Origin of the sequence: Flavobacterium sp. CF136 (genome assembly GCF_000282055.1) — a bacterium.
Lineage (GTDB): Bacteria > Bacteroidota > Bacteroidia > Flavobacteriales > Flavobacteriaceae > Flavobacterium.
The window spans coordinates 1-57,671 of the sequence record NZ_AKJZ01000020.1 but is presented as its reverse complement, the minus strand read 5'-3'; the positions used below and the strand labels follow the sequence as shown (position 1 = coordinate 57,671).

General features: G+C 32.8%; 61 protein-coding genes and 1 pseudogene. 25 read left to right on the top strand and 37 right to left on the bottom strand.

All coding sequences use genetic code 11. From position 1 onward, the window contains the following. Positions 1-61: 61 nt before the first annotated feature. From PMI10_RS08820 to prfB, 8 genes are all read right to left on the bottom strand, one after another. Positions 62-532: a hypothetical protein gene (locus PMI10_RS08820; RefSeq protein ID WP_007806849.1), complete on the bottom strand. Its 471-nt coding sequence runs from the start codon at positions 530-532 to the stop codon at positions 62-64. Between the two features lie 107 nt (positions 533-639). Next, positions 640-987: a hypothetical protein gene (locus PMI10_RS08815; RefSeq protein ID WP_007806847.1), complete on the bottom strand. Its 348-nt coding sequence runs from the start codon at positions 985-987 to the stop codon at positions 640-642. 100 nt (positions 988-1,087) lie between these two features. Further along, on the bottom strand, positions 1,088-1,510 hold the full coding sequence (locus PMI10_RS08810) for a DoxX family protein (RefSeq protein WP_007806845.1): 423 nt from the start codon (positions 1,508-1,510) through the stop codon (positions 1,088-1,090). Positions 1,511-1,633: 123 nt separating this feature from the next. Then, positions 1,634-3,262, bottom strand: coding sequence for an acyl-CoA carboxylase subunit beta (locus tag PMI10_RS08805; RefSeq protein ID WP_007806843.1), 1,629 nt, complete (start codon positions 3,260-3,262; stop codon positions 1,634-1,636). Between the two features lie 167 nt (positions 3,263-3,429). Further along, positions 3,430-4,428, bottom strand: coding sequence for a UDP-3-O-(3-hydroxymyristoyl)glucosamine N-acyltransferase (gene lpxD / locus PMI10_RS08800; RefSeq protein WP_007806840.1), 999 nt, complete (start codon positions 4,426-4,428; stop codon positions 3,430-3,432). 117 nt (positions 4,429-4,545) lie between these two features. Beyond that, entirely contained in the window at positions 4,546-5,085 is a 540-nt protein-coding gene (locus tag PMI10_RS08795) for a DUF1697 domain-containing protein (protein WP_007806838.1), read from the bottom strand. A 79-nt stretch (positions 5,086-5,164) separates the two neighbouring features. Beyond that, on the bottom strand, positions 5,165-5,611 hold the full coding sequence (gene msrB / locus PMI10_RS08790; RefSeq protein ID WP_007806836.1) for a peptide-methionine (R)-S-oxide reductase MsrB: 447 nt from the start codon (positions 5,609-5,611) through the stop codon (positions 5,165-5,167). Between the two features lie 88 nt (positions 5,612-5,699). Continuing rightward, a protein-coding gene (prfB, locus tag PMI10_RS08785) for a peptide chain release factor 2 (RefSeq protein ID WP_157489756.1) occupies positions 5,700-6,798 on the bottom strand; the annotation gives its coding sequence in 2 pieces (ribosomal slippage) (positions 5,700-6,734 and positions 6,736-6,798; 1,098 coding nt in all). A 150-nt stretch (positions 6,799-6,948) separates the two neighbouring features. Between prfB and PMI10_RS08780 the strand changes: the two genes are divergently transcribed. Beyond that, positions 6,949-7,968 (top strand): threonine aldolase family protein, encoded by a 1,020-nt coding sequence (locus tag PMI10_RS08780; RefSeq protein WP_007806831.1) that lies wholly within the window; start codon positions 6,949-6,951, stop codon positions 7,966-7,968. Positions 7,969-8,079: 111 nt separating this feature from the next. Here PMI10_RS08780 and PMI10_RS08775 read toward each other — a convergent pair whose 3' ends face one another. Then, on the bottom strand, positions 8,080-8,400 hold the full coding sequence (locus PMI10_RS08775; protein ID WP_007806829.1) for a YbaB/EbfC family nucleoid-associated protein: 321 nt from the start codon (positions 8,398-8,400) through the stop codon (positions 8,080-8,082). 146 nt (positions 8,401-8,546) lie between these two features. On the opposite strand from PMI10_RS08775, the gene PMI10_RS08770 reads away from it, so the two are divergent. Both PMI10_RS08770 and PMI10_RS08765 read left to right on the top strand, forming a co-directional pair. Beyond that, positions 8,547-10,607, top strand: a complete 2,061-nt coding sequence (locus PMI10_RS08770; RefSeq protein ID WP_081491451.1) for a S9 family peptidase — start codon at positions 8,547-8,549, stop codon at positions 10,605-10,607. Positions 10,608-10,677: 70 nt separating this feature from the next. After that, positions 10,678-11,718, top strand: coding sequence for a PLP-dependent cysteine synthase family protein (locus PMI10_RS08765; protein ID WP_007806824.1), 1,041 nt, complete (start codon positions 10,678-10,680; stop codon positions 11,716-11,718). Positions 11,719-11,919: 201 nt separating this feature from the next. Here the strand turns inward: PMI10_RS08765 and PMI10_RS08760 are convergent, their stop codons facing one another. Both PMI10_RS08760 and PMI10_RS08755 read right to left on the bottom strand, forming a co-directional pair. Continuing rightward, entirely contained in the window at positions 11,920-12,570 is a 651-nt protein-coding gene (locus PMI10_RS08760) for a response regulator transcription factor (protein ID WP_007806823.1), read from the bottom strand. Beyond that, entirely contained in the window at positions 12,560-13,219 is a 660-nt protein-coding gene (locus PMI10_RS08755) for a sensor histidine kinase (RefSeq protein WP_238539460.1), read from the bottom strand. The genes PMI10_RS08760 and PMI10_RS08755 overlap by 11 nt, the downstream gene beginning before the upstream one ends. A 312-nt stretch (positions 13,220-13,531) precedes the next feature. Here PMI10_RS08755 and PMI10_RS22045 point away from each other — a divergent pair, with 312 nt between their 5' ends. After that, entirely contained in the window at positions 13,532-13,705 is a 174-nt protein-coding gene (locus tag PMI10_RS22045; RefSeq protein ID WP_157489755.1) for a hypothetical protein, read from the top strand. A gap of 266 nt (positions 13,706-13,971) precedes the next feature. On the opposite strand, the gene PMI10_RS08745 is transcribed toward PMI10_RS22045, so the two are convergent. From PMI10_RS08745 to PMI10_RS08725, 5 genes and pseudogenes are all read right to left on the bottom strand, one after another. Next, positions 13,972-14,406, bottom strand: coding sequence for a hypothetical protein (locus PMI10_RS08745; RefSeq protein WP_007806817.1), 435 nt, complete (start codon positions 14,404-14,406; stop codon positions 13,972-13,974). A 338-nt stretch (positions 14,407-14,744) separates the two neighbouring features. Continuing rightward, a pseudogene (locus tag PMI10_RS08740) lies at positions 14,745-15,131 on the bottom strand (peroxiredoxin family protein); the annotation flags it as partial. A gap of 18 nt (positions 15,132-15,149) precedes the next feature. Continuing rightward, entirely contained in the window at positions 15,150-15,911 is a 762-nt protein-coding gene (locus PMI10_RS08735) for a DUF4369 domain-containing protein (protein ID WP_007806812.1), read from the bottom strand. Between the two features lie 259 nt (positions 15,912-16,170). Continuing rightward, the gene (locus tag PMI10_RS08730; RefSeq protein ID WP_007806810.1) at positions 16,171-16,611 is read right to left on the bottom strand and encodes a KTSC domain-containing protein; all 441 of its coding nucleotides are present in this window, start codon (positions 16,609-16,611) and stop codon (positions 16,171-16,173) included. A gap of 188 nt (positions 16,612-16,799) precedes the next feature. Beyond that, positions 16,800-17,051 (bottom strand): hypothetical protein, encoded by a 252-nt coding sequence (locus tag PMI10_RS08725; protein ID WP_007806807.1) that lies wholly within the window; start codon positions 17,049-17,051, stop codon positions 16,800-16,802. A gap of 88 nt (positions 17,052-17,139) precedes the next feature. On the opposite strand from PMI10_RS08725, the gene PMI10_RS08720 reads away from it, so the two are divergent. The 12 genes from PMI10_RS08720 (at position 17,140) to PMI10_RS08670 (ending at position 26,777) form a co-directional block, all read left to right on the top strand. Continuing rightward, positions 17,140-17,682, top strand: a complete 543-nt coding sequence (locus PMI10_RS08720; RefSeq protein WP_007806805.1) for a hypothetical protein — start codon at positions 17,140-17,142, stop codon at positions 17,680-17,682. Then, positions 17,682-17,828, top strand: coding sequence for a hypothetical protein (locus PMI10_RS22205; RefSeq protein WP_007806803.1), 147 nt, complete (start codon positions 17,682-17,684; stop codon positions 17,826-17,828). Before PMI10_RS08720 ends, PMI10_RS22205 begins: the two co-directional genes overlap by 1 nt. A 67-nt stretch (positions 17,829-17,895) precedes the next feature. After that, a complete protein-coding gene (locus PMI10_RS08715) occupies positions 17,896-18,129 on the top strand; it encodes a hypothetical protein (protein ID WP_007806801.1) in 234 nt (77 codons plus the stop codon). Next, positions 18,119-18,496, top strand: a complete 378-nt coding sequence (locus PMI10_RS08710) for a YchJ family protein (RefSeq protein WP_035631598.1) — start codon at positions 18,119-18,121, stop codon at positions 18,494-18,496. Before PMI10_RS08715 ends, PMI10_RS08710 begins: the two co-directional genes overlap by 11 nt. Positions 18,497-18,602: 106 nt before the next feature. Further along, entirely contained in the window at positions 18,603-19,721 is a 1,119-nt protein-coding gene (locus PMI10_RS08705) for a vWA domain-containing protein (RefSeq protein WP_007806797.1), read from the top strand. Between the two features lie 165 nt (positions 19,722-19,886). Continuing rightward, a complete protein-coding gene (locus PMI10_RS08700; RefSeq protein ID WP_007806796.1) occupies positions 19,887-21,350 on the top strand; it encodes an AAA family ATPase in 1,464 nt (487 codons plus the stop codon). Between the two features lie 42 nt (positions 21,351-21,392). Next, positions 21,393-21,794 (top strand): GlcG/HbpS family heme-binding protein, encoded by a 402-nt coding sequence (locus PMI10_RS08695; RefSeq protein ID WP_007806794.1) that lies wholly within the window; start codon positions 21,393-21,395, stop codon positions 21,792-21,794. A 156-nt stretch (positions 21,795-21,950) separates the two neighbouring features. After that, positions 21,951-22,544 (top strand): 2OG-Fe(II) oxygenase, encoded by a 594-nt coding sequence (locus PMI10_RS08690; protein WP_007806792.1) that lies wholly within the window; start codon positions 21,951-21,953, stop codon positions 22,542-22,544. A gap of 362 nt (positions 22,545-22,906) precedes the next feature. Then, entirely contained in the window at positions 22,907-23,581 is a 675-nt protein-coding gene (locus PMI10_RS08685; protein ID WP_007806790.1) for a response regulator transcription factor, read from the top strand. A gap of 1 nt (position 23,582) precedes the next feature. After that, positions 23,583-24,986, top strand: a complete 1,404-nt coding sequence (locus tag PMI10_RS08680) for a sensor histidine kinase (protein ID WP_007806788.1) — start codon at positions 23,583-23,585, stop codon at positions 24,984-24,986. A gap of 77 nt (positions 24,987-25,063) precedes the next feature. Then, positions 25,064-25,786, top strand: coding sequence for a hypothetical protein (locus PMI10_RS08675; RefSeq protein WP_007806786.1), 723 nt, complete (start codon positions 25,064-25,066; stop codon positions 25,784-25,786). Between the two features lie 43 nt (positions 25,787-25,829). After that, a complete protein-coding gene (locus PMI10_RS08670; RefSeq protein ID WP_007806785.1) occupies positions 25,830-26,777 on the top strand; it encodes a bestrophin family protein in 948 nt (315 codons plus the stop codon). 400 nt (positions 26,778-27,177) lie between these two features. Here PMI10_RS08670 and PMI10_RS08665 read toward each other — a convergent pair whose 3' ends face one another. Continuing rightward, positions 27,178-28,596, bottom strand: a complete 1,419-nt coding sequence (locus PMI10_RS08665; protein ID WP_007806783.1) for an aminotransferase-like domain-containing protein — start codon at positions 28,594-28,596, stop codon at positions 27,178-27,180. 177 nt (positions 28,597-28,773) lie between these two features. Between PMI10_RS08665 and PMI10_RS08660 the strand changes: the two genes are divergently transcribed. The 4 genes from PMI10_RS08660 (at position 28,774) to PMI10_RS08645 (ending at position 33,952) form a co-directional block, all read left to right on the top strand. After that, entirely contained in the window at positions 28,774-29,676 is a 903-nt protein-coding gene (locus PMI10_RS08660) for an EamA family transporter (RefSeq protein WP_007806782.1), read from the top strand. Between the two features lie 297 nt (positions 29,677-29,973). Beyond that, positions 29,974-30,828 (top strand): DMT family transporter, encoded by an 855-nt coding sequence (locus tag PMI10_RS08655; RefSeq protein ID WP_007806780.1) that lies wholly within the window; start codon positions 29,974-29,976, stop codon positions 30,826-30,828. 469 nt (positions 30,829-31,297) lie between these two features. Further along, positions 31,298-32,584 (top strand): Glu/Leu/Phe/Val family dehydrogenase, encoded by a 1,287-nt coding sequence (locus tag PMI10_RS08650; RefSeq protein ID WP_007806778.1) that lies wholly within the window; start codon positions 31,298-31,300, stop codon positions 32,582-32,584. A 147-nt stretch (positions 32,585-32,731) separates the two neighbouring features. Further along, positions 32,732-33,952 carry a sterol desaturase family protein gene (locus tag PMI10_RS08645; RefSeq protein ID WP_007806775.1) on the top strand — a complete coding sequence of 407 codons (1,221 nt, stop codon included), beginning with the start codon at positions 32,732-32,734 and terminating at the stop codon, positions 33,950-33,952. 112 nt (positions 33,953-34,064) lie between these two features. Here the strand turns inward: PMI10_RS08645 and PMI10_RS08640 are convergent, their stop codons facing one another. The 3 genes from PMI10_RS08640 to PMI10_RS08630 form a co-directional block, all read right to left on the bottom strand. Continuing rightward, positions 34,065-34,499, bottom strand: coding sequence for a DUF6526 family protein (locus PMI10_RS08640; RefSeq protein WP_007806774.1), 435 nt, complete (start codon positions 34,497-34,499; stop codon positions 34,065-34,067). 100 nt (positions 34,500-34,599) lie between these two features. Beyond that, entirely contained in the window at positions 34,600-35,187 is a 588-nt protein-coding gene (locus PMI10_RS08635; protein ID WP_007806771.1) for a DUF4142 domain-containing protein, read from the bottom strand. A gap of 105 nt (positions 35,188-35,292) precedes the next feature. Beyond that, positions 35,293-35,781, bottom strand: coding sequence for a DNA-deoxyinosine glycosylase (locus PMI10_RS08630; protein ID WP_007806770.1), 489 nt, complete (start codon positions 35,779-35,781; stop codon positions 35,293-35,295). A gap of 182 nt (positions 35,782-35,963) precedes the next feature. On the opposite strand from PMI10_RS08630, the gene PMI10_RS08625 reads away from it, so the two are divergent. After that, entirely contained in the window at positions 35,964-36,989 is a 1,026-nt protein-coding gene (locus tag PMI10_RS08625) for a helix-turn-helix domain-containing protein (RefSeq protein WP_007806768.1), read from the top strand. Between the two features lie 242 nt (positions 36,990-37,231). Here PMI10_RS08625 and PMI10_RS21645 read toward each other — a convergent pair whose 3' ends face one another. Continuing rightward, positions 37,232-37,786 carry a DUF6934 family protein gene (locus PMI10_RS21645; RefSeq protein ID WP_007806763.1) on the bottom strand — a complete coding sequence of 185 codons (555 nt, stop codon included), beginning with the start codon at positions 37,784-37,786 and terminating at the stop codon, positions 37,232-37,234. A gap of 122 nt (positions 37,787-37,908) precedes the next feature. Between PMI10_RS21645 and PMI10_RS08615 the strand changes: the two genes are divergently transcribed. Both PMI10_RS08615 and PMI10_RS08610 read left to right on the top strand, forming a co-directional pair. Further along, positions 37,909-38,862, top strand: a complete 954-nt coding sequence (locus tag PMI10_RS08615) for a bifunctional helix-turn-helix transcriptional regulator/GNAT family N-acetyltransferase (protein WP_007806762.1) — start codon at positions 37,909-37,911, stop codon at positions 38,860-38,862. Positions 38,863-38,870: 8 nt separating this feature from the next. Beyond that, entirely contained in the window at positions 38,871-39,194 is a 324-nt protein-coding gene (locus PMI10_RS08610; RefSeq protein WP_007806760.1) for a cupin domain-containing protein, read from the top strand. Between the two features lie 36 nt (positions 39,195-39,230). On the opposite strand, the gene PMI10_RS08605 is transcribed toward PMI10_RS08610, so the two are convergent. The 8 genes from PMI10_RS08605 to PMI10_RS08570 all read right to left on the bottom strand — a co-directional run bounded on the left by PMI10_RS08605 (position 39,231) and on the right by PMI10_RS08570 (position 50,044). After that, positions 39,231-40,430, bottom strand: a complete 1,200-nt coding sequence (locus PMI10_RS08605; RefSeq protein WP_007806759.1) for an NAD(P)/FAD-dependent oxidoreductase — start codon at positions 40,428-40,430, stop codon at positions 39,231-39,233. Continuing rightward, positions 40,427-40,915, bottom strand: a complete 489-nt coding sequence (locus PMI10_RS08600) for a low affinity iron permease family protein (RefSeq protein ID WP_007806756.1) — start codon at positions 40,913-40,915, stop codon at positions 40,427-40,429. The genes PMI10_RS08605 and PMI10_RS08600 overlap by 4 nt, the downstream gene beginning before the upstream one ends. A 2-nt stretch (positions 40,916-40,917) precedes the next feature. After that, positions 40,918-43,728, bottom strand: coding sequence for an AsmA family protein (locus tag PMI10_RS08595; protein WP_007806754.1), 2,811 nt, complete (start codon positions 43,726-43,728; stop codon positions 40,918-40,920). 48 nt (positions 43,729-43,776) lie between these two features. Further along, on the bottom strand, positions 43,777-44,586 hold the full coding sequence (locus PMI10_RS08590) for an MlaD family protein (protein ID WP_007806752.1): 810 nt from the start codon (positions 44,584-44,586) through the stop codon (positions 43,777-43,779). A gap of 27 nt (positions 44,587-44,613) precedes the next feature. Next, complete coding sequence (locus PMI10_RS08585) at positions 44,614-45,393, bottom strand: ABC transporter ATP-binding protein (RefSeq protein ID WP_007806750.1); 780 nt, start codon at positions 45,391-45,393, stop codon at positions 44,614-44,616. A gap of 1 nt (position 45,394) precedes the next feature. Further along, entirely contained in the window at positions 45,395-46,153 is a 759-nt protein-coding gene (locus tag PMI10_RS08580) for an MlaE family ABC transporter permease (protein WP_007806749.1), read from the bottom strand. Positions 46,154-46,734: 581 nt separating this feature from the next. Further along, a complete protein-coding gene (locus PMI10_RS08575) occupies positions 46,735-49,005 on the bottom strand; it encodes a glycosyltransferase (RefSeq protein ID WP_007806747.1) in 2,271 nt (756 codons plus the stop codon). Next, positions 48,983-50,044 carry a glycoside hydrolase family 130 protein gene (locus PMI10_RS08570; protein ID WP_007806745.1) on the bottom strand — a complete coding sequence of 354 codons (1,062 nt, stop codon included), beginning with the start codon at positions 50,042-50,044 and terminating at the stop codon, positions 48,983-48,985. Before PMI10_RS08570 ends, PMI10_RS08575 begins: the two co-directional genes overlap by 23 nt. Before the next feature lie 266 nt (positions 50,045-50,310). On the opposite strand from PMI10_RS08570, the gene PMI10_RS08565 reads away from it, so the two are divergent. Together PMI10_RS08565 and PMI10_RS08560 are read left to right on the top strand one after the other, a co-directional pair. Further along, positions 50,311-50,550 (top strand): DUF7218 family protein, encoded by a 240-nt coding sequence (locus PMI10_RS08565; protein ID WP_007806743.1) that lies wholly within the window; start codon positions 50,311-50,313, stop codon positions 50,548-50,550. Between the two features lie 60 nt (positions 50,551-50,610). Next, the gene (locus tag PMI10_RS08560; protein WP_007806740.1) at positions 50,611-51,699 is read left to right on the top strand and encodes a DNA topoisomerase IB; all 1,089 of its coding nucleotides are present in this window, start codon (positions 50,611-50,613) and stop codon (positions 51,697-51,699) included. A 93-nt stretch (positions 51,700-51,792) separates the two neighbouring features. Here the strand turns inward: PMI10_RS08560 and PMI10_RS08555 are convergent, their stop codons facing one another. From PMI10_RS08555 to PMI10_RS08520, 8 genes are all read right to left on the bottom strand, one after another. After that, positions 51,793-52,260, bottom strand: a complete 468-nt coding sequence (locus tag PMI10_RS08555) for a DUF1440 domain-containing protein (RefSeq protein WP_007806737.1) — start codon at positions 52,258-52,260, stop codon at positions 51,793-51,795. 33 nt (positions 52,261-52,293) lie between these two features. Next, positions 52,294-52,803 (bottom strand): DinB family protein, encoded by a 510-nt coding sequence (locus tag PMI10_RS08550; RefSeq protein ID WP_007806735.1) that lies wholly within the window; start codon positions 52,801-52,803, stop codon positions 52,294-52,296. A gap of 22 nt (positions 52,804-52,825) precedes the next feature. Then, entirely contained in the window at positions 52,826-53,197 is a 372-nt protein-coding gene (locus PMI10_RS08545; RefSeq protein ID WP_007806733.1) for a VOC family protein, read from the bottom strand. A 76-nt stretch (positions 53,198-53,273) separates the two neighbouring features. After that, on the bottom strand, positions 53,274-53,483 hold the full coding sequence (locus tag PMI10_RS08540) for a hypothetical protein (RefSeq protein WP_007806731.1): 210 nt from the start codon (positions 53,481-53,483) through the stop codon (positions 53,274-53,276). A gap of 10 nt (positions 53,484-53,493) precedes the next feature. Next, positions 53,494-53,874: a DoxX family protein gene (locus PMI10_RS08535; protein WP_007806729.1), complete on the bottom strand. Its 381-nt coding sequence runs from the start codon at positions 53,872-53,874 to the stop codon at positions 53,494-53,496. A gap of 371 nt (positions 53,875-54,245) precedes the next feature. Continuing rightward, positions 54,246-54,983 (bottom strand): GNAT family N-acetyltransferase, encoded by a 738-nt coding sequence (locus PMI10_RS08530; RefSeq protein ID WP_007806727.1) that lies wholly within the window; start codon positions 54,981-54,983, stop codon positions 54,246-54,248. Positions 54,984-55,053: 70 nt separating this feature from the next. Continuing rightward, positions 55,054-55,659, bottom strand: a complete 606-nt coding sequence (locus PMI10_RS08525; RefSeq protein ID WP_007806725.1) for a Crp/Fnr family transcriptional regulator — start codon at positions 55,657-55,659, stop codon at positions 55,054-55,056. Positions 55,660-56,031: 372 nt separating this feature from the next. Beyond that, positions 56,032-57,369 carry a hypothetical protein gene (locus PMI10_RS08520; protein ID WP_007806723.1) on the bottom strand — a complete coding sequence of 446 codons (1,338 nt, stop codon included), beginning with the start codon at positions 57,367-57,369 and terminating at the stop codon, positions 56,032-56,034. Positions 57,370-57,671: the final 302 nt, after the last annotated feature.

Here is a 57,671-nt window from a genome sequence, read left to right as displayed (position 1 = left end):
ATAGTAACATAAAAAAAGAGACTCAAAAATGAGCCTCTTTTACCGAATTAAATAACTAACACTAAATAGAATCCTGAATGATTTTAAGCCATTTTTTTGCAAATTGATGATCTTGGTAAACACTTATTTGTTTGATACGATCATCATCAAAATCGTAAAATGGGATTATAATTTTTTTAGCAGTTTCTTTTTCCTGAAATTCAAAATCAATTTTTAAGATTGTATCTGAATCAGAGTCAGAAGTCAGGACCAATTTACAGGATGAAACAGTTTTTAGATCTACATAGGTTGCTTCCTGCTGGTTTGGATTGAAATTCATCAGGATAAATTTTCTGTTTTTTTGATCAATTGTGAGAACTTTTTTATTGATGGATTCAGTTTGATCAAAATTAAAAAGATTAGAAGGATTGAATTTCTTTTTTATTTCCTGAATTTTTGCTTTGTTAACTGCATTTGCCCTTGCAGAAAAATATAGGGGAATAGCTACTATGACTGCAATCACAATACCAATTATTGTTACACTTGTATCCATTTTGTTTTAAAATTTAATTAATGAAATATCAAACAGTTTTCTCTTTGAAAAATAGTTTAATGACTTGAGAAGAAAATATTTCTTCCGGTTAAGATTTCAAAAATTAATTACCAAAAATAATGGAAAGGATAGAGGAGGAGCAGTATCTTTTTACTCTGATTTGAATATTGGTCAGCAAAATTTGATACTGATTTTACAGCTTGATGACTTTGGATTACCATCAAAATTGTATCAAACCATTTAACTATGTTGGGATAGTGGGTTTTTATATTTGCTGTAAATTGATAACTTGCCTGAGGTTGTATAAATGCTAAAGAATCAGGTCTTTCAACAGAAAAAGTAGTATCCGTTTTTTGGGTTTCCGTTTTTTGTACAGAAATTTCATTTGCCTGAGAAGCAAAGAAAGCTATGACCAAAAGTGATAGAAAAATAACGGTTTTACGAATCCAATTCATAGCTGCGAATTTAACTCATAAAACATAATTAAGAAAATTTAAAGTGCTAATTACTTCTTAAAAGTTATCCTCAACTTTATTTAGTTGAGGATAATATTTGTTATTGCTGCATTTTGAAATAATAATCAGCTGAATGTTTACCGCCTCCGTAAAATAGAAAGAAGATACAAACTAATAATACTACTATTGCTAAAACCAGGCTTTCAGAGTGCATATGACCCATAAAGTTTATAAGGACTGCTCCAAATAATATTGGTAATTGTGCTGCAATCGCCCAACGTGTAAGAAGCCCAAAGAAAATCATAATCCCTCCAATCATGTGGGCTGGCGCAATGTAATGTAAGAGGAACATTCCGCCTCCAAATTGATCAATAGGAGAAATTAAATCATGTAGATATTGAACGTTAGTTACAAAAGAAACTCCTTTCATAAATAAAAAAACACCCAATACGATACGTACTAAATCTACTGGTAAATAAGTGTGCGAATTAGCCCATTTATTCAAACTTTTTACATTTTCCATGATGCTACGTGATTAAAAAATTAATTATACTAAAGTTACTGAATTTTTATGATATATTTATTTTTAAGTAACTGAAAATAAGTTTTTTACTATTTTTTTAACGTATTTATTGATTTGTAAAAGCTAAACCTGAATGACACCTAAATTAAAAGGTTTTTGAATAGGGGCATGATTGGCAGCTTCAATACCCATTGAAATCCATGTACGTGTATCTAAAGGATCAATAATAGCATCTGTCCAAAGCCTTGAAGCGGCATAATATGGGGAAGTTTGTTCATCGTAACGGGCTTTTATTTTGGTGAATAACTCTGTTTCTTTGGCTTCGTCTACAATTTCTCCTTTAGCTTTAAGCGAAGAAGCTTCAATTTGTGCCAGTACTTTTGCAGCCTGGGTTCCGCCCATAACGGCAAGTTCTGCACTTGGCCAAGCAAAAATCAATCTCGGGTCATAAGCTTTTCCACACATGGCATAATTTCCGGCTCCATAAGAATTACCCACAATTACAGTAAACTTTGGCACTACCGAATTACTCACGGCATTTACCATTTTGGCACCATCTTTTATGATGCCACCGTGTTCCGATTTTGATCCGACCATAAAACCGGTAACATCCTGTAAAAAAACCAATGGAATTTTCTTCTGATTACAGTTGGCTATAAAACGGGTGGCTTTATCAGCGCTGTCAGAGTAAATAACACCACCAAACTGCATTTCACCTTTTTTGGTTTTAACTACTTTTCTTTGGTTTGCTACAATTCCGACTGCCCAACCATCAATTCTTGCATACCCGGTAATTATTGTCTGTCCATAACCATCTTTATAAGCTTCAAACTCCGAATTATCAACCAAGCGATTGATGATTTCCATCATATCATATTGCTCATTTCTGGCTTTTGGCAAAATTCCGTAAATAGCTGTCGGGTCTAAAGCAGGTTTCTCAGCTTTGATTCGGCTATAACCGGCTTTGTCATAATCGCCAATTTTATCTACAATGTTTTTTATTTTGTCTAAAGCATCTTTGTCATCTTTTGCTTTATAGTCGGTCACGCCTGAGATTTCACAATGTGTTGTGGCACCACCTAAAGTTTCATTATCGATGCTTTCGCCAATAGCGGCTTTTACCAAATAACTTCCCGCAAGGAAAATGCTTCCGGTTTTGTCTACAATAAGGGCTTCATCACTCATAATTGGCAAATAGGCACCACCGGCAACACAACTGCCCATTACAGCAGCTATTTGAGTGATTCCCATACTGCTCATTTGGGCATTATTTCTAAAAATACGCCCAAAGTGTTCCTTATCCGGAAAAATCTCATCCTGTAAAGGTAAATACACACCGGCACTGTCAACCAAATAAATGATTGGCAGCCTGTTTTCCATTGCAATTTCCTGGGCACGTAAGTTTTTCTTTCCTGTAATAGGAAACCATGCACCGGCTTTAACTGTTGCATCATTAGCAACAACAATGCATTGTTTTCCTTTTATATATCCTATTTTTATAACGACACCTCCAGATGGACAGCCACCGTGTTCAGCATACATTCCTTCTCCGACAAATCCTCCAATTTCGATATTTTTAGAATCTTTATCTAATAGATAATCAATACGTTCACGTGCCGTCATTTTGCCTTCGGCATGAAGTTTTGCAATACGTTTTTCGCCTCCGCCTAATTTAACTTTAGCAAATTTTTGTTTTAATTCTGAAAGTAATAATTTATTGTGATCTTCGTTTTTATTGAAGTTTAAATCCATAAGATATTGATGTTTTTACAAAATAATGTGTGCTAATTTACAAAATCAATTGAAATAAATGAGACAAACCAAATGGTTTAAAACTAGATTTTATGCTTTATTAAAATTTAAAGGACAAAAAAAACAGAAGCGAACTTCTGTTTAGTATATATCTTAAATTTTGGAATTTATTTTTTAGAATCGCAGACCATTCTTTTTAGTATTGCCCATTGTTTCAATGCATCACGAGCTTCAACTGCCGGATAGCCTAACATTGTTTTTCCTGCGGGAATATCACCAGTAACACCGGAACCGGCACCAACAATAGCTCCGTCTCCAATAGTTGTATGATCTTTAATAGAGGCGCTTCCGCCAATTATAACTCCGTTTCCTAAAGTTACAGAACCGGCCAAACCGCTATTTCCGGCCATAATACAAAATTTACCTAATTGACTATTGTGTCCAATCTGAACCAGATTATCGATTTTACATCCGTCACCTAAAACCGTAGAACTGAATTTTCCGCGGTCAACACATGAGTTTGCACCAATTTCGACTCCGTTTCCTATAATTACATTTCCAATTTGCGGAATTTTTACCAGACCTTTTTCTTTGCAAGGGCGAAATCCAAAACCATCAGCACCAATAGTTGCATTAGGATGGATAATACAATCGTTACCAATATGACAACGCTCCCTGATTACAGTTCCTGACCAAATAATCGTATTTTTTCCAATAGTACATTCGTCTAAAATAGTAACATTTGGATAAATCGTAGCATTGATACCAATCTCTACTTTTGGACCAATATAACAACCGGCTCCAATTCGGGCACCTTCACTAATGATTGCAGTTTCGTCAATTGTCGCTGTCTTATGAATGTTTGTATGAAATATTGGAGTAGGCGGAGCAAAAAGCGTCAGAATTTGAGACATAGCCAAATCGGCATTTTTTACTTTAATAAAAGCACGATTTTCTCCGGGTTCAATAGAAATATCTTCATTAACAACTGCAATTGATGCTTTTGATCCTCCCCAAAGTTTTTCATATTTTTTGTTGCCAATAAAAGAAATCTCCGAAGCAGTTGCTTTTTCTAATTGCTCTGTGGCAGTAATTTTTTGGGAAGTTGTTCCATATATCACACCATTTAGAACTTCGTTAATTTCTTGAATTGAATAGGGTTTCATGTAGTAAATTTAATAGAGTTATTGAGGGAATTTTTGCCAAATAAACTCAATTAGAATTTAATTACCTAATATTAATGTCAAGTTTTTTGTATAGTATTTTAAATAACGACTAAAATATTACAAATTTAACATTAATTCTATTAATTTATTGACGGTCTTCCAATTTCTGGTGGTTGCCCGAACTTTTAGTTTACGTTCTATAATAGCATTTGTTAGTTTAGAATTTCCGCCTGGATTGGCATATATAATGTACATTGTTTTATTGGTGATAAAGAATCTATCTTCCTTAAAATCAATTGCTTTAAAGGTGTTAATGCTTGTGTTTTCCGGGATATCAGATAAAAAAGTTACATATGGCTGAGTAGGGTCTTCCAGTTTCTGAAAAGGATTTTGCAGGCTGCTTTTTTGCAATTCCTGAAGGGTCAGGATAAGTACGGGAACCTGAAATCCAAAATGCTTTTCGATGGCATTTGTAATTAGATTTTCTAATTCTGATGTATTAGTAAGTAAACTTTTAAAAATAATATTTCCACTTTGAATATAAGTATTACAATTTTGAATGGGAAGTTCCATAAGAATGGTTCTTAAAACTTCCATTTTAATGAGTTTTTGACCACTTACATTTATACCACGCAGAAAAGCAATATAGGTTTGCATGTTTGAAATTGAATTAAAAATAAAAAGCGATTCACTTTTGATTAATTAAAGGAATCGCTTTTCAAAAATAACTAAAAAATTATTCTTTTATTTTGGATAAGGATACGGCATTGATGCAATAACGTAAACCGCTTGGCTGTGGCCCATCTGGAAAGACATGTCCTAAATGTGCATCACAGGTATTACAAACGACTTCAACACGAATCATTCCGTATGATTTATCAGCATGGTATGCAATGGCATTTTCTTTAATTGGTTGCGTAAAAGAAGGCCAGCCTGTTCCTGATTCAAATTTTTCGCTTGCATCAAAAAGCAGGGTGCCACAGCATTTGCACTCATAGATTCCAGGATCGAATAAACTGCAAAGTTCAGAGCTGAAAGATCTTTCGGTACCTTTTAAACGAGTTACCTGATATTCCTCAGCAGTTAAAACCTGTTTCCATTCTTCTTCTGTTTTCTCAACTCTTTTTTCAGGAGCCGGATTTCCTTTGTTTGTAAAATGAATTACATCTGCCCACTTTATCATAACCTTTTTATTTAGTTTACAGTCTCAGTATTCAGTTTCGGTATTCAGTCACAGTTAACTGAAAAACTGCGACTGAATATTTAGAAAACTATTCTTCTTCTCTTTGCCCCATCATCATTAAAAATGCTTTTAGGAAAGGGTCGATATTTCCGTTCATTACACCGTCAACATCGCTGGTTTCGTAACCGGTACGAACGTCTTTTACTAATTTATAGGGCTGCATTACATAATTACGTATTTGCGAACCCCATTCGATTTTCATTTTTCCTGCTTCGATATCAGCGCGTTGTGCCTGTTGTTTTTTTAGCTCAATTTCGTATAACTGAGATCGTAACATTTGCATGGCACGCTGTCTGTTGTCTTGCTGTGACCTGGTTTCAGAACATTGAATCTGGATTCCTGTCGGTTTATGAACCAATTGTACTTTGGTTTCAACCTTATTTACATTTTGTCCTCCGGCCCCACTGGATCTGGAAGTTGTAATCTCAATATCGGCAGGATTAATATCAATTTCTATACTGTCATCAACCAACGGATATACATAAACTGATGCAAATGATGTATGGCGCTTTGCATTACTGTCAAAAGGAGAGATCCGGACTAAACGATGTACACCGTTTTCTCCTTTTAAATACCCAAAAGAGTAATCTCCTTCAAATTCCAAGGTAACGGTTTTGATTCCGGCAACATCACCAGCCTGAAAGTTCAGTTCCTTGATTTTAAAACCATAACTTTCTCCCCACATCATGTACATACGCATCAGCATTCCTGCCCAGTCACAACTTTCGGTTCCACCGGCTCCGGCAGTAATCTGTACCACGGCACTAAGGCTGTCGCCTTCGTCTGAAAGCATGTTTTTGAACTCAATGTTCTCAATATGGGACTGCGTTGTAGTGTAATGCTCGTCTAATTCTTCGGCAGAAAGTTCCCCTTCTTTATAAAAATCATAGGCAAGTTGTAATTCATCTGTAAGTTCGATGGCTTTGTTGTAATCTTCAATCCATTTTTTTTTGTTCCGAAGATTTTTTACAATGATTTCAGCTTCTTTTGCATTGTTCCAGAAGTTGGGCGCGAAGGTTTTTTCTTCCTCGTTTGAAATTTCAATTAGTTTGGCATCAACGTCAAAGATACCTCCTCAACGCACCAAGGCGCTCCACAATACCTTTTATTTGTTCGGTAGTTGTCATAAATTAATAGTAGTTTTATATGTTTCTTATAAATATTACGTTATTTTGTTTCTAAAGTAATTCACAGTGAAAAATTATAAAACTTTCAGGGAATAACTATTAGTAATACGTAATTTTGTTGGTACAAAAATAAGATATAGTTTTTAGAATATGGAAATAAATTTAATTAGCGACACCATTACCAAGCCTTCAAACGAAATGTTGCAATATATGTTTAACGCTCATGTTGGCGATGATGTATACAGACAGGATCCGACGGTTATTGAATTGGAGACGAGGGTAGCTGAATTTTTTGGTATGGAAGCGGGACTTTTTTTCCCTTCTGGAACTATGGCTAATCAAACCGCGATTAAATTACATACACAGCCCGGAGAGCAGTTAATTGCAGATAAATATGCACATGTTTATCATTATGAAGGAGGAGGGGTTTCTTTTAACAGCGGTGTTTCATGCTGCTTGTTAGATGGGGACAGAGGAATGATAACGGCCAGTCAGGTGGCTTCTGCAATAAATGATCCTGAATTTTATCATAGTCCGTTAACAAGTTTGGTTTGTGTTGAGAATACGACCAATAAAGGAGGCGGAGCCTGTTATGAATTAGACGACTTAAGAGAAATAAAAAAAGTTTGTGATGCTAATAATCTGAAATTTCATTTGGATGGTGCCCGAATTTGGAATGCCTTGGTTGCGAAAAGGCAAAATCCGAAAGAATTTGGGGCTATTTTCGATACTATTTCGGTTTGTTTATCAAAAGGATTAGGTGCTCCGATTGGTTCTGTTTTATTAGGAACTAAAGAAGATATTCGCAGAGCGTTGAGAATCAGGAAAATACTTGGGGGCGGAATGCGTCAGGTTGGTTATTTGGCTGCAGCCGGATTGTATGCCCTGGCCCATAATATTGAAAGACTGGCAGAAGATCACCGAAGAGCAAAAGAAATTGCAGCCGTTTTGAGTACAAAGGTCTGGGTAGCTTCAATAGAACCTGTGGAAACCAATATTTTGATTTTTTCGCTTGCGGAAGGATATAGTGATCAGCTTTTAATAGAAAAACTGAAACAAAAAAATATCTCAATAAGTTCAATGGGACATAATAAGCTTCGTATCGTAACACATTTGGATTACAGGGAGGTTATGCATACGTATGTGATTGAAACGCTTCAGAAGTTTTAAAACAAGGCTCAGAGATAATAAAAGGTCCAAAGGTTAGTTACTCACAATGTGAAAAATCTTTGAACCTTTGGACCTTTTTTTTAAAAAAACTCTGAACCTTTTTTATAAATCTTATTTAAACAAGTTATCCATTCCCGGAATCATTGGCATATCCATTTTTGCAACAGCGTCAAGTTCTCTTTCGTTTACGCTTGTCGCTTTTTCAATAGCTTTATTAAGCGTTACAATTAAGTAATCCTCCAATTGTTCTTTATCTTCTAACAAAGAATCATCAATAGAGATTGATTTTATTTTTCTATTAGCTGTTAACGTCACTTTTAATAATCCATCAGCACTTTGTTCATCGATTAATACAGTATCTAAGCGCTTTTTTGTATCTTCAATTTTTTGTTGGGTTTCTTTAAGTTTGCCCATCATTCCCATTAAATCCATTTTTGTTGATTTTAAATTATTTCATACAAAATTAGTATATTGCTGTATTATATCAATACAATATTTTAAGAAAAAATTGTTCCTGTTCTATTGCGATTATAGTACTTTTGCAGCTTCGTATTTTAAAAAAACTAATGCTTAAATCCATGCCAAACGATATAAAGGCTCCACAAGCCAAAGTAATTCCAAAGAACCTGAAAAAGCATAAAGAAACCCGAATAGATAATTATTTTTGGTTGAATAACCGTGAGAACCCTGAAGTTATTGATTATTTAAATCAGGAAAATGCTTATTACGAGAGTATGACCGCACATACAAAAGATCTTCAGAATGCTTTGTATGAAGAAATGAAAGCGAGAATTAAAGAAGACGATTCATCTGTTCCTTATTTTTATAATGGTTATTATTACATTACTCGTTTTGAAACAGGAGAGGATTACCCAATTTTTTCCAGAAAAAAAGAAAGCCTTTCAGCAAAAGAAGAAATTTTATTCAATTGCAACGAGATGGCAAAAGGACATGCTTACTTTAAATTAGGAGGTTTAAGTGTAAGTCCGGATAATAAGTTTGTAAGTTTTGGTGTTGATATTGTTGGAAGAAGAATTTATACCATTCAGATCAAAAACCTGGAAACAGGAGAAATTTTATCCGATAAAATCGAAAATGCTACAGGTGGATCGGTTTGGGCAAATGACAACCAAACTATTTTCTATACGAAACAAGACGAAGTTACTTTAAGAGCAGATAAAGTTTTCAGACATAAATTAAATACTGACTCTAAAAATGATGTTTTGGTTTTTAATGAAACCGATGATACTTTTAATGTTTCAATAAGTAAAGAAAAATCAAGAAAATATATTGTGATAGGTTCAGGAAGTACTCTAACGACTGAATACAGAATTCTAAACTCAGATAATCCGGATGGAGAATTTGAAGTTTTCCAACATCGTGTACGTGGTTTGGAGTATAGTATTTCGCATTACGAAGATTCGTTTTATATTTTAACGAATAAAGATAAAGCGACAAATTTTAAGTTGATGAAAACGCCTGAAAACAGAACGGAGAAAAAGTTCTGGAAAGATCTTATTCCGCATCGGGAAGATGTTTTGTTGGAAGATATTGAAATTTTCAAGAATTATCTGGTCGTTGAAGAGCGCTCAAACGGATTGAATCACATTCGTATCATACCATGGAACGGGGAACCTGATTATTATTTGCCTTTTGGAAGTGAAACGTATAATGCTTACACTACAACCAATATTGATTTTGATACCGATATTTTGCGTTACAGTTATCAGTCGCTGGGAACGCCATCTTCAGTTATTGATTTCAATATGAAGACTAAAACCAAAGAAATTTTAAAAGAGCAACAAGTTTTAGGAGGGAAATTCGATAAAGAAAATTACGTTGAAGAACGTATTTGGGCAACTGCCAGAGATGGGGTAAAAGTTCCAATTTCGATGATTTATCGAAAGGGACTGCATAAAAACGGTAAAAATCCGTTGCTGCTTTATGCCTATGGTTCGTATGGAATCACAATGGATGCTTATTTTTCATCAACAAGACTTTCATTGTTAGATCGCGGATTTATATATGCAATTGCCCATATTAGAGGGGGTGAGGACTTAGGAAGAGAATGGTATGAAGAAGGAAAACTGTTAAAAAAGAAAAATACCTTTACAGATTTCATTGATTGCTCTAAATTTGTTGTTAACGAAAAATTTACTTCTCCTGAACATTTGTATGCAGAAGGAGGATCGGCCGGAGGATTATTGATGGGAGTTATAGCAAATGAATCTCCGGAATTGTACAATGGAATCATTGCCCAGGTACCTTTTGTAGATGTTGTTACAACAATGTTGGATGATACTATTCCGTTAACGACCGGGGAGTATGACGAATGGGGAAACCCAAATAATAAAAAATATTATGATTATATGTTATCGTATTCACCTTATGATAATGTAAAAGAACAGAAATATCCTAATATGTATATTTCTACGGGATTGCATGATTCGCAGGTACAATATTGGGAGCCAGCCAAATGGGTAGCCAAATTAAGAGAGATGAAAACAAATAACAATTTTTTGTTTTTGGACACCAATATGGATGCTGGACATGGTGGAGCTTCAGGAAGATTTGAAGCACTAAAAGACTTAGCAAAGGAATTTAGTTTTTTATTAGATTTAGAGAAAATTAAAAGCTAATTAGAAATTTTTTGTTAAATTTGCAACCTATCAGGGTTATTTAAAAATACCTTTGATTAACTATTTTTTTATGAAAGAAGAAATAAATGCTTATAATAATGTTTTAGAATTAATAGGTAACACCCCACTTATTAAGCTAAATAAAGTCACCGAAGGGCTAGAAGGAAATTTCTACGCAAAGGTAGAAGCTTTTAATCCGGGACATTCGTCAAAAGATAGAATAGCATTATATATCATTGAAGAAGCAGAGAAAAAAGGAATTTTATCTCCAGGTGATACCATAATTGAAACAACTTCCGGGAATACAGGTTTTAGTTTAGCTATGGTAAGCATTATAAAAGGCTATAACTGTATATTGGCAGTAAGTTCAAAATCATCCAAGGATAAAATAGACATGTTGAGAAGTTTAGGCGCGAAAGTGTATGTTTGTCCGGCTCACGTTTCTGCAGATGATGAAAGATCTTATTACAACGTTGCAAAACGTTTGCATGAAGAAACTAAAGGTTCTGTATATATTAATCAGTATTTTAATCAGCTAAATATTGATGCCCATTATAATACTACAGGCCCTGAAATTTGGGCACAAACCAGAGGTCAAATCACACATCTTGTTGCTTGCAGCGGTACCGGAGGAACAATCTCAGGAACTGCAAAATTCTTAAAGGAGCAAAATCCTAATATTAAGATTCTGGGTGTAGACGCTTTTGGATCAGTATTGAAAAAATACCATGAAACAAAAGAATTCGACAATAAAGAGATTTACCCATACCGTATTGAAGGTTTAGGAAAGAATCTTATTCCATCAGCTACAGATTTTGATATTATTGACAAATTCATCAAGGTAACTGATGAAGAAAGTGCACATACAGCCAGAGAAATTACCAGAAAAGAAGGTTTATTTGTAGGATATACTTCGGGAGCAGTAATGCAGGCTATTAAACAATATGCCGAAGAAGGAGAATTTACTAAAGACAGTAATATTATTGCTATTTTTCCAGATCATGGATCTCGTTATATGAGTAAAGTATTTAGTGATGACTGGATGAATGAACAAGGATTCTTTGATAGTGTTAATGAAGAAGAAGTTCAAAAAATTGAATTTGTAAAGTAAGAATTCTTAAAAAGAGACACTCATATAAATATATAATAAAACCTGCTTGAGAAATTGAGCAGGTTTTTTTGTATTCCTGTTTCTGAATATTGCATTTAACTTGTGTATTGTCAAGTGTTTATTTCAGTATTTTGTTTTTGGTTAGGGATGATTAATCAGAGTTGTAATTTGTAATAATTTTGTCAAAAATGAGATATAGTATTACACCAAGACAATTTTATGTTTAATGGCATATAAAACCAATCCGATTCGGGTTTTAATTTCCAGTTTATCAAATAAACATTCCCGGTAACCATCAATTGTTTTTGGACTTAAACACATTTCTGAGGCAATCTCTTTGTATGTTTTTTCGGTACAGGCATGTTTTATAAAAACGATTTCTTTTTCTTTTAAATTGATTTTTTTAGAATCGTCATTGGCTTTTTTTACCAGCATTCCTGAAACTAATTCTGTAAAATAAAAGCCTTTTTCAATTACGGAAGCAATGGCTTCTTTAAATATTTCAGGGGAAGTGTCTTTCAATAAATAACCTTTTGCACCGCTAGCGATCATTTTTATGATAATTTCTTCGTCATCATTTAGTGAAAGGGCAATCACTTTTAAATTGGGCCTGTTTTCTTTAATCCATTTCATTGTGCTTACGCCGTCTAAAACAGGCATGTTGACATCTAATAAAATTAAGTCGACTTCTGTATCGACGTTTTCCTGTAAGTACGAAATAAATACTTTACCATTCTCAAAGTGATTGATCACCTCAAAATCTTTAAAACTATCGATTAAAAGTTTGAGTGATTGTGAAAAAAGATGATGATCATCTACAATAATAATTTTGTTTTTAGTGTTAGATTTCATTTGTTTTGATTAAGGGGTAATCCAAAGTTACGGTTGTTCCTGATGAATCTGATTCCATTATTAAGATTGCTCCAATTAACTTGGCTCTTAATTTCATGTTGTTTAAACCTAATCCGGAATTTATCTGATTTGTATCATAACCAATTCCGAAATCTTTTATTTTTAATCGAAAAACGGTATCAGTTGTATTAATATTTACTTCAAATAAATCACTGTGCGAGTGTTTAAGGCTGTTGTGCACTGCTTCCTGAAAAATTCGATAAATAAATAAATCATGCTCCTGACTAATCTGGGGTATTTCTCCCGTAAGATTATAATTGTATTGAATGTTTTTTAGTTTTTTTATACGCTCAAGATCTTGTTTTATGGCTTCGATGAAATTGCTCTGCAATAGATTATCTTTATTGATGATTCGGGATAAAATCCGGATCTCGTCTAGTGATTTGGCTAATATTCCTTTAAGATCATTCAGTTCATTCGCCTGAATTGGTTTTCCGCTATCGAGATAGATATTGAGCTGCATAATACCAACAGAAACTATCTGGCCTATATTGTCATGGAGTTCCTTGCTAATTTCACTCAGAGTCTGATCTTTAATTTCAATTCTGGTCTTAATTAATTCAGATTGAAAATACAGTTCTGATTCCATTTTTTCAACCAGATAATTATTCTTCTTTTTTAAAAAATAAAAGAATATGACAAGCAAAATAATCAGTAAAGTTAAAAAAACTATACTTAACGAAATGACTAATAATTGTATTTCTTTTCGCTCCATAAAAATCCGATAACATAGCAGCCATGTGCAAGGAGATTTAAAATAAACACTACTAAACTAAAAACGGATTCGTCGTGTTTGATCAAAAACCAATTTAAAGCAAGCATAAAGGGTACAAACGGCACATGAAAGACTAATATTCCTAATATGTACCAAAAAAAGACTGATTTTTTAAAATTTAATATTTTGTCTGAATTAAAAATTTCTACCAAATATAAACAGGATAATATCATAATTAACAGAACTCCAATGGCAAAACTATATGTATATGAACGATTTACATCTTCTTTGAAATATAAAATATTCATAAAAAAGGATATTATAAACAGCACCAAAAAGAGAATTGCTATTATCCTGTAATTTGTTTTTAATAAAAGACTCCTTAAAAGTAAGATATAGGCACAAAAACTGACGAGCATGTAAAAATTAAACACATGGTAATTTAGTATGCCTGTCCACTCAGTAAAATAATATCCAACTTTTTCTATTATGGCAGAAAGCCAAATTAAAATTACTAAAAATTTAGCTTTATTGACAGGAAGTTTGTGCCATGAAATCAACCCAATAATTCCGGAAAATAAAATTAAATAGACAGTATAAAATCTTAAAAATTCAAACATAATTTTCTAATATGATAAGCTTGGCGGTCTTCCAATACTTCCATAATTCATTGGTTCGATACTTGCTATATCAGCATCATCATTTTCAAGAACTAAAGCAAAGGTCTGTACACCACCTTTTGTAGCTGTTTTAATTTTTTTACCCGTGGCTGTTAAAAAAACTGTCATCAGACCTGCTTTTTCAGCATATTTTTTTTCATCAGGATATACTCCAAAGTAAAAACGGACCCCGCTTACATTATATCCGGTTCTTTCGCCTTTGGCCTTGATGTAATGAATATATTTTTCGAGCTCCTCTACAGAAAACCAAACAGCATTTGCGTCTTCCTTATTAATGTATTTAGCAATTATGCGAGCGCGATATTTCATAAAGTTCAAATGTAATTCCTTTGCGAATTTTTTTGTAATTAATTGAGTTGGTCTTCCAGGTTCTCTTTCCATAATTATTTTAATAGTTAATTGGTTAATTAATTGGTAAATATGTTTTTAATAAAATATTACGAGCAAAATTATTTTAAATTCCTACAACAGGCAAGGGGGAAAATACCCTTTTTTTGTAAGGTAAATTTATTTAAAATATTTGGTTAAAATATTGTTTTGTAGGGAATTAAAGAAAATATGTTTTACATCGTTCATTTTCGTAGAGAAAAGGGATAGGCAAAACCTGAGAAACCTATTAAAAGAGTAAGGGTTAATTTTAAAAAAGAAAACCCGACTGATAAGGGTCGGGTTTGTGTATAAAAAAATACTCCGGATGAAAATCCGGAGTATTTTTTATTCTATTTAGATAAAAGCTCTATTATTTTTGCTTTTAATTCAGGACCTCTTAAGTCCTGGGCAACTACTTTTCCTGATGCATCAAGTATAAAAGTTGCCGGAATCGACTGAACATTGTATTGCTTTGCAATTGGTTCGTCCCAGAATTTTAAGTTTGAAACATGTGTCCAGGTTAAGCCGTCTTTTGCGATAGCTTCTTTCCATGCAGCAGCTTCTTTGTCCAATGAAACACCAACTATATTTAATCCTTTTGAGTGTAGTTCTTTATAAATAGCTACAACATTTGGATTTTCTTTTCGGCATGGTCCGCACCATGAAGCCCAAAAATCTACAATAGTTACTTTTCCTAAGCTTTCTTTCAGGGAAATTGTTTTCCCTTCAGGATTAGGAGCTGAAAAATCTGATCTTCATTTAGCACTGCCAGGAGCAGGAGCTGTCGCACCAACTGCAGGCATTTTCATCTGACCGATTTTTTCTTTAATGCTTTTTCCTGGTTTTGTATTTTTTAAAGACTCATCCAAAGAGTTATAAAGGGCTTCATTCTTTTTGAAATCAGAACTAGGATCATTAATTAAACTTTGAATAATTAAAGCTGTAATGAATGATTTTGGATGTGTTTCAGCATAAGCTGTATATTTCTTTTTTGATTCAGTCTGAACTTCAGTTTGGATAGCCATATATTGTTTCATCAAACTATTGATAACTGCTGTATCTTGTTTTTGTTGAGCAGCTTGCATAGTTTGTGAATTTTTTTTCTGAAAATCCATTAATTTTTTCTGAACTTTAGTAAGGTCTTCGTTGAATTTAACATATTCGTCGTTGCTGTAAGTTCCGGAAATTTTTGATTTATGGATGCTGTCTTTATCTACATCAATTTTAATTTCACCAGTTTCTAAGATAAATGGAATTGGACCTTGTAAATCTTGTACAATTAAAGTATGAAAAGCTGGTTCAGTAACTTTTCCTTTTATTTCAAATTTTCCATTTTCAACTTTTACAGTATCAAGGGCTTTAGGTGCCATGGTTGTTGGATCCTGACCTTGAAGGATAATGGTTTTCCCGTTTTCAATTCCTTTTGCAGTTCCTGTAATCAGGTATTCTCCGTCTTTAACTTTACTGCATGAAATTATCGCTACAGAAGCGGTAAGTAAAAAAAATATTTTTTTCATTATAAAAAATTAATTAGTTAATTGATTTGTGCAACAAAAGTATTTAAAAATATAAAACATCTACAATTTTACAACCTAAAATTTTGTTATAGTTTTTTATCATTCAATTGTCTTATATATAATGGGTTATAAGAGTTTAATTAATGAAAAAATGATGATTGTTTATTTATTTAGATTATAATTAAATAATTTGATACTTTTTAAGCATAAAAAAAGCATCCTGAATTTAGAATGCTTTTATGAATATTGGATAATAAATCTATTCTTGATTTGTTTTTTTTCTCCAGGTAAAAGAGTTCAGAATATGTCTTTTTGCAAATCTTCCAGGAGAATCTGCATTTACCATTTTTACGTAAGTTGCTTTAGGAACACTAATGTATTCGTAAACACTTCCGTTTGAGAAATCGATAATTAAACGACCTTCAACAAATTTATAATCAGTAATTGTTGCAGTTGCGATAGTCTCAGTATATTCAGGTAAATTTGCTTTAATCGTTTCAGGATTAATGCTTACCAAAAAATGATAAGCTTCAATAATAGCTTTACTTTTTTCTTCTGCAGCTTTCAAACCAGCATCATCACCTTGAAATTTATCAGGATGAGATTCTTTCATCGCATTACGATAAATGGTTTTTAAATCTTTTAATTCAGCAGTTTTTTCTACGTTTAGTAACTTGCGATATTCAACTATTTTTTTCATAAATAAGGTAACTACTTGTCTATTAGTTTGAAATTGATATTAATTGTTCAAAAGACAAATTTTTTGCAAAGGTACACTTTTTTTTAACTTTTTAGTTTTGAAGGAAAAAATATTCCGAATATTTAGAAGTTTGAGCCACATTTTACAGCTGTCCTGAAAATGGAGACTTGAAACGGAGGTTCTCAATATTACTTATGTTCCGGTTTATTATTTGCCTTATCGAAGTTTTTAGACTTTTTTGGATATTTGTTATAGCTGATGTCACTTGGGTTTTCGATAACGGATTTTATCGTAATCCAATCGCCTACAGTAAAGTTGCTGTGTGCTATTTTATAATCTAAAAGGTATTCACCACAGAAATAATTGTTGTTTTCATCTTTTTCCATGATGCCTGTATAAACTCCTTTTTGCAGCATTTTTTCTTGTGATCCTTTAGACATGACTTTTTATTTTAAAATTGAAGCTGCAAAGTTAATCAATATATTCTTTGGATTTAGGGAGTTCAGGACAATCTGAGTATATTTGCATATGCAAAAAAACTATAAGCCACACCCTAATTCGTTTAAAAATACTTTTTGTGTTTTTCATGAAGTACTTTCGAATGAGATTGAAGGTTTGAAAATACAGTTTGAGAGCAAAGCGGGAAGTACCTATTATTATACCGAAAATGGAATGTACCGCGTTTCGAATCATTGGGGGAGATTGGCCAACAGCAAATGGCGTTTGATAGCACGCGAACCTGAAACAGAATCGAAAGCTAAAATTGGTTTCGCAGCTTGGAGTGAATTTTATCCTGATAATGCAACTGAGAAATTATACTATATTGAAGCAGATTTTGAGAAAAATATAGTAACCTATCAGCATAGAAATAATCCGGAGTATGATAAAAAAGCAGTTTTGAGAACCAGTTTTGAAACCACAAAGCGAATTAAACAAATTAGAAACCTGCAACAACTGACTTCATGGGCAAAACATTTTGATTATGATGATATTGCCGATTTAAGAAAACAAATTATCAGCGAATTGATTTATACCGAGAAAACTTTAGACGAAATTAAAAGAGAAATATAATGGGACGCAACAACGAAAGAAATATAAAAAAGCACAACGATAAACTTCATAAAGCTCAGGACAAAGCAAAACAAGCCGTAATTGCACGCAAGGAAAAGCTAAAGGAAATTGTGAAAAAGTTTAATGAAAATAAAACTGAAGAGTAAAAAGTTTCAAGTTGCGTAACGTAATCTGAAACTTGAAACCTGAAAGAAAAAATAACAATAAGAAAATATGAATACAAAATTTGAAAGTTTAAAAGCGAGCGTACAGGAAATTATAGATTTAATTGCTGCGGAAAACAATAGAGAAGCAAATAATAAATTACTGGAAGTAAGTGATGTATTAGATGAAATGTTAGATTTTGCAGAAGAAGATGAAGAATTAAGAGAAATAAGCAGATATCAGGTTTTATTAAACCAGTTACATGTAAAACTTAATGGTGAAGAGCAGGTTGATGGAGAATAAATGTTTTTGTGATACCAATTTGTTATTTGCCGATTGTTGTGGATTGTATCTTCAAAAAAGCCAGAAAGCGCCAACTGCTTTAGCTTTGATGCGATCCAGGTATTCGGCTTATGTTACCCATAATGCTGATTATCTTTTGGAAACGACTTATGTTTCTGAACGGAAATATTATTCGAAAGAAGAAATCCTAAAATGGGCAACCAGCAATAAATGGCAAAAGTTAGAAATTTTAAGTTTTACAGAAACTACGGTTGAGTTTAAAGCTTATTTTTTAGACGCCAGCCAAAAGCCTCAGGAACATTACGAGTTTTCGACTTTTAAATTTGAAAATGAAGCTTGGTTTTATGTTGATGGAAAGTTTGAATAATTGATAGTATTTGAGTTATTTTCGGCTCATTTTTTTTAAATATTTTAACTAAAAATTAATAAACGTTTCTTTTTTCGTAATTCTAAAAAACCGTAATTTTAGAATTATGAAAAACGAATTTAAAAAAGGTTTTTACTTTAAAACTTACGAAGCCCCATTTCAGTCTCCGTTTGAAAAACTTTTTGGCATTTTTAAAGAGTTAATTACCCATACTTCGGGTGATTTTGATGAAGCTATAAATTGGCTTCGGGAGCTGGACAAAGAATATAAACTTACCGATGAAAATTATACAATTGATGATTTTATCGAAGATTTAAAAAAGAAAGGTTACATAAAAGACGAGGTTAAAGAAGATGGAACAGGAGGTTTTGGCATTACTGCTAAAACAGAACGTGCAATTCGTCAGCAGGCTTTAGATCAGATTTTTGGTAATTTAAAGCGTTCCGGAAACGGAAATCATAAAACCAAGCATGCCGGAAATGGTGATGAGCATACCGGAGAATTTCGTGAATTTAATTTTGGAGATGGTTTAGAACGTATTTCTTTGACTGAGAGCTTGCGAAATGCTCAAATAAACAATGGCGTAGAAAGTTTTATGCTCACCGAAAATGATTTGGTAGTAGAAGAAACACAGTATAAAGCTCAAATGAGTACTGTTTTGATGATAGACATCAGTCATAGTATGATTTTATACGGAGAAGACCGAATTACACCTGCCAAAAAAGTAGCGATGGCCCTGGCCGAATTAATCACAACACGCTACCCAAAAGATACTCTTGATATTTTGGTTTTTGGGAATGATGCCTGGATAATTCCAATTAAAGATTTACCTTATTTACAAGTTGGTCCTTATCATACGAACACTGTTGCAGGATTGCAATTAGCAATGGATATTTTGCGCAGAAAACGAAATACCAACAAACAAATTTTCATGATTACCGATGGAAAACCAAGTTGTGTGCGTGAAAGGGATGGTTCCTATTATATGAACAGTAACGGTCTCGATGAATATATTGTCGATAAATGTTACACACAGGCACAGCAAGCCAGAAAATTACACATTCCGATTACGACTTTTATGATTGCAAATGACCCTTATTTGCAGCGTTTTGTGAATCATTTTACTGAAGCGAATCAGGGAAAAGCTTTTTATACAGGAATAAAAGGTTTAGGTGAAATGATTTTTGAAGATTATGAAACGAACAGGAAGAAAAGAGTTCGTTAAATAGGTTCATAGTTGCAAAGTCTCAGAGGAACAAAGGTTTTCGGTTGTCACGCTGAGCAGAGTCGAAGCGTTTTTAAGACAACATATATCGTAGAGGCGCACAGCAGTGCGTCTAACTCGTTAAAATAAAATATAATAAAAATAACAAAATAGATATTTCATAAAATGAAAGTAGAAAACATAAATACATTAGGTCAGTTAAAGACGGCAGGATATAAAACCAAATCTATTAAAGATGAATTGCGAGAAAATCTTCGTGAGAAAATCAAATCAGGGCAACCGGTTTTTGAAGGAGTTCATGGTTTTGAAAATACAGTAATTCCCGAATTGGAGAGAGCTATTTTATCTCGTCATAATATCAATTTACTAGGGCTTCGCGGTCAGGCTAAAACTCGTTTGGCGCGTAAAATGATCGAATTACTGGATGAATATATTCCGTTTGTGTCAGGTTCTGAAATTAATGATGATCCGTTAAATCCGATTTCCCGGTTTGCTAAAGATATCATTGCGGAAAAAGGAGACGAAACACCAATTTCATGGCTGCACAGAAACGAACGTTTTTTCGAAAAATTAGCAACTCCGGATGTTACAGTAGCCGATTTAATTGGTGATGTCGACCCAATAAAAGCAGCAAATTTAAAATTATCATATGCCGATGATCGCGTGATTCATTTCGGGATGATTCCGAGAGCGAATCGCTGTATTTTTGTAATCAACGAATTACCTGATTTGCAAGCCAGGATTCAGGTTTCATTATTTAATATTTTGCAGGAAGGCGATATTCAGATTAGAGGTTTTAAATTGAGAATGCCGCTTGATATGCAATTTATTTTTACTGCCAATCCGGAAGATTATACCAATAGAGGAAGTATTGTAACTCCTTTGAAAGACAGGATTGGGTCACAAATTTTGACGCATTATCCTGAAAATATTACAATTGCGAGAACGATAACTGAACAAGAAGCAAAATTAGACGATACTCAAAGTGAGATTGTATATGTTCCGGGTTTAGCCAAAGATATTCTGGAGCAAATAAGTTTTGAAGCACGTGACAGTGAATACATAGATAATAAAAGCGGCGTAAGTGCCAGAATGAGTATTACAGCTTTCGAAAATTTAATTAGTACTGCAGAGCGTCGCGCTTTAAAAGCCGGAGTTGATCACACTGTTTTACGTTTGTCTGATTTTATTGGAATTATTCCTGCGATTACCGGAAAAGTAGAATTAGTTTATGAAGGCGAGCAGGAAGGAGCTGCCGTTGTAGCACAAAATTTAATTGGGTCTGCAATTAGAACTTTATTTTCAGATCATTTTCCTAAGATAGAAAAGCTTGAAAAACCAGGTGAAAAAACACCTTATTCTGATTTAATCGATTGGTTTTTTGTTGAGAGCGGCTTCGAATTGTTAGATGAAGCTTCAGACACAGAGTATAGAAATATTTTGGATGAGGTAACTCCGTTAGATATCCTAATAAAAAAATATCAGCCTCAGTTGGACAAAAATGACCAATACTTCATGAAAGAATTTATTTTATGGGCTTTGGTTGAATATAAAAAATTAAGCAAAGACCGTTTTGCACAAGGACATCAATTTAAAGATATGTACGGAAGTTATATCAGTAAATTGTAAAAAAATAAAGACTAACTTCAACCAATAATTAAAATTCTAAAAATGAACATTACCTTAGAACAAGCTGAAAAAGCGATTGCTGCTGCAAAAAATAAAGCAACAGAAATTAATACAAAAATGGATATTTGCGTAGTAGATGCCGGAGCGAATCTGGTTGCTTTTGCGCGTATGGATGGAGCCTGGATAGGATCGATTGATATATCTCATAAAAAAGCAAGAACTGCAGCATGGTTTACAATGGATACAGCTTCTTTGGTAGATGCTGTTCAGCCTGGAGCGCCACTTTATAATATCGAACACTCAAATGGAGGATTGATAACTTTTCCTGGTGGGGTAGTTATAAAAAATAATAATGGAGATATTATCGGTGCAATTGGTGTTAGCGGCAGCAGTGTAGAAAATGACCATACAGTAGCAGTAGCAGGTGCTGAAGCTATAAAATAAGCAGTTAAAATTATTAATTATTTGTAATAATTTAAGAAACAGGCCCGACAGGTTTTAATAATCTGTCGGGTTTATTATTTGTAAAAACAGCATTTCCGGTTTTATTTCGCCTACCTTGCTACGTCGGCTGTAATTGCAGTCTTTCCTAAAAATATAATGGAAGATAGTTTTGAAGATTTAATTGCGAGTTATATCGAAAATAAAGTTGGGATTTCTGAGCATTTTTTAACCCCGGAACTGGCCAATCATCTAAAACAAAATTTACTCGATTTAAATCAGAAAAGTTTATTGTTAGCTGCCGGAATTGGAAACTCGGATAAACTGTTTTACGACGGTGCTATCAGAAGTGATTCTATTTACTGGTTAGATAAAAAACACAATAATGTCTTCGAAAATGAGTTTTTTGCTAAAATCGATGCTTTCATTCTTTATTTAAATGAAAGTTGCTACACCGGAATAACAGGTTACGAATTTCATTATGCCTTATATGAAAAAGGGGATTTTTACCTGAAACATCTGGATCAGTTTAAAAATAATCCCAGCAGGAAATATTCGATGATTAGTTACCTCAACAGCAATTGGCAGGAAGCAGATGGGGGTGAATTGTTGATTCATCAACCGGATAATAATCAAAAAATTTCGCCTACTCAGGGCAAAACGGTTTTCTTTAAAAGCAACGAATTGGTTCATGAGGTTTTAGTAACTCAAAATACCCGAATGAGTATTACCGGCTGGCTGAAGAGCGAATAAGTTTTTTGAAATGGTTAGTTGGTTCTTCATAACTTCAATTCGATTGTTATATAATTGATTGAATTGCCTCCTGCTTTAGCTGGAGGTAAAAATTAAGCTGGAGGTAAAAATTAAGTAAAGGGTAAAAATTAAGTAAAGAAGTAAAGATAATTGGCTTTAGTTTAGCCGAAAAGCGCAAAAGTTTCATTTGGCTAAAGCCTTTGCTATATTTAAATTATAAACCTCCAGCTGAAGCTGGAGGCAACTCAAAACCTTCTTTTTAATAATCTGAACTCAGGTTCATAATTAAATCATAATTCTCCTTATATGTAATTTGTATTTTCGATTCAATTGTTATTTTTGTTAATCATACATTTATTAATATGAAATTACTCATAGTTGAAGACGAACCTAATCTCTTATCCATTTTGCGAAAAGGATTGGCGGAAAATAACAATGAAGTAAGTGTAGCACTTGATGGTACTACTGCTTTGGAGATGCTTCACGATTATAATTTCGATGTAGTTGTTTTAGATGTAATGCTGCCTGATATAAACGGGATTGAAATTTGCAGAAGATTGCGTGCGGGCAGGAATTTTGTACCTGTTTTGCTTTTGACAGCCCTTGGAACATCAGAAAATATTGTAACCGGACTTAATTCAGGAGCTGATGATTATTTGGTTAAGCCTTTTAAATTTGGTGAACTTGAAGCAAGGATAAATGCTTTGTACAGGAGAGCCCATCAGGATGTTGAAAAAACAGATATCATAACAATTAGCGATTTAGAAATTAACGGACGAACCAAAACAGTAAAAAGGGAAGGGGAATCTATTGTTTTGACAGCCAAAGAGTTTAAATTACTCTATTATCTGGCTAAAAATAAAGAACATATAGTATCAAGGGACCAGATTTTGGATAATGTCTGGGATATAAATTTTGATATGAACACCAATGTTGTGGATGTTTATATTACCTATTTAAGAAAAAAAATAGACAAACCTTTTAAGACTAAACTTATTCATACGATGAAAGGTTTAGGTTATGTTATAAAGCCATAAAATGGATATAAGAAAAAAAATCACTTTTACTTATGTTGCACTTTCAAGTTTCAGTACGCTATTATTGTGTATAATAGTTTTTGTATTGTTTCGGGAAAATAACAGGTATCATTTCTTAAAACGATTAGAAGACAGAGCAAAAATTGTAGCTTCCATTCATTTTCAGGAAGATCCCGAAAAAATAAAATATTATAGTAATCTAAAAAAAAATGGACTGGAAGAACTTATTGAAGAAGAAGAATATGTTCTAAAAATAAATAGCTCCAATAGCTTTGATTATAATACTAAATTAAATTTACCCAATCAGTTTTATTCAAATGTTCTGACGACTGGAAAAGACTATTTTGAAATTAACAGCAAGTATTATTTAGGTCAGGTTTTTACAGAAAACAATCAAAAATATATTGTAATTGTTGGTGCACGTGATCGAAGAGGAAAAACAACGACTGTTTATATTGTAAAAATATTGTTTTTTGGAGGAATTGCATTTATACTTTTGGCTTTCTTTTTAGGCCGGTTTTTAGCAAAACGCGTTATCAATCCGGTTGCGAGAATTACAAAAGAGGTAAACCGGATCAGTGCTTCGAACCTGCATAACAGATTGCCTGAAGTAAAAAATTCGGATGAGATTTCAGATCTTACAGCTACTTTTAATGATATGCTGGATCGTTTGGAAACTTCGTTTGAAATTCAGGCCAATTTTATAAACAATGCTTCCCATGAATTAAAAACTCCAATCACGACTATTATTGCAGAGTCTGAAATTATGCTTTTGAAAGAAAGGCCGGTTTCAGAATACATACAATCTTTAGAAAATATTTATAGTCAGGCATCAAAGCTGGGTAATCTTACCGAAAGTTTATTAAAACTGACTCAAACGGGTTACGATGGAAAAAAACAAGTGCTTGATATTGCGAGAATTGATGAAATATTACTTGAAGTAAAATCAGATATTGATAAAATTTATCCGGATAACCGCGTGAGCATAAAACTTAATTTTGCTCCTAAAGATTCTAATTTGTTATTGATTCCGTGCAATAAACCTTTATTAGAATTGGCGATCAATAATATTATTACAAACGGAGTAAAATATTCAGATAATAACGAAGTTTTTGTAACGCTTTCTGCGAATCAGGAAGTTATCAAAATTTCTATTAATGATATCGGAATCGGTATTCCTCCTGAAGACATTCCACATTTATATGAACCTTTTTTCAGGGGGAAAATTGCAACTAAATATATTGGCTACGGTTTAGGACTCCCATTGGCTTCAAAAATTATCCGTATGCATGACGGGGAATTACAAGTACAATCGGAACAAAATAAGGGAACCATCGTAACTATTCTTTTTAAGAAAGCCAATATCAAAAATCCTAACATTAAAAATTCTAATGTTGAATCTTAGGAAATTCTAATTTTACATTAAGGCCCTTCTAATTTACAGGAAGTTATTTTGCATGTATAAACTAATAATTATACATTATGAAAAATTTCCTTATACCAACGACTTTAGAAAAAGATACAATCAGTGCGGTAAAATCTGCTGTTTATCAGGCAAAAAACACAAATTGTGAAATTATCCTAATGATGGTTTCAGATACTCCTGACACCTTTTCTTCTTCACAATTTTTACGAGAAATGAAAGTCAGTCTTACCACAAGTCAGGAAGAAGTTCTTGATAGCTGTAAAGATATTATTGACAAGACTTCGAATTGTAAAATAAAAATACACAACCAATACGGACTTTCATCAGCTGTTTTTAAAGGTATCATCGATGCTTTTGATGTAAAATTGGTTGTTCTGACTCCTTCGTATAAACGTGAAACCAAACGTATTCATCAACATTTGGTAAAATTAGCAGGGAATCAAAAATGCCCTATTCTACATTTAGGAAACGAAAAATTTAAAGACGATTTCAATAAAGCACTTTATATCGAAAATAGCAGGGCTAATATGCATGTTAAAGATGTTCAGGAGTTTTTAAGCCAAAACTTTTCATTTGAAATTGTGAGCCAAACTGCCAATTTTGAAAATAATTTTGAAGAATTTGCTCCATACTTATCAGAAGCGATTTCGAAATATGACATCGATTTGTTGGTTGAAACCCGTAAAGGCGAAAAAATCAAATTCAAAAAAACAAAAAAAGAAAATATTAATGAACGATTAGGACTTCCGGTTCTGTCGTTGTACGAAGAGCTGGTATAAATCAAATCTTCAAAAAAATAAGGTTTAATTTAAAACGAAAAATATGCTGTTAAAGAAAAGAATTCCAATGAAATATGTTCTTGGGAAAATTAAGGTAGAAATTGTTCTGGTATTGGCTTATACGATATTATTTGAAATTTTTCATCACTATTTCATTAACTTGCCTGTAGATATTCCAATTGCGATTCCAACAATGATTGGAACAATTATCTCTCTTTTGTTGGCTTTTAAATCAAATCAGGCTTATGACAGATGGTGGGAAGCAAGAATTGTATGGGGAGCAGTTGTAAATGATTCAAGAACATTAATCCGTCAGATGCTGACATTTTATAAAGATCCTGATTTTTCTGTTGAAGCAAGCGAATTCAAAGAAAATTTTGCCAAAAGACAAATTGCATGGTGTTATAGTTTAGGACAGTCGCTTAGAAATAAAGATGCCATAAAACCGCTAAGTGGCTTGGTAAGTGAGGAAGAAATCCGATTTATAAAAAATCACCAAAATGTGCCAAATGCAATTTTAATGCTGCACGCACGTGATCTTAGAAATGCTAAAAATGATAAGCGAATTAACATGTACCAACAGGTCGAAATCGATAATACATTATCAAGGCTGTGTGATGAAATGGGTAAATGCGAAAGAATTAAGAATACTATTTTTCCAACGACATATAGCATGTATATCAGATTGACATTGTGTTTGTTTATCTTTTTACTGCCATTCGGACTGACCAGTGTATTAAGCTGGTTCGCTATTCCGTTGATTACAGCAATTGCGGCAGCTTTCTTTTTAATTGAAAGAATGGCGATTCATTTGCAGGATCCTTTCGAAAACAGACCAACAGATACACCCGTTACGGCTATTGCAAAAACAATCGAAAAAAACATCAAGCAGATGCTGAATGAGTATCAAAGCGAGTTTGATATTTTAAATGAATTTGATTTGAAAGAAGAACCTCAAAAAGTGGAAAAAAACGCTTATTTTATTTTATAGTTAATTTTGGTTTTATAATTGTTAACCAGACAACGTTTGTTATTTACGTTGTCTGGTTTTTTTTATTGCTTGCAGAAAAAAGTTAAAGTATTTCACTTTAGTATATTTAATTCTAGTTTCTGAAATATTTTTACCACAAATTACACAAATTTTCACAAATTAATTCGTGGTAACATTTTAACAGTACAGGTTTTTAATCTGCAAAAACCAATCTATGGAAGCTTCAGTTCATAGTTAGCTATAAATCAAGTAATTTCCCTAATATGTAAACCGCCTTAATTCATTATATTCACGGCAGACCAAATAATTTGTGAAAATTTCTGCAATTTGTGGTAGCATTTTAACTGCAGGCTTTCAGTCTGTAAAAAACTAATCTATGGAGTTTCAGTTCATAGTTTAGCTATGAATCAATTAATTTTCCCAAGGTTTGTATTGATTGTCTCAATTCATTCGTCCAGGGCAGGCCAAAGCTTAATCGCATACAATTCGAAAATTGATTTTGAAAAGAGAAAATCCTTCCGGGTGCAATACTTATATGATGTTTCATGGCCAAATGATAAAAATCGGCTGTGTCGATTTTTTTATCAAGTTCAACCCAAAGAAAAAATCCGCCTTGTGGCTGACTCACTTTCGTTCCCTTCGGAAAAGATTCCAAAATAGTATTGATGTAATTATTGCAATTATGATTCAGTATCTGGCGAATTTTGCGGAGATGATTTTCATATCGGCCATTTTTAAGAAAATCACCCACAACTTCATGTGTAATAGTAGGCGAGGAGATAGTATGATATAATTTAGTACGCAGGATTTCTTTTTTAAATTTTCCCGGTAAAACCCAGCCTACACGATATCCGGGAGCCAAAGTTTTAGAAACCGAACTGCAGCAAAGCACAATTCCGCTTTCATCATACGTTTTGCAATTGGTCGGACGGCTGGAACCAAAATACAAATCACCATGAATATCATCTTCAATAAGTGGGATATTATGGAATTCCATTAACCGGACAATTTCTTTTTTATGTTCGTTTGGCATCATGCTCCCTGAGGGATTACTGAAATTACTCATCAATACGCAAGCTTTTACTTTTCCGGTCGAAATCGCTTTTTTTACGGCGTCTAATTCTATTCCGGTCGTCATATTTGTTGGTAATTCCATAACATATAAACCTAAAGATTTGGCCAATTGTAAAACGCCAAAATAAACCGGGCTTTCTGTAATTATAGTGTCCCCGGGTTTGGTCAGAGTCATGAGGCAGTGCGATATGGCACTTACACAACCGGGAGTTGTTATAATATCTTCTTCCGTTGGAGAACCTCCCCAAGTAAACGACCAGCGTGCAATTTCTTTTCGTAAATTAAGATTTCCCTGTATGTCTTCATAACTCGTTCCGCTATTGGGTAACGATCGCATTGCCTGAATCATTCCTTTATTCAGTTTTGCGATAGGCAAGAGTTCGTTTGACGGAAATCCCAGCGAAAGCATTGTAACATCTTTCGCCCTCATATCACCATACACCAGATCAATTAAATCTTCGCGCTCTATATTGTCAACGCTTAAAACCGGACTGCTCGACGAGCACTGTGCAAGAGGTCTTGATGAAATATTACTCACATAATAACCGGATTGAGGCCTTGATTCGATCAAAGAACGGCTTTCAATTTCGTAATATGCCTTACTTACTGTGCTCATGCTGTAGCCTGTTTCAGCACAAACTTCACGAATAGATGGTAACTTATCTCCAACACTCAGAATGCCGGATTTTATCTGCTTTTCAATTCTGTCGGCAAATTGCAGGTATAAGTAATTTGAATTTTTCATGTGAAGATAATATTTGCTTTTTGATAGAACATGGTATCGTCATTCTTCATTTCAGTTGTGATTTGGAATCATGGCGATTAAAAAAAACTGTTATGGTGCAATTTACAAAAACTGTATCTGTATTGCTGTTTTATTTTTAAGAAATTTGCTTCATCAGAAATAAATAAAAAAAAACCTGTGAAAACTACAAAATATTACATAGCCGCCATTACTGCATACGTTATTTGGGGTTTTTTTAGCCTTGTGCTGAAACCAATTCATGAATATCCTTCTTTGGATATTTTATTCTACCGTGTTTTTAGCTGTAGTTTTTTAATGCTGCTTATTGCTTTTGCTTTCAAACGAAAAAGGATAAAAGAAACAATTGAAACTTTCAGATCCTTACCTGTTTCTGAAAAAAAGAAAACCATTTTATTAAATATTGGCGGCAGTTTCTTTTTGATGGCAAACTGGTTTACATTTATTTATGTAATGAATCATGTTAGCGTAAAAGCAACTTCATTGGCGTATTTGGTTTGTCCCATTTTAACCACTTTATTAGCGTATTTTATTTTAAAAGAAAAATTGACAAAAACACAATGGCTGGCTGTAGGGATGAGCATTTCGGGCTGTTTGTTGTTATCGTATGCCGATATTATGGATATGTTTTTTAGTATAATTATAGGATTTACTTATGCCTGTTATTTAGTAAGTCAGCGTGTCAATAAAGGGTTTGATAAATTTATTGTCCTTACCTTTCATATTACTTTGTCTGCCTTGTTTTTATTGCCTTTTTATTCAGCTTACAGCGGACCTGTTCCAACCGATTTTAAATTTTATTTTTGTATAGAAACCATAGCTGTATTCTTTACTATCATTCCGTTATTTTTAAATTTATACGCGCTTTCCGGAATCAATTCTTCTACAGTTGGGATGTTATTGAATATTAATCCGATGATTGCTTTTGTGCTGGCTAATGTTGTGTATAAAGAAAAAATAACACCATTACAGATTTTAGCCTATAGTATTATTTTTATGGCTGTACTGGTTTTTAATACACACCATTTTTTTGGAATGAAACAAAAAAGAAGCATCTGCTAAAATAACCGAGATTATAAAAATTGCCCGGAAGGTTTCATTACTCTGTCCGGGCTTTTTTTGAATGATATTTAAATCTTATTTTTACATTTAAAATAGCTGTTGGTGAAATGAAATTAGTTTTTGATGACAATTTTTCGTCAGTTCGAGTGATTTTCGATAGAAAATCGTATCGAGAACAAGAAAAATTTCATTAAAAACGGTTCTCGATACATTTTTTGTTCCGTTTTACTACACAAAAAACACTCGAACTGACGTTTTTAATAATTTCACCCAAGAGGTTAAAAAAATATTTTTTTTATGTTGTTTCTGATTCTAAGCATTATTTGTAGCGTAACTGTAGGAGTAATTTTTAAAATAACCCGTCACTATAATTGTAATCCAACTCAAATTGTTGCTTCAAATTATGTGTTTGCCCTTACGCTTTGTTATTTTATTTTCAAACCAAATCTTGCAGAAATCGATTCAAACGCTCCATGGAATATTTATCTGTTTATCGGTGTTTTATTGCCTGTGATTTTTCTGTTTTTGGTGGCTTCCATTAAACATATGGGAATTGTAAAAACCGATGCAGCCCAAAGATTATCACTGTTTATTCCGATATTGGCTGCCTGGCTTATTTTTAAAGAAGAATTTAATTGGTACAAGATTATTGGACTGTCAATTGGTTTTTTAGCATTTTTATTCATTTTAAAGAAACCTTCGAATAATCATCAGAATAAATGGATTTATCCGGCAGTTGTTTTGATTGGCTTTGGAGTTATCGATATACTTTTTAAACAGATTGCGCTTTATACAGCTTTGCCTTATACAACTTCCTTGTTTGTAGTTTTTGCTATTGCTTTGGCAGTTTCTTTACTTGTTGTCGTTTATGAAAGTATAATAAAAAACGCAAAATTAAATTATAGGAATTTCCTTTTTGGCGCTTTGGTGGGACTTTGTAATTTCGGAAATATTTTATTTTACCTTAAAGCACATAAAGCCTTTTCAGAAAATCCGTCAACTGTTTTTGCCGGAATGAATTTAGGTGTTATTATTTTGGGAAGTCTTGTCGGGTTGATTTTTTTTAAAGAAAAATTATCCAAAATTAACTTTTTAGGAATCTTTTTTGCCCTAACAGCCATTATTTTTATTGTTTTTTCACAATTTAAATAATTTTTTTTATCTCTTAAATGTTTAATTTTCAGGTTCTTTTTAAATTTATCTAAAATTCTTTTAAATAAATTCTACTAATTCTATAGAGTTTGTAAAAATTTATTTATAGATTTGCAACAACAATGAGAAACTATAGTCAAAATATTATTCAGGTCATGTGCAGCTTCACAATGTGTTGCATGATGAGCTATGTAATGAAATGGCGTTAATAGAGAAATACTTGTTAGTTATTTTTTTTTTTTAGCCTTTCATAAAACATGAAAGGCTTTTTTTAGAAATAATAAAAAATTAAACAAATGAGATCAAATAGAAATACAAATACGATGATGCAATGCCTGCTCATGAAAATACCATGTTGCTGCAGCAGCTATTTATAAAAAAAATAAGCACTTTGTGTGTGACTACAAAAGGGCTTTTAACACATTAAATTTTTAAATCAATCGAATAAAAATCTTAAAAACATAAAATTATGAGCATAGAAATAATAAAACAGAATCCTTTTCAATCAATGATTGACCGTTTTAATATAGCGGCGGATATTCTAAAATTAGATGAGTCAGTCAGGCAAAAATTACAAAAGCCGGAAAAACAAATCGTAGTTAATTTCTCGATACAACTTGATAATGGCAACATTCAAAATTTTGAAGGATATCGGGTAATTCACAATACAGCATTAGGACCATCAAAAGGCGGAATTCGTTATGATACTGCGGTGAATCTGGATGAGGTAAAAGCTTTGGCTGCCTGGATGACCTGGAAATCTGCAGTGACCGGAATTCCGTTTGGAGGAGCAAAAGGCGGAATTATTTGTGATCCGAGAACCCTTTCTAAAACAGAACTGGAGAAAATTACAAGAGCTTATACTAAATCTTTATCAGATATTTTTGGTCCTGAAAAAGATGTTCCGGCTCCGGATATGGGAACTGGCCCTGATGAAATGGGCTGGTTAATGGATGAATTTTCGTTAGTCCACGGTAAGACTATGCATGCCGTTGTGACCGGAAAGCATTTACATTCAGGAGGATCTTTAGGCAGGGTAGAAGCTACAGGAAGAGGAGTAAGCATCATTACGCTTTTGGCACTTCAAAAATTAAAGCTGAGACCTGCAAGATCAACTGTTGCAATTCAGGGTTTTGGGAATGTCGGACTGCATTCAGCTTTGTTTTTGTTTGAAAAAGGATTAAAAATTGTGGCTGTTAGTGATGTTTCAGAAGCTTTTTATAATCCCGAAGGCATCAATGTTCCTGAACTGATTTTATATTATAATTTAAACAATAAAAGCATCAAAGGCTATCCAAATTCTATTGCTATCAAGCACGAAGAATTATTGCTTCTGGAAGTTGATGTTCTTATTCCGGCTGCAAAAGAAGATGTTATCACACAAAAAAATGCCAGTGATATTCGCGCTAAAATCATTGTAGAGGGGGCAAACGGACCGGTTTCTTCGGATGCGGATAAAATATTGCATGATAATAATGTTTTGGTAGTTCCTGATATTTTGGCGAATGCAGGAGGAGTAACTGTTTCTTATTTCGAGTGGCTTCAGAATTCGCTTTTAGAGTCCTGGAGAATCCACCAGATTAACAGAAGACTGGAAGATATTTTGGAGAAAGGTTTTGAAACCGTTTTTAGAATTGCTTCAAAATATAATGTTACACCACGTATTGCCGCTTATATTATTGCTTTACAGAAAGTTGCTGATACACAGTCCGTAAAAGAAATAGCACTGGATGCTCCAAAATTTAAACAGAATTAGAAATTGGCTCTAATGAAGATTAAGATAATTTTCATTGATTGTTATCGTTTTGAAGATAAATGGTAATGATTGATGGAAATATCTTTTTCGTTTAAAGTGTAATGAATTGTAATTTAATTTTTAAGCATAAAAAAATAATTTTTAAAGATGAAGAATATAAACTTTCTTGCCTTCGCAATGCCGGCTTTTTTCCTCTTTTTATTTATTGAATATAAGATAGCACAGCGAAGAAAAAGACCGGAAATTTTTAATTATGAAAGTTCCGTATCTAATATAAGTATTGGTATTGCTGAACGGCTGATTAATTTGTTTATCGCAGCAAGTTTCTACCAGCTGTATTATGTGATCTATGATAATTATCGAATTTTTGATATTCCCGGCAATATTTTTGTCTGGTTTGCTTTGATTCTTGCAACTGATTTTGTCTGGTATTGGTATCATCGATTAGGGCATGAAGTCAATTTTTTCTGGGCGGCACATATCGTTCACCATCATAGCGAGGAATTTAATTTTACTGCTGCAGCCAGAATTACAACTTTGCAGGCTATTGTCAGAACAGGATTTTGGTGTATTCTTCCGTTTGTTGGGTTTCATCCGGCCATGGTAATCACAATGTTGATTGTTCATGGTGCCTATTCTTTTTTTACACATACACAGCTTATCGGAAAGATAAAATGGCTTGAGTATGTTTTTGTTACACCATCGATTCATGGAATTCATCACGCTTCTGACGAAAAATATTTGGACAAAAACTATGGAGATATGTTTACCTTTTGGGATCGTATTTTTGGAACTTTCCAGGAAGAAGAAGAAAAACCAAAATACGGATTAACGCATCCCCTGAAAAGCTATAGTTTTTTGTGGCAGCATTTTCATTATTATTTTGAAATTTATGAATTATGGAAGCGCTCAAAGGGATTCAAAGAAAAATGGAAGGCTGTTTTTGGAAGTCCGGCACATATGGATCAGGATATTCGGCCGATATTAGAAAGACGCTTCCTTCAGGATAAAGCCAATCCAAATCAAAGACTTCGATTCAGGAATTACCTTTATATTCAATTAGGGATTTGTACCTTATTCTTAACGGTTTTCACCTATTATTTCGAGTTTTTAAATGTCTTTGATAAAATCTTTGTGTTATCAATTATCCTTATTACGTTAGTTAATTGCGGCGCTTTATTAGAACAGCGAAAATGGATTTACTATCTGGAATATACACGAATTTATATGATAGCAATCTATTTTTTATACGAAGAAAATTTAATCTCTTTTTTCTTTTTCCCACTGGCGGTTATGATTTTTGCAGAACAATTATTTTCACTCGGAAAACGTTACCAGAATGTAGTACTACAGTTAGAATCAGAATAAACAAAATAAAAAAAGCGACATAAGCCGCTTAATATTAATCTTTAAAGTTGACATTGATATTCACATTTGATGATTTGAATTTGCTATTGAAATTGAAATTTGATATTTCATTTCATACCCTGTAATAATCACCTTTCCAGTATACGATTGCTTTTTTTATATCATCGCCGGAAAGATTTTCCTTAAGTGCGCGATCCATAAGAGGTAAAAATTCGGCATCTGATGCAAAGCGTAAAGCGTATAATTGATCGTCAGTAAACTTATATTCAATAGTTTCGAGTCTGTTTCCTGTGAGCACAAAATAACGGTATCTGAGTTCTAATTTAACAATTCTGTTTTGTAAAATAAGGGCATAATGCTGACGAAGCATAAAAGCCAGACAAAACAAAAAAACAAAAACAACAGCTATAAAAGCCCATAAAAGCTGATTGGCTGAGGTAATCGCAAAATAAATGCTGGTAACTAAAAACAGAATCAAAACAGGATAATATACAAAATGGTGAGGTGAATAAAATCGAATATGATTTAGGTAAGATTGTGGTTTCATAATACTTTATTGAGTGGAAATATAAAAAAAAGCTACCTTGTTAATAAGAATAGCTTTTTTCCTAAATTATGAGTAATCAATATTTAATATATTTTATATATTATTTTTTGTCTAAGTCCTGTTTAAGCAATTTTGCATGTTGAAGATGTGCAGTTAGAGAAGCAATATTGTTTGATGCCCATGTCTTAATTTCTTCATCATTTGATTTTTTTGATGCTTTAGTAAATTTATCAATTGCTTTGTCGTGACCATCAATCATCATATCAACGAATTTTTTGTCAAAATCCAGACCGGATTTCTCATTTAGTTTGTTGTATTGTTCTTTTCCGTCTTCAGTAATTGAAGTTGGTAACGAAAAATTTCTGCTTTCAGCAACAGTTTTAACCTCTCCTGCTAATTTTGTATGGTCATCAACAAGCATTTTTCCAAATTTTTTAATTTCAGGATTGGTACTCTTTTGTTGAGCCAATTGTCCAATTGCAATTTCTTCCAAGTTGATTTCGGCTGCATTAACTAAAAATTCAGAATCATTTTCTTTAGAATTTGAATCGTCAAATTTAGCTTCGTTCTGATCTTCAGCTACTTCTTTTGGGTCTTCCTGTTTTATTTCTTTTTTACAAGAATTCAGACTCAATAAAATTATCCCTGTACCTAAAACCAGTTTGCTTATTAAAAGTATCTTTTTCATGATTTTACAGTTTAAAATTATTACGATGGTAAAATTATTTAAACATATTTACAGAATTTTATACTTTATAGTGATAATGTTATATCATTCAGACCTTAGAATAATTTATTTTGATTGCAGGATTATTTTCCACTCATTCAACTTGAATTCAAAAGATTTACCCGCATTGGCCGGACTGGTAGAGGGTAAAGTGATGAGCTGATAAGAACCATCTTTTATTGGTACGTATTTTTTAAAAAAGACTGCTGCTTTCTGACCGTTAAAAACAATAGTTTTGATACCTGGATGCTGCTTTAAAAATAATTCGAAATCATTGGTGATTTCATTTTTGATGGCACTGTCCAGACTTCCGATCCTTTCGCAAAATTGCAAAACATCCCATAGCGCAATCTTATTTTTTAATAAAAGGTTCTTTTTGATTTCATAATTATCTGAGAAATCCTCATTTAAAATTTCAAACATAAAACGCCAGAAATTATTTTGTGGATGACCATAATATTGCTGAATTTCAAGTGATTTAGTGCCTGGCATGGTACCTAAAATTAAAATTACGGCATCAGGTTTTGAAATTGGTGCAAAAGAAAAGCTTTTCATTTTTATTTAAATTAAAATAATCATTTGGAGATAATTATAAAACAAATCTCAGAAATTATATAACACACTTCATGATGTTTTAAACGAATTTTGAAATATAGAATTAGAGTTGTTTTTATTTGACATTAATCCTTATTTATCAACTCTGCAAAGATAATTATAGAATTTTAAATCCTACCAAAATGAAAATAGTTACTATACATACCGATAAAATTAAAAATATATTCGAAGAATTAACATTGGGTTTAGGAGGAAAAATAACTTTTGATTCAGATGAATATGCTTTGGAGGTAAACAGTAATTTTGCCAAGGGTACTATTGTTGGCTCTTCTTTTGTTGATTGTATTTCATGTTTACAGTTTGATATGGTTTTTTCTGAAGATGTGAGAATAAATATTACAAATCCGGATATTTCACCTGTTTATTTTGCGTATTGTTCTAAAGGAAATTTATCACACAGTTTTGGGAATTCAGATGTGGAAAGAAAATTAAAAAAGTTTCAAACTGCTATTGTTTCTTCTAAACAGAATGAAAGTAATGTTTTGTTTTTTGAAAAAAACATGAATACTAAGGTTACACTAATTGTTGTAGGCACTCAAAATGCTGAAAGTATCCAAAATAATTCTTTAAATTATAAGGTTAAAAAAACATTTTTTGAAAAAAGCAGTATCAGTAATTTCTTTTATATTGGTTCCTATAATTTGAAAATAGCAGAGAAAATTGAACAATTGAATGGTATTACTCAGAACGGAATTGTTAGAAACTTATTAAAAGAAGGTATTTTGAAAATTATTCTGGCAATGGAAATTCAGCAGCATTCTGATGATATGAATAATTCTTCAAAAGAAGCAAATTGTCTTACCATGAGAGAGATGGAAGAAATAAAACGACTTTCAGATTTTATAAAAGCAAATCCGGAAGAACAGTTTACGATTAAGTCATTGAGTAAAAAATCAGGTTTGTCCCCAAACAAATTGCAGGAAGGTTTTAAAATGATACATGACAGAACGGTAAACGATTTTATTACACACATGAGAATTTTAAAAGCCGAAATCCTGATTAGAAATTCTGATTTGAATATTTCTGAAATAGTATATTGTATTGGTTTTACGAGTAGAAGTTATTTTTCTAAAATATTCAAACAGAAATTTAATTGCAGCCCGAAAGAATATAAATTTAGTCAAAGCCCATTGGCTATTACGGCTTAATCAAAGTTTAAAATATATATAATAAAAAATGCCGCTAATTGCGGCATTTTTATTTTGTTGTATATCTAAACCTCTTTTGATGGTTTGAGATGTAGATTATTTAAAAAATCTTTTGCAGTTTCAACTTTTTTAGGAAATAAAACCCTTTCCTTCAATTTTGAAGAAACCAACGATAAAAGTGCAGCTTCGGACACTTTTATATACTTGTCGTTTTTTATAATTTTACCCATAGTACAAAGATATTACTTTTTTTCAACAACAACACTGAAATATTCTTTATGTTTTATATACTTTTCTAAGTATGAATTGTTTAATTCATCTTTATAGCCGCCATAAAAGGTATACTCATTTATTAAATCGTCGTAATTTTTGTCAACGTAATTTTTGTAAATTCTTAATCTTTGATTGAATTTACGGCATTTTCCGTCTTTATATTTTTTTATGCAATTTTGTTTGCACTTATTCAAAAACTCTTCCGTGTTATCACTGCCCTGAACAATAATTTTTTCGTTTGGAAATATCTCAAAGAATTTGGGTATACTGCTTAAAACGGTATTAAAGACTGGATAGACATCTCCATTATTGGAATTTGCATCATCAACAACGGTATCATTTTCGGGATTATAATTCCCAAAAGCTAAATTATAAATATTATGGTCTCCGTAATCCTGAACAAATTGATAATCTATTATTTTAATTATAGCCTGATTACCTTCGCTAATAAAAAAATACCTTAAGTACTCATTATTTTCATTTATGTTTTCAGAGAGATAATAAGTGTTAGAATTTAAATTCATGTAAAAAAATTAGATAGCTAAAAATAGAATATTTTTTGCTGTTTATAACAAGAAAAAAAATATTTGCAGAATTAAATATATAATTTTATATTTACATAACTAATTATGTAATTAATTATATTATGAAATTTTTTGATAAAGTTGGTAAAGTTGCCCTGGGGAGTCGTTTACGTTTAATGACCTCAGTAATAACAGATGATGCTGCTAAAATTTATGAGCTGTATGGTATTGATTTTATGCCAAAATGGTTTCCTGTATTTTATACGTTGGCAGAAGAAAGAGAGGTTACAATAACTGAAATTGCAAATGAAATTGGACATTCGCAACCTTCGGTGAGTAAAATTGTTCAGGAAATGATTGCTGCCGGATTGGTTCAGGAAAGTTCAAAAAGCAATGATAAACGGCGAAACATGGTTACATTGACAGTGTTTGGCATGTCAGTTTTCGGGGAAATTAAATTACAATTGAAAGATGTTGAAGCTGCGGTTGAAGGCTTAATATCCGAATCAAACCATAATCTTTGGGCTGCTCTTGAAGAATGGGAGTTTTTATTGCAGCAAAAAACGCTGTTAAAAAGAGTAAATGAACAGAAAAAACAACGTGAAAGCCAGGATGTGCAAATTGTAGAATTTGAATCTCAATATCATTCTGCTTTTAAAGCCTTAAATGAAGAATGGATTTCTGCCAATTTTGAAATGGAAGCAGCAGACTATAAAGCTTTAGACAATCCTAAAGAATATATTTTAGATAAAGGAGGCAAAATTTTTGTCGCTTTATATTGTGATGAACCTGTTGGAGTTTGTGCCCTAATTAAAATGGATGATGAAAATTATGATTTTGAAATGGCAAAAATGGCTGTATCACCAAAAGCACAGGGCAAAAATATTGGCTGGCTGCTTGGGCTGGCAATTATAAATTCTGCTAAAGAGCAAGGAGCAAATAAAATATATCTTGAAAGTAATACGGTTCTAAAACCCGCAATAAATTTATATCATAAATTAGGCTTTCAGAAAATCACAGGATTGGCGACGCCTTATAAACGTTGTAATATACAAATGGAATTATTAATCAAATAAATATAGGAATGAAGAATATTGTAAAAAAAGGCGATGCAGTTTCAAGACAATTTTTGGGAGTTGATTTTGTAGTCCTTTCGATAGGTGAAGACTCGATGGTAACCAAGATGTTATACAAATTAACTGATTTCGTGCCTTTTCATAAACATCCAAATGAACAAAGCGGATATGTAATTTCGGGTAAATATAAGTTGAAATTTGGAGGAGAAGAGTATGAGTTGTCTGAAGGAGATACTTATTCGATTCCAGCTAATATTGAACACTCTATCGAAATTCTTGAAGCTGGTCAGGTAGTGGATGTTTTTACTCCCATCCGACAAGATTATCTATAAAATTATTAATGACTTAGCAACTATAGGTTCCAAAAATTATCTTCCAAATTTATAATATTCTAAATCCGGATGTTTTTTATTCTCAAGTGAAGCTAAAATAGAATTCATGCCTATAACGCTAAAAGTTATTCCGTTTCCGCCAAATCCTAAAACATAATGTTCGTTATTATTAGGATTTGGTTTTCCGAAGTAAGGCAATCCGTCTTTTGTTTCCCCAAAAGTTCCAGCCCAGGAATAATCAATTTTAAAATTAATTTTCGGAAACTTTTTTTGAAACTTTTTTAAAAGGAATTGCTCTTTTTTAGGTAACAGCTTGTCCCTTTTTTCAGGATCTTTAAAATCCTCGTCGCCGCCACCCATAATAATCCGGTTATCTGATGTGGTCCTGAAATATAAATAAGGTGAGGAGGTATCCCAGAAAATTGCTTTCTTAAAAATATTGGGTAAGCCGGGTATACTTTCAGATGCAATTACATAAGTACTTTTAAGATCAACTACTTTTTCCGTCAGCGTTTCTGTACTTTCATAACCGCTGCAGTGTATAATGTGATCCGCAACTATATTATAATTATTTTCGGTGTTTGCAGTCAGCTTTCCTTTTTGATTTTGAGTGGAAATAATATTAGTGCGGTCAAAAATCTGCATTCCTTTTTTTTTACAATAAAGCAGTAAATCCTGAGCAAACCTATACGGGTCCATAACGGCTGCAGTTTGAGATTCTATGGCTGCAATGGCATTTAATCCAAATTTTTCCAAGTCCCATTTTTCTAACCAACTTACATCAAATCCATGTTCTTTTCGGGCTATAAATTCACTTTTCAAAAATGGAACATCCTTTTTTAACGAACAAAAATAAATACTCTTTTTAAATTCAAACTGACAGTCGCTTTTTATATCATCAACAATCTTTCGTAAATCAAAAATGGCTTTTTTTCCATTCTTATAACTGTCAACGGCACATTCTAAGCCTCTTAATTTTATTAGTTCATGCAATGAAACATCAATTTCATATTGAAGCAAAGCCGTACTCGCAGCTGTACTGCCATTACAAATATCACGACGGTCGGCCAATACTATTTTTTTTCCTTCATTAATTAGTTTATAGGCGATTAGTGCTCCTGTAATACCTCCGCCAATAATTAGAATCTCTGTATTTATATCTGATTCTATTGAAGGATAACTGGTTTCCATCGCATGTTTTAGTGGCCAGAAACTTTCTGTTGAACGCAGTTTCATTTTTTTGTACTGTTTTTAGTACGCATTTTTGTTCTGTTTTGATCTTTTCGTTGATGTTGCTCATGCGCTTCTGCAATCGAATGGGATGTTCTGACGCTTTCGTCTTTTTTAGCAAGTTCACTAAGTCTGTGATAATATTTTTGTACAATAATCATTTCTTCTTCGGTCATGCTCTCAATATCAACCAGGCTATTGCTGGAATATTCGTTTGAAGCTACTAATTCATTTAACTTCAGCTGAATGGCAAGCGAGTCTTTGTTTTGTGCTTTCTGAATTAAAAAGACCATCAAAAAAGTAATAATCGTTGTTCCTGTATTGATGACTAATTGCCAGGTTTCTGAATAATCAAAAAAAGGACCTGAAATTGCCCAAACAACAACAATTAAAAAAGCGGTTAAAAAAGCAGTTGTGCTGCCTGCAGCTTTTGAAACACGGGTCGCAAATTTTTCGAATCCACTACTTTGATTTTGTTTTTTGTTTTTCATCTTTATTTAATTTTTTGCTTACTGACTTTTTCTTTACGTATGACTTTATTGTTTTTTTCGTCATAAACAGCATCATCTATTGTTTTGCCTGTTTTGCTGAAAAGTTTAATTTTTGGATCCTGATGTGTTCCTGTAATAACAATTGGAAACCCAATAATACCAAATGGTGGAAGCCCTAATCGCATTCTTAAGTCCAATAGCCCATCGAAACTTGTGGTTCCTTTTATAGTAGGCCTAAAAGTTGCCACACTAAAAGTAAAAGGATCAATATGGATTAAATTGTTATTAATCGTCGATTTTATCTCAATGCCTTTCATATCAGGATTATCCAAACCTTTTTGGCCGGTTTTTGAGCTGATTCCGTCAAATAATTTCAAACCTTTCACCTGCACATCACGTAAATTCAGAATTCCTTCCCCTTCCAGAGATTCGTAAATGGGACCCATATTTCCGTTCAGATCACCTTTTATTTTATAATCAACACTAATAATTCCCTGCGCTTTTTCGGCTGCAGTAACCATTTCGTGAAACATTGGAATTTCTTTATAAGCTCTTTGCACACTAAAATCTTTGGCTATGAAATGAGCATTAAAATGTGCAGAAGCCGGAGATTCATCTTTGTAGGTAGCATCGATTCCTAAAATACAATCAATGATATTAAAAGTGGTGTTTTCTAAATAAAAATTTTCTTTTGCAATCCCAATTTTTCCGGAAAGTTTATGGAGAACTAATCCTTTATATTCTACTTTGTCAACAGTTGTTGTAAGTCCTACATTTAGGTTTTTAGGAACCATGACCACACCGCTCATTTTAGGATGGTCTTCTTTAGCATATTCAACTTCAATGTTTCGATCTTTATTTTCACCTTTTTTTAATGCCATAAATTCATCGACATTAATCAGTTTTGATTTCATATTGAAATTGCCGCTTAAAGTCCCATGTGATTCTAAAAAATAATTAATGGTATTGAGAAGATATCCGTTAATGGCAAAATCTGATTTTCCGTAAGAAGCATTAAATTTATCGAACCACATTTTTTCATTCTGAAAACGAAAATTTCCCTGTTTGATAAAAAAGGCCTTCGGAAAAAGTTCTGATGTTGCTTTAATATTTTTCAGGATAATGGTGCCTCTGTTGTCTAATTTATCGTATTGACCGGTTGTCGCATAACTTTGTTTTCCTTTGAGTGAAAGATCTGCTTTGGCATAACCGGTAATATCAACTCCTTTTTGAGAAAATATTTTATAGATGTTTCCCACATTCAATTCTCCTTTTACTTTTGCATTGTACGCCAAATCACCAAAATCTGAAAGCGCTGCATTTACATATACCGGATTTTTTTCGAATACAAAAGATGCAGGGGCAACAGCCACGATTAAACCTTTATAGGTTCCGGCTTTATTGAGCACATTGGCCACAAAAGTAATATCGGTAATCGGGTTAGGGTAGGAGTCTGTTTTTAGCCAGCCATTTCGCAGCGAAATTCCGCCTATTGTTTTAGGGAATAATTTTTTAGAAGTGCTGAATATTCCTTTTGCCTGAATATTGGTTTTTAAAATTCCTTTTAATTCGATTGTGTTTAAGCCTATTGCAGCATCAACAGTAGCAAGATCCAAAGCACCTTTTACGCTGGCATCTACCGTCATTTCTTTAAAACCTTTGCTGCGTAAATGAGCAGTAAAATAATCTTTCTCACCAACTTTAAATTTCAGTGTTTTTAAATTAATCAATAGCTTTTCGATGTCAAGCGAAGGCATAATTACATTAAGATTCATTTGAAAACCCGTCAGTGGTGCAGGAGCATTCTGATAATCTATAGCCCCTTCATTAATTTTTAAATTAAAAGCCAAATCCGGTTTTTGCTTTTTGGAAACATTATAATCGCCTTTAAAAGTAAAAAGCAAATCACTTTTTCCGGAGATTTCGGTTTCGTCCATCCAGATTAGATATTCAGGAGGCATAACCGAAAGCAAATCTTTGACGGTTGTATTTTCGGATGCAGCTTTAATATTGATTTTATATCCATCTCTTAAAATGGTTAACAATCCGGTAAATTTTAAAGGCAGTTTATTGATCTGTAATTCATTTTTCTGAAGGATAAACGAAAGCGCATGTGTATTGATTCTGGTAATTAAATTGGCATGTAATTCTTTTTTTCTGAGGTAGGCGGTCTTTTTATAATAGAAATCGACATTATCAATTTGGGCATTGGTGTTTAAATCGAAAATATCTTCACTCAGGTTTCCTTTTCCAACATAGTTGAATCCTTTTGCATCGATCAGGATTTTCGCTGAACGATCATTATATTTTACATGACAATCTTCAAAATCAATTCGTTCTAATCGAATAGCGGTTCCTTCTTCAGGATTATTCCCTGTTTTTTTATCATCAGGAGCAATATAAATGTTGTAGTTGGCTTGCCCTTTCTGGTTGACCATTACATTTATTAAAGCTTTGGAAATATATAGTTTATTGATTTTTATTTCATTATCAAAAATCAGTCTTTTTAAATTTATTCCAAAAGCAACCTGTTCTGCCTGAAGCAATGTATCCTTATGGAAAGGGGCAGAACCCGTAAGCGATAAGTTTTCCAGGGAAACTGTTAAGGATGGAAAATGGGTAAAAAAGGAAAGTTTGGATTTCGAAAATTCCATTTTAGTATCCAAACGTTCATTTGCAATTTTTTTTACTTCAGAAGCTATTTTCCCGGGAAAAAGTAACGGAATCAAAAAAAGCAATAGTAAAACGGAAGCAACTGTAATTCCAATTACTTTAAATGTTTTTAAGGCTGTATTTTTGAATGAAAATGGCATAATACGGCAGATTTAAACTTTTGCTATTTTGGTCCGAAATTTAAATAGTTACTTTTTTTCTTTTTCAGATTCGGCTTTTTTTGCGTCTTCTTCTTTTTGTTTTTCCTCTTTAGCTTTTTTTTCTTTTTCCTCTTTTTCTTTCTCAGCTTTTTCCTTTTGTTCTTTCCGCTCTTCTTTTTTAGCTTCTTTCTCTTTTTCTTTTTTCTTAAAAAATCCTCTTAATAAAAAATTACTTTTCGCGGCTTCCATGTTTTCGCTGAAACCTTTGGTACCCATTTCCAAGTTCGAAAGTGTGTTAGAAACGCTGTTGGCCATTTTATCATCGCGGACTAATCTTGCCAAAGCACCGTTTCCATTATTCATACTATGGCTGAAAATGGCTAATTCTTCAGAAATCACACCTACATTATCAACGCTCTTTTTAACGCTTTTCATAATGTCGTTCATTTCAATACCATTAATCGACGCAATTTGTCCATTATTCTCTATTTCTTTTTGCGACTTTACACCCGGAGTAATGGTAAGTACTTTATCCCCCATTAATCCGTCAGAACCTATACTGGCCTTTGCATCAGTTTTAATAAATTCGCGAACATCATCCTTAATGACCATTCCTACTACCACCGTTGAGTCATTAACCAGCTGAATTTCATCTACAGTACCAATGTTGATTCCGGAAAATCGCACATTATTGCCAATCTCCAAACCACTTACGGTTTTAAAGCTTGACGTAATTCGGAAAGTAGATCCAAAAAGATTTTTTTGTTTCCCAATAAAATATATTGCCATTATAAAAAGCAACAAACCTATTGTAACAAACATTCCTAATTTCCAGGTATATCCAGATTGCTTATCCATGATTTTTGTTTTTGATTTTATTTTTATTCAAAGAAAGAATGAGCGTACCCATTCGTCTTCACTTTTTTCTAATTCTTCGTATGTCCCTTCGGCTTGTATTTTTCCTTCTTTTAAAACAATAACACGGTCGGCAGTAAGTTTTGCACAAGCCATATCGTGTGTAATAATGATAGAAGTAGTTTTGCGTTTATGTTTGATATCTAATATTAATTCGCTGATTTCTTTTGAGGTTATCGTATCTAAACCGGTTGTTGGCTCATCATATAAAATAATTTCAGGTTTTAAAATTAAAGTACGTGCCAGACCAATTCTTTTACGCATCCCACCTGATAATTCCGAAGGCATTTTGTCAATCGCATCACCTAAGCCTACGCTTTCAAGGGCTTCTATTACTTCTTTTTCAACTTCCTCACGCTTCAGCTCCCGTTTGTGTTTTTTTAAAGTAAAGGATAGATTTTCTCTTACGGTCATAGAATCATATAAAGCACCGCTTTGAAATAAAAAACCAATTCGAACCCTCATTTCATTCAGTTCCTTTTTTTTAAGTTCCAATACATTTTGATTAAAAACATTTATTTCACCTTTATCAGGAGTGACCAGTCCGACAATGCATTTTATCAGCACTGACTTCCCGGATCCTGAACGGCCCAAAATCACCAAATCTTCTCCTTTATTTACAGTAAAATTGACTCCTGTTAAAACATGATTATCAGTACCAAAAGTTTTATATAACTCTTTGATTTCTATTATCACAGTTTTTTTTCCGCCTTTGTTTTCAGGTTTGGTATTTTCTTTTTCCTTGATCATCTTAAAAAAATAAATCGGTTATCTGAACAGCTAACATGTCAATAATAAAAATGGTAAGCGATGCAGTTACTACGGCCGAATTGGCAGCTTTACCAACACTTTCAGTTCCGTTTTCAGCACTAAATCCTTTGTAGCATCCAATCATCCCAATAAAAAAACCAAAGAAAAAGGTTTTTATAGTAGCCGGAATCAGATCCAAAAATTCCAGGGATTGAAAAATTTTGGCTATATAACGATAAAGGCTCACATCGTCATGAATATTTGCACCAATATAACCGCCCAGAATTCCAATTGCATCAGCAAAAATCACGAGAATTGGCACCATTAAAGTTGTTGCTAAAATTCGGGTGACCACTAAATAATTATAAGGATTGATAGCAGAGACTTCCATGGCATCAATTTGTTCCGTCACTTTCATCGAACCTAACTCGGCACCAATCCCTGAGGATATTTTTCCGGCGCAGATTAAGGCTGTAATAACCGGTGCAATTTCACGAATTAATGAAAGCGCCACCATTCCGGGTAACCATGATTCGGCTCCAAACTTCACTAAAGTTGGCCTTGATTGCAGTGTAAGCACCAAACCCATGATAAAGCCGGTTATAGCGACTAATGGCAATGATTTATACCCTATAACATAACATTGTTTGAGGAATTGCCTGGTTTCATACGGAGGTATAAAGACCTCTTTAAAAAACCGCGTCGCAAATCTGGTTGCATTTCCTACGTCTTCGAATGTGTTTTTTATAGTGACAATCAAAATGGCTGATTTTTAGTTGGTTAGTTGATATGCGAATTGAGAAAAAAGAGATTCATTCCTTAATTAAAGATACCTCTGTAATCAAAATATCCTATTACACAACTTTAAAGTATGTTTATATAATTTACATTGGGGTCAGCACAATAAATAGAACACATTGACGTTATGGCAGATTTAAACAAAAAAATCCCTTTGATTAAAAAGGGATAGTTTATAAAATATAGTGTTAATCTGTTGGGTATAATTATTTTCAATGCATAGAAACGTAGATTTTGTAAGTTCAATGACAGGCGTTTTACTTGTTTAAAATTCATATAGCCATTGTATCTGAAAAATGTATTCTTTTTTAAAATAACTCGTTGAGTGTAATTATTAAAAGCGTCAGTTCGAGTGTTTTTTGTGCAGAGAAACGGAACAAAAAATGTATCGAGAACCGTTTTAATGATAATTTTTCTGTTCTCGATACAATTTTCTATTGAAAATCACTCGAACTGACGAAAAATTATCATCAAAAACTAATTACACCCAACGGATTAAAATAATATCTATGTATTAAATCAAATTGTTAAGAATTAAACCCATTAAGAATTTATAATCAAATCTGCTTTTGTTTTCACCAAATCAATTACTTTACATTCCGCATCCTTAAAATTTTCCATTATCAATCTGGCAGTCAGGTAACAAACTGTAGATTCGGCTCCTTGATTAAGGTTTACATTTTCTTTTTCAAGGCCATCATATCCGCCTCCGCTTACAGGATTGTACATTATTTGATTTAAATGATTTTTTCCTAAAAACCAATTAAAAGCTGTTTTCATATGCTCTTTGTATAATGGATTTTTAAACGCATTATAAAACGCATTTAAAGTTTGAATTATATAGGAAACATCAATAGGCTGTTCTCCAAATTGTTCCGGTTGCCCGCCTTTATGATACCATCCATTATTCGAAATTACTTTGAAACCATTACTGGTAAACATTTTTGAAAGCAAGAAGTCAAGTGATTCTAATGCTATTCTTTTATATATAGGTTTGCTGGTGACCAAATAAGCATACAACATAGATTCCGGAAGAATACCATTCCCGTAAGTAAGATAATTTTCGAACCATTTCCAATCTGCAGTGTTATGAATTTCATAGTTTGAAACCAATTTTGCATTCAGTTTATTAATGATGGCTGATACATACAAATTAGGAATCGCACAATTATATAAATACAATCCTTTGGTTGCAAAACCAATAGAACGCGGAGACTGAATTGTTTCTGCCCATTTTAAACTTTTCTCAAAACAGACTGATGCTTTGTTTACAATATTCTCCGGAAGGATATCTTTTATAGAAATTACACTTCCTAATGCCCAGATTGCGCGTGCGTTTGAATCTTCTAAATTTACTTCTGCATTTTGCTCTATGTGTTCTCTGTTATCCTGATCAACATAGTTAATGAAATTACCTGTTTCTTTCTGACAACGATCAATAAAGTCTACATAAATCAGGATATAAGGCAAATCATCTTTGTCATTGGTTAATTTATAATGCATGCAAAGAGCCACCAAAGCTCTGGCATTATCATCTAAAGTATAGCCTGAAGAAATGTCCGGAATAGAAATTTTGCTGAATTGGATAATTCCCAAATCGGTTGTCATTTTTTTGACATGCATCAATTGAATTTCAGGATAATCAAATTCTATAGCAGTTGGATTTTCAATTAATTGGGTGTACGTATTCATATGAATTATGGCAACGTTTTCCCAGGACGATGCCCGCGTTTTACGAAAAGCATTTTCCCCCATTTCTTCTCTCAGATTATCATCAGAAAGTAATTTGATCGTTGCCTGGGCAAATTGATCTGCATCTCCAATGTCAACTAAAATACCGGAATCTGAGGTTAAGACTTCTACTGTATGCGGAATTTTTGATGCTACAATCGGACATGCACAACTCATTGCATACGAAAAAGTACCGCTCACGGCCTGATTAGGATCTTTTGAGGTAAACAAGTAAACATCAGTTGCTTTTAGATAATTTAAAAGCTCATCCGTATCCAAATATTCATTTATGAAACGTACGTTATCTTTTAAATTTAAATTTTCTACGATGGCTTCCAGTTTATTTCGATATTCGTCTACACCATATTTAATTAAATTCGGATGTGTTTTTCCAATGATTAAATAAAGAACATTAGGTGTATTTTTGATAATTTCAGGCATTGCTTTCAGACCGGTTTCAATGTTTTTTCCTTCTCCCAAAAGGCCAAAAGTCGAAAGTACTTTTCTGTCTTCAATGTTGAACCTTTGTTTTGCCTGTGCTGGTGTTTCATAAATAACAACATGGGTTCCGTGTGGGACACAAGTGATAAATTCTTTCTGAATACCATAATCGTTTATCAGGATTTCCTCAGATTGGTTTGTCATTACAAAAACCGAATTGCTGTATGAAAGCAATAGTCTGACAAACATTCTCAATTTGTCATTTGGTTTTTGAATAACACTATGAAAAGTAAAGGTTACCGGTTTTTTTATAGCATTTAAAAATTCTAACAGATAATCCCCGTATTCTCCTCCAAATAAACCAAATTCATGTTGAATATGAACGAGTTTTACCAAATCATCATTATTGATTTCTTTGGCAACTTTTGCATACTCTTCTCTGTTTTCGGTATTTAATGTAAAAGCCTGTGTTGGTGCTTTCGGGAAATTTACCAGTTCACAGATTTCACAGTTAATAGATTTTCCAAAAACACTGGTAATTCCTTTAATGGTATCTTGTGTATAAGTAGCGATACCACATTGTGTTGGAGGAAATGTGGATAGAAAAACTATTTTTGATTTAGTTGTTTGTATTGTTTTCATGGGGATTATTTTTTAGTTCGTTCAATAAATCGTTAAGGCTCAATGAAGCTACTGCAATTTTATCATCTGCAGCACCGTAATAAATATAAAGGCGGTCTTCAAAAATGGCTGTTCCTGTCGGAAAAATAACATAATTTACATAACCGTGTCTTTCGTAATATTCTGATGGTGTTATTATTGGTTTTTTTAGTCTTGATAAAACTATTTTGGGATCGTTAAGATCAAGTAATGCAGCACATGCATGATATACCAGCCCTTTTTCTCTTCTTTCGGCAGCATGATAAATCAGCAGCCATCCGTACGGAGTTTCTATAGGAGGAGCACCCGGGCCAATATGACTTGTCTCATGATCAAATTTGGGTTCCATAACAACATAATCAGGCAAATTTTTTAAATTATCTTTCCAGAAATCTTCTGTCAAATCTTTCTTTTTCTCAAAACTAAAAATTTGTATAGAAGGAAATAATCGATGCAGAGCAACAAATTTTCCATTGAATTTTTTTGGAAAAAGAACAACATTTTTATCCCATACATATAAATTGTCCTTGATAGTTTCTGTCAAAGGATAATTTCTGTGCACATTAAAAGCAAGAATTTTAGCAATACTTGAATTTTGCAGGTGCTTTCTAATAAGATTTGTAAATTCATTCAAAATGAATCTTGGTGTAATAATACCTTTCTTTTTAAATTTTTTCAGATCCTTTGAGACTGCAAGTGCCCCACATGCATTTATTCCATCATATGTTACATAAGTCAGATAAAAAAGATCGTCAATTTTTGAAATTCTTGGATCTTCAACACCATGAATTTCATAAATATATTCCGGAGAGAATATGGGCTCAGTATTTCTTTCAACAACAGTTATTGGTCCTTCCAGCCTACAATATCCAATAGTGGAAAAATTACCTTTTTTTGCTGCTCTGTAAAACATATGAACTGTATTTCCGTCCTGATAAATGGCAGGATTCAAAACACCTAATTCTTCAAAATGTCTTTCAGTTTTCTCTAAAATTACACCATGTTTCGTAGATGATACCATAGTTTCCAGTTTGATTTTTTATCTAAAAATTCTTACGTTAATTTATTTTGTCTAAAATTAGAAATTCTATATGGCTACAATTAATCCAATCCATTAAAAAATTAACTCAAAAACATTTAAATGGAAATTATATAAGACAAACACTGCTTAAAAAGAACTTTTATAGTCAAAAAAAAAATCAATAGGATTAATGCCCTTTAGTTAATTAAACAAAATTTGTAAGATGCAAAGAAGGTCTTTGCTTTTTAACTCAAAATAGTATAGTCATGCCAAGTTCAAGAATTAAAGATGAAGATAAATATAAGGCATTGTTAGACAAAGGATACAGCAAGCAAAAGTCAGCCCGTATTGCCAATACACCCGATTCAGGAAGTAAAGGCGGAAAAGCAAAAAAATATGAGGAATGGACAAAGGAAGAATTATATAAACAGGCTAAAAATGTGGGTATTAAAGGCAGATCAAAGATGAGTAAACAGAAAATTATAGAAGCCTTAAGAAATAATTAGATTTCAATCAAAAAGAAACTGTTGTGACAAAGGAAGTTTTTTATCAATCATGAAAAGAGTATGAAGTCATCAAAAGTTACTCAGGAAAAATTAATGAAATTGCTGATTCAATCACCTCAGTCCGCAATAGAAAAATTAGATCTGGTTTATGTAAGTGATAAAGAAATGCCTATTGAAAGATGTAAGGAAGGTGAAGGATTTATCTATCGAAAAAGCGGAAAATGTATAAAACAAAAAAGCGAATTAAAACGCTTTAGTAGCCTGGTACTTCCGCCGGCCTGGGAGAATGTCAGGATTTCTGAATTGTCTAATGGCCATCTTCAGGCTGTAGGCTTTGATGAGAAAAAAAGGAAACAATACCGATATCATCCTAAATGGAATTTAATCAGGAACCAGACCAAGTTTTATAAAATTACCGAGTTTGGTAAAAAACTGCCTCAAATTCGTAAAAAAGTTGATGCTGATTTGGAACAAAGAGAGTGGACAAAAAATAAAGTGATCGCTTTAGTCATTCGATTAATGGAAGAAACCCATATCAGGATCGGGAATGAGAAGTATGCCAAAGACAATAAATCCTACGGACTTTCGACTTTGCGAAAAAGACATATCAATATCAATAAAAATTCGCTTCGTTTTGAATTCATAGGAAAAAAAGGAAAAAAGCATACTATTACAACAAGAAACAAACAACTTGTAAAGTTAGTAAGCCGCTGTGAAGAAATTCCGGGCTGGGAAGTTTTTAAGTATTATGATGAAAATGGGGAAAGAAAAATTCTGGACAGCCATATGGTTAATGTTTATCTTCATGAAATATCAGGAGAGTATTTTAGTGCCAAAGATTTCAGGACATGGAATGCATCTTTGATTTTTTTTGAAACATTGATAGAATTAGGAATTGCTGAAGAAGAAAAAGAAATAAAAAAAAATATTTTAACTGCATTTGATGCTACAGCAGAAGCTTTAGGAAATACCAGAACGGTCTGCCGAAATTACTATGTGCATCCTTTGCTGGTTTCGACCTATGAAGACGGAACTATTGAAACCTATTTTGATAAGGTTAAAAAATGCCGCAGCAATCAGAAATATTTATCCGGAACTGAAGTTGTTTTTTTGGATTTAATCCAAAATTATCAACCCAAATTACTGTAATGCATTTGGTTTCTAAAATATTTTTTGCCACGAATTACACAAATTAATTCGTGCTAATTTGTGTAATTCGTGGCAAACTTTTTAACTATAGGTTTAGCTACTCAAAACATAATATTTTCGTGTAATTAATGCAATAGGAAGTCCAATACAAAGCATCAGGATTACTATGGATAACAGTAATGGAAAATCTAAATGTTTAGCCGGTAAAACAGGAAATACGATAGGTAAAACAATAAGATTCATCACTATCCAGACAAAAATCCCATATGAAAATCCTGAAATCAAAGCGTTCTTTTTTAAGAATGGGAGATAAGGGTAAATGATAAAATAAAACGAGGCAAAAATCATTGCAATTATATAATGTAAACCTAGTCCGTACCATGCCATTTGTGAGCCACCGGTATAAGCATCTTTCTTAAAAATACCGCTTGCGACAGACTGAAGAATTTTTATTGGGGTTGTTTTCTGTAATAGGAGCGCATATACAACGATAGCAGCAATAATATCTAATGTTCCTGCGATTAAACCAGATAAGAATACTGTTCCTGTTTTTGAATTCATATAATATAGGTTAGTTGAAAATTAATCTCAGGATTACTGTTCTGTTACTGTTTTCGAAATTGCATGTAATTGGCTTAAATGTCTTTTAATATGGATAAGGGCAAAGCTAATCCATTCATAAATAGTAAATTTTCCAAACCCGGGAATTTCAGAATCAAGACATGTTAAGGTTAAATCATAATTTTCTGAGACATCCAATAATTCATTTTCTATTTTTGACAGAGATAAAATTAATGAATTTTTGTTATACTCGATATTTGGAGGAATTATGAATTTAGGGGATTCCATTTTTATGTCATAATTAAAGAAAAGAGCCTCAACATCTTTAACTTTTTCGTCCGGTTTTCGGGTAGTTTTTTCAGTTTTCCCCGCGCACAATTTTGGGAAACCAGAGCATCCCATAATCAAATGTCTTACAACTTGTCCTGCTGTCCAGCTTCCTTCAAACGGAATAATATTTAGTTCACTTTCAGAAAATGAGGAAAGTGATTCATTTAATTCTTTAAATGTATTGACTATATTTTTTTGAAGTTCTGTTTTCATTTGATTGATTTTAATTGTCAATTTATACGGATGTTATCCACCAGACATTTCCAAACGGATCGGTTACGCCACAAGTTCGGCCGTAATCCTGATTGCTTAATCCCATTAAGGAAACAGCGCCGTTTTCTAATGCTTTTTGATAAGTTTCATCTGCATTTGGGACATATACAAACAAGTTTGCAGTTTGTTTTGCCCAGTCAGTAATTTCATCTGTTACCATTATTGTACTGCCATTCAGGGTAACTTCGGCATGCATAATAGTTCCGTCTTCGCGAAGTGATTTTGTATTAGTTTCCGTAGCTCCAAAAACATTTTTTGTGAAATCGATAAATTTTGAGGCGCCTTGTAAAATCAAATAGGGCATTATAGTCTGATGTTCTGCTGGTATATTCATTTTGTAATATTTTAAAAATTAGAATTTTAAAATTACGATTTTTATTTTATTGCTTTGTAAATCAGTGATTAAGATCTTATAAAAGCACTTCGCAATGAAAACCATGTGAATTAAGAAGGTCTATAATTTTATTATTTGAAATGGAAGAAGAATGAATCCGCAAAATTTTATCACAATCTTCAAGATCAAAGTTGATTATACTATTTGGAAAATGTTCAAGAAGTTTCCCAACAATCATTTTTGATTGCTCCATTTCCTGAACATTTGTTTTAAATACTTCTACCATCACGTTTATGTTACATGGCGATGTTTTTGTATCGCTCTAATTTATGATGATACACATATGAAATTGCCAGGATTACCAAAAAGATCAAAGGGAAAAAACCTTCAAATCCAACTCCGTCAACCGCAAAATGACTTATAGAAGCAAATATAAAATCGAAAGCAAAGCCAGCGTACGCCCATTCTTTGACATTCTTTGGAATCTGCGGAATTACCAATATCAATACACCTAAGATTTTAAAAATAACTAATGCATTTCCGAAATACTCAGGATATCCCAAATGCTTAATTCCTTCTTTCGCCATCTCGCTTTGAGAAGTCAGGGCCGGCATAACACCTTCAAATAGAAAAATAATAGTCGTAGTAATCCAAAAAATAATTTTTGCTTTTTTCATCGGTTTGATTTTTAAATAGTTATTAATTATTTAATACAAATTTACAACGTTATTTTTTTTAAGGAAACAGGTATTTCTGACTATTTTAGGGTCATTTGGGACAGAATTTGGATTTTAGAATGTAGAATGTAGATTTTAGATTGAAGAAAGAAAATAGAAAATAGAAAATAGAGAATAGAAAATAGAGAATAGAAAATAGAGAATAGAGAATAGAGAATAGAGAATAGAGAATAGAGAATAGAGAATAGAGAATAGAGAATAGAGAATAGAGAATAGAGGAAGACCTACAGAATCTGCGTGAAATGTTTTTGCAGTAAAGTAAGCGTAAGGATAAAAACACGAATGAAAAAATCCGTTTCATCCGCGTACCATTACTCCGTTTTCAAAATATAATTCTTAATTAGAAACAAATCCTCAAAACCCAATCTGGTATATATATCTTTTCCCATTGCCGAAGCCTGCAAAAAAGCATATTTGATATTGCGGTCTATAGCAAAATTTAGTGCAAATTTCATGATTTCTTCGGCAAAACCTTTTCTTCTCATTTCAGGGATAACGCCGACACTGTGAATTCCGATATTGTTTCCGGTTTGAAATAGTGTACAAGTTCCTATGGGTTGATCCTTAAAAGAAAACAAATAAAAATATACGTGATCATAATTCTGAATCAGGATTTCTTTGCTGATCACATAACCAAAAGCATCTGGATAAATGGCAGCCCAGGTTTTGGCATCTTCTTCATTTAAAACCCTTTTGAAAGTCAGATTATTTTGTGGTATAAATTTTTGATCTAATTTCAGGGCCATCGCCACTTGTTCAGTTTTTTTAGTTAAACCTTTTGCTTCCAAAATTTCAAAGGAATTACTGCCATACAGATCCCAATACGGAAGTACCAAACCAGAATTGGACTGCATTATTTCAATGGCTTTTTCCGCATCATTTTCAGAAATATCTTCGTGAAACCACAACTTATTTGGCCAGCCGGAATTTTCGATTTTGCAGTATTCTAAAGTATCGTTTTTATAACAGGATTTAAAAGGAATTCCAACTGTTTTCCATAAACCGGTAAGGTTGTTTATATTATCTTCGATTAGGTTTGCATTTTTCATTTTAAGCGTAATTATAGCAATAATACAAAGATAAATATACCTGTTATTGAAAACCTTTACATATGTTGATTTACAAATCTTTTTCAAGATTTTTTCTGATACGGCTCAGTTGGGTTGGCGTAATTCCTAAATGCGAAGCGATATGGAGCAGGGGAATCCTCTGTTCAATATCAGGATGTGATGATAAAAGGTGAAGATATCTTTCGGTAGCATTTTCCATTACCAATGAAATTTCTCTTAGTTCCTTTTTGATTACCCAGTTTTTTTCTAAATAAGCGATATAGAAGTTTTTTAAATCGTCATTTTGGAAAATCAAGTCTTTATATTTCTTGTAATTGATATTGATAAGAATGGAATCTTCCAGCGCTTCGATTTCAAAATTCGAGGGAGTTTGCTGCAACAAAGAAGTTTTGGAGCCTGCAAAATCTCCTTCCAGAAAAATATTTTTGTTATAAATATTTCCTGTCTTATCAGTAATATAAGCTCGTAAAGCACCCTGACATATAAAATGAATTTCTTTCGCAACTTGCCCTTTTCTTAAAAGCAATTCTCCTTTTTTGAATGATTTAAACTCGACGATATTTTCTATTAATTTCCACGAAGTTTCTGAAATAGAAGCATAGCTTTCGAAGGTCAATTCTAAGTTGTTGAGGTATTTATTTTGATCGATTGACATTTTTAAGATTGAATTTTGTTGGTTTATTAAAAGTAATCATAAAGTTTGTCATCCTGAGGAAAGGATCTTAGGAGGAAACTCAGTAAAAGTAATCGCCAATCTTTGTCAAGCTGTTAACGGGAGATCGATCCCTCGTTGCTAAAAAAATCTGCTATAATCCGCATACCATTAAACCCAATGTTTCTCATTAAACCAATTGCCATAGCCCTGATAGAAGTGGAAATCATTTTATGCCGGGGTTCGGCGCAAAATATTACTTCACTTAACTTTTATTTTAATCGGAGTTCAGTGAACTTCGTTTGTAACGGATAGCAGGAACAGCTCCTAAAAAAACGCTGTAAAACCTAAGCCTTACAGCGTTTTAATTGAATTTTAATTTGGATAATAAGTGTAATCAACTTTAATTACCTGACTAATTTTATCTTTTGTAAAACGATAAGTGTCTAACAAATTATTTTCATTAAATTCTAAAGTCCCAAAGAAGTTAAATACTTCTGTTTCTTCTTCGCGCTCGGCACTCGAGTAATATTTTTCAAATTTGCTTTCTCCTTTTTTCTCTAATTTAGACTTTCGGTATTGCAGAACATTTCCGTCCTGATAAGAAGTATATTTGTAAATAAAAGGGAAAATATTTTCGGGACTCCCACAATTTTTTGTCCAAAGAATGTTATTGATGTAACGTAATATACAATTTCCTTCTATTTTTTCTTCGGCAAAACTATTCATATAGCAAAATTTATCATCAGTCATAATGATATAGGACTTTTCAAGCACCACATTATTTTCTAATCTATATACTGTCGTTTCGTTTGCATCACCGCGATTATCTGAAAAAATCATTTTATCATCATTGTAACGAATTGTTGTTGTTTGATCACCTCTGATAATTTTGGTCAGCATTCCGTACTCATAAACATAATTTGCTTCTCCGTTAGGCTCGCCTTTTCTATTATAAGTTTTGACTTGTTTTAGGAGGCCATTTTCATTTACAGACACCTCTTTTATCGGTGTTTTTGTGCCGTTCTTTGTGAGGAAATAGTAAGATGCGGTTTTTATTTTTGATTTATTTTCTTTGAATAAAGGAAATTCGTCTTCCCGTTTTCCATCAATGGACAAGATTGTTTTGTTCAGAATAGCATTCATTATTTCATTAGACTTTGGAGTAATTTTATTTTTACTTTCTAATGAAGCAACTTCTTTTCTGTATTTTCGGGTATTTATGACATAAGATGATTCTTTTTTTACCTTCATATTCCCAGCGACGAATTCCGTAGCCATTCTTTTTCCCTGTTGTATTTTTATCTTGTCTTTAAGTTTTCCGCTCCAATATGCAAAAGCCTGAAAAGATTCCCCTTCCGGATTAATGTCTATAATTTCTTTATTTTCGAAAACAACATAAGTGTATTTATTGATATTTATTATTTGCAATGCCTCTTTTCCAAAATTCCTGATTAATTCATTTTCTTCCGAATTTGAATCAAAAGTGATTGCCGGATCTGCAGAATCTTTATTAACATCAACCAGAAGTATACAAGGTTTTCCTTTTTGAATATGTAATGTGTCGACGGTTATTTTAGCGACATATGCTTCTGGAGCTGCTGCAGCAGTAGTTTGTTTTGTATTTGACTTAGGCTTCTTTTTAGCTTTTTTTTGTGAAAACCCTTGAAATGAGAGTGTAAGAATAAGAAGAATGCTTAATAGATGTTTCATTTATGATATTTTGTAATTAAAATTTTGCAAATATAATTCTTTCTGAAAAATATTAAATAATAATCTTACAAATAAAGTAATAGTTTTAACAGCATTTTCAATGACTCAGCGCATGTGATTACTTTGTTCCTCGCAAAGACTTTGTGGAGATCTTGCTTTTGCCTGAAAGACAAAGATTGAGAAAAAATCCGTTTTTAATCCTACCGTATGGACACAAATATTATAATTCAATTTGAACACGAATTTCACGAATTTGCACAAATTTTAATGGGAGAACCTACGTTTGTGAAATTAATTTCACA

Bases quoted from the DNA above. Each gene is read 5' to 3' on its own strand.
- PMI10_RS08595 (WP_007806754.1), bottom strand. From the start codon at position 43,728: ATGCCATTTTCATTCAAAAATACAGCCTTAAAAACATTTAAAGTAATT.
- PMI10_RS08795 (WP_007806838.1), bottom strand. From the start codon at position 5,085: ATGCAAACCTATATTGCTTTTCTGCGTGGTATAAATGTAAGTGGTCAA.
- PMI10_RS22205 (WP_007806803.1), top strand. From the start codon at position 17,682: ATGGGACGCAACAACGAAAGAAATATAAAAAAGCACAACGATAAACTT.
- PMI10_RS08605 (WP_007806759.1), bottom strand. From the start codon at position 40,430: ATGAAACTGCGTTCAACAGAAAGTTTCTGGCCACTAAAACATGCGATG.
- PMI10_RS08575 (WP_007806747.1), bottom strand. From the start codon at position 49,005: ATGAAAACAATACAAACAACTAAATCAAAAATAGTTTTTCTATCCACA.
- PMI10_RS08635 (WP_007806771.1), bottom strand. From the start codon at position 35,187: ATGAAAAAGATACTTTTAATAAGCAAACTGGTTTTAGGTACAGGGATA.
- PMI10_RS08690 (WP_007806792.1), top strand. From the start codon at position 21,951: ATGGAAGATAGTTTTGAAGATTTAATTGCGAGTTATATCGAAAATAAA.
- PMI10_RS08815 (WP_007806847.1), bottom strand. From the start codon at position 987: ATGAATTGGATTCGTAAAACCGTTATTTTTCTATCACTTTTGGTCATA.
- PMI10_RS08535 (WP_007806729.1), bottom strand. From the start codon at position 53,874: ATGAAAAAAGCAAAAATTATTTTTTGGATTACTACGACTATTATTTTT.
- PMI10_RS08560 (WP_007806740.1), top strand. From the start codon at position 50,611: ATGAAGTCATCAAAAGTTACTCAGGAAAAATTAATGAAATTGCTGATT.
- PMI10_RS08525 (WP_007806725.1), bottom strand. From the start codon at position 55,659: ATGTCAATCGATCAAAATAAATACCTCAACAACTTAGAATTGACCTTC.
- PMI10_RS08820 (WP_007806849.1), bottom strand. From the start codon at position 532: ATGGATACAAGTGTAACAATAATTGGTATTGTGATTGCAGTCATAGTA.
- PMI10_RS08615 (WP_007806762.1), top strand. From the start codon at position 37,909: ATGAAATTTTTTGATAAAGTTGGTAAAGTTGCCCTGGGGAGTCGTTTA.
- PMI10_RS08810 (WP_007806845.1), bottom strand. From the start codon at position 1,510: ATGGAAAATGTAAAAAGTTTGAATAAATGGGCTAATTCGCACACTTAT.
- PMI10_RS08630 (WP_007806770.1), bottom strand. From the start codon at position 35,781: ATGAAAAGCTTTTCTTTTGCACCAATTTCAAAACCTGATGCCGTAATT.
- lpxD (WP_007806840.1), bottom strand. From the start codon at position 4,428: ATGAAACCCTATTCAATTCAAGAAATTAACGAAGTTCTAAATGGTGTG.
- PMI10_RS08730 (WP_007806810.1), bottom strand. From the start codon at position 16,611: ATGAAAAAAATAGTTGAATATCGCAAGTTACTAAACGTAGAAAAAACT.
- PMI10_RS08645 (WP_007806775.1), top strand. From the start codon at position 32,732: ATGAAGAATATAAACTTTCTTGCCTTCGCAATGCCGGCTTTTTTCCTC.
- PMI10_RS08530 (WP_007806727.1), bottom strand. From the start codon at position 54,983: ATGAAAAATGCAAACCTAATCGAAGATAATATAAACAACCTTACCGGT.
- PMI10_RS08700 (WP_007806796.1), top strand. From the start codon at position 19,887: ATGAAAGTAGAAAACATAAATACATTAGGTCAGTTAAAGACGGCAGGA.
- PMI10_RS08765 (WP_007806824.1), top strand. From the start codon at position 10,678: ATGAAAGAAGAAATAAATGCTTATAATAATGTTTTAGAATTAATAGGT.
- PMI10_RS08720 (WP_007806805.1), top strand. From the start codon at position 17,140: ATGCAAAAAAACTATAAGCCACACCCTAATTCGTTTAAAAATACTTTT.
- PMI10_RS08775 (WP_007806829.1), bottom strand. From the start codon at position 8,400: ATGGATTTAATGGGAATGATGGGCAAACTTAAAGAAACCCAACAAAAA.
- PMI10_RS08725 (WP_007806807.1), bottom strand. From the start codon at position 17,051: ATGTCTAAAGGATCACAAGAAAAAATGCTGCAAAAAGGAGTTTATACA.
- PMI10_RS21645 (WP_007806763.1), bottom strand. From the start codon at position 37,786: ATGAATTTAAATTCTAACACTTATTATCTCTCTGAAAACATAAATGAA.
- PMI10_RS08555 (WP_007806737.1), bottom strand. From the start codon at position 52,260: ATGAATTCAAAAACAGGAACAGTATTCTTATCTGGTTTAATCGCAGGA.
- PMI10_RS08780 (WP_007806831.1), top strand. From the start codon at position 6,949: ATGGAAATAAATTTAATTAGCGACACCATTACCAAGCCTTCAAACGAA.
- PMI10_RS08540 (WP_007806731.1), bottom strand. From the start codon at position 53,483: ATGGTAGAAGTATTTAAAACAAATGTTCAGGAAATGGAGCAATCAAAA.
- PMI10_RS08665 (WP_007806783.1), bottom strand. From the start codon at position 28,596: ATGAAAAATTCAAATTACTTATACCTGCAATTTGCCGACAGAATTGAA.
- PMI10_RS08675 (WP_007806786.1), top strand. From the start codon at position 25,064: ATGAAAAATTTCCTTATACCAACGACTTTAGAAAAAGATACAATCAGT.
- PMI10_RS08670 (WP_007806785.1), top strand. From the start codon at position 25,830: ATGCTGTTAAAGAAAAGAATTCCAATGAAATATGTTCTTGGGAAAATT.
- PMI10_RS08590 (WP_007806752.1), bottom strand. From the start codon at position 44,586: ATGGATAAGCAATCTGGATATACCTGGAAATTAGGAATGTTTGTTACA.
- PMI10_RS08650 (WP_007806778.1), top strand. From the start codon at position 31,298: ATGAGCATAGAAATAATAAAACAGAATCCTTTTCAATCAATGATTGAC.
- PMI10_RS08610 (WP_007806760.1), top strand. From the start codon at position 38,871: ATGAAGAATATTGTAAAAAAAGGCGATGCAGTTTCAAGACAATTTTTG.
- PMI10_RS08755 (WP_238539460.1), bottom strand. From the start codon at position 13,219: ATGGAATCAGAACTGTATTTTCAATCTGAATTAATTAAGACCAGAATT.
- PMI10_RS08695 (WP_007806794.1), top strand. From the start codon at position 21,393: ATGAACATTACCTTAGAACAAGCTGAAAAAGCGATTGCTGCTGCAAAA.
- PMI10_RS08585 (WP_007806750.1), bottom strand. From the start codon at position 45,393: ATGATCAAGGAAAAAGAAAATACCAAACCTGAAAACAAAGGCGGAAAA.
- PMI10_RS08710 (WP_035631598.1), top strand. From the start codon at position 18,119: ATGGAGAATAAATGTTTTTGTGATACCAATTTGTTATTTGCCGATTGT.
- msrB (WP_007806836.1), bottom strand. From the start codon at position 5,611: ATGATAAAGTGGGCAGATGTAATTCATTTTACAAACAAAGGAAATCCG.
- PMI10_RS08625 (WP_007806768.1), top strand. From the start codon at position 35,964: ATGAAAATAGTTACTATACATACCGATAAAATTAAAAATATATTCGAA.
- PMI10_RS08565 (WP_007806743.1), top strand. From the start codon at position 50,311: ATGCCAAGTTCAAGAATTAAAGATGAAGATAAATATAAGGCATTGTTA.
- PMI10_RS08770 (WP_081491451.1), top strand. From the start codon at position 8,547: ATGCCAAACGATATAAAGGCTCCACAAGCCAAAGTAATTCCAAAGAAC.
- PMI10_RS08640 (WP_007806774.1), bottom strand. From the start codon at position 34,499: ATGAAACCACAATCTTACCTAAATCATATTCGATTTTATTCACCTCAC.
- PMI10_RS08705 (WP_007806797.1), top strand. From the start codon at position 18,603: ATGAAAAACGAATTTAAAAAAGGTTTTTACTTTAAAACTTACGAAGCC.
- PMI10_RS08520 (WP_007806723.1), bottom strand. From the start codon at position 57,369: ATGAAACATCTATTAAGCATTCTTCTTATTCTTACACTCTCATTTCAA.
- PMI10_RS08760 (WP_007806823.1), bottom strand. From the start codon at position 12,570: ATGAAATCTAACACTAAAAACAAAATTATTATTGTAGATGATCATCAT.
- PMI10_RS08550 (WP_007806735.1), bottom strand. From the start codon at position 52,803: ATGAAAACAGAACTTCAAAAAAATATAGTCAATACATTTAAAGAATTA.
- PMI10_RS08745 (WP_007806817.1), bottom strand. From the start codon at position 14,406: ATGGAAAGAGAACCTGGAAGACCAACTCAATTAATTACAAAAAAATTC.
- PMI10_RS08655 (WP_007806780.1), top strand. From the start codon at position 29,974: ATGTTGTTTCTGATTCTAAGCATTATTTGTAGCGTAACTGTAGGAGTA.
- PMI10_RS08600 (WP_007806756.1), bottom strand. From the start codon at position 40,915: ATGAAAAACAAAAAACAAAATCAAAGTAGTGGATTCGAAAAATTTGCG.
- PMI10_RS08805 (WP_007806843.1), bottom strand. From the start codon at position 3,262: ATGGATTTAAACTTCAATAAAAACGAAGATCACAATAAATTATTACTT.
- PMI10_RS08735 (WP_007806812.1), bottom strand. From the start codon at position 15,911: ATGAAAAAAATATTTTTTTTACTTACCGCTTCTGTAGCGATAATTTCA.
- PMI10_RS08570 (WP_007806745.1), bottom strand. From the start codon at position 50,044: ATGGTATCATCTACGAAACATGGTGTAATTTTAGAGAAAACTGAAAGA.
- PMI10_RS08685 (WP_007806790.1), top strand. From the start codon at position 22,907: ATGAAATTACTCATAGTTGAAGACGAACCTAATCTCTTATCCATTTTG.
- PMI10_RS08715 (WP_007806801.1), top strand. From the start codon at position 17,896: ATGAATACAAAATTTGAAAGTTTAAAAGCGAGCGTACAGGAAATTATA.
- PMI10_RS08680 (WP_007806788.1), top strand. From the start codon at position 23,583: ATGGATATAAGAAAAAAAATCACTTTTACTTATGTTGCACTTTCAAGT.
- PMI10_RS08545 (WP_007806733.1), bottom strand. From the start codon at position 53,197: ATGAATATACCAGCAGAACATCAGACTATAATGCCCTATTTGATTTTA.